Genomic DNA, 57,102 nt, shown 5'->3' on the forward strand with positions numbered 1-57,102 from the left:
CCCTACAAGCCGGAAACCATCACCAACCTGGAGATCGGCTACAAGGGGCTGCTGCTGGACAAGCGCCTGAGTCTGGCAGTCACCGCGTTCTACAGCCGCTACAAGGACATGCAGGTCACCGGCGATTTCTATGCGGCCAAGGTGCACGTCAACGAACCCTGCCCGGATTGGGACCCGACCTGCGATGTGATCAAGAAGTGGCAGACGGTGAACGTCGGCACGGTGAACATCCCCGGCCTGGAAGTGGAAGTGGACTACCTGCCCACCCCAAACACGCGTATCGGCGGCTTCTTCTCGTACATCAACAGCAAGATCAAGGACTACCCGACCTTCAGCGATGAGTGGAACTGCGGCGTGCGCGAAGAATTCGGCGCCGTGCCCTGCCCCGATCCGTATACCGGTCCGGACCCCACCCTGGCCGGCCGCCAGATCTACGACATCACCGGCAACCACCTGCCGATGACGCCGAAGTTCACCGCCGGCGTCAACGTCTCCCACACGTTCAAGTTCGGCAATGGTTACGAGCTGGTGCCGTGGTTCAACGTGAAGTGGCAGGACAAGATGTACTTCACCCTGCGCAACATCGACAACCCGCACATCTCCGATGGCCAGAAAGCCTATGCCACCGTTGATGCCAGCCTGAGCCTGCAGTCACCCTCGTTCTGGCGCGCCGAGCTGTACGTGCTCAACGCCACCGACAAGATGACCAAGAACTGGGCCGACGATGCCGGCGGCTTCATCCGCGCCTATTGGAACGACCCGCGCACCGTAGGCCTGCGCGTGCGCTTCGATTACTGAGGTCTGCATCTTGTGTTGAAGCAACCCTCTTCGCGGACGGAGAGGGTTGCGAACATAGCGGCGCGCATAAGTCGCAATTCGCACGCGCACCGGTTCGATCCCGCAAACCACCCGCAAGGGTGGTTTTGCCATCTGCGCGATTCAAAACGGGGCAACAAACGTCACCGTAGTCACCGTAGCCCGGGTAAGCGAAGCGCACCCGGGAGCTGTTCGCGAAAAATCCCGGGTGCGCTGCGCTTACCCGGGCTACGCGATCCTTTCACCGCAGCTCGACCGTCTTACTCGGGCTTCGCCCACCCCAGATCCGGCTCCGGGTGGTACTGCACACCCAGCGCATCCAGCTGTGGGCGCAAGGCGCCCATGCGTTGTGCGAAGGCGGCATAGCTGCGCTGCCCTGCCGGACTCCAGCCAAGCTCCGCTACCGCCGCCAGGCGCGGCCACAGATGCGCATCCGCCGACGCATCGGTGTGCACGAATTCGGTCCACAGCGCCGCCTCGATTCCGACCGCCGTCTTGAATGGCGCCGGGTCGAAGCTGTAAAGGCGTTTCAGCGGCACGCCTTCCGCACGGCACCAATCGGCACCGGGCTGGCCCGCGTAATTGCCATGGTCGATGTACAGGTAGGAGCAAGGCGACAGAATCAGTGGGTGACCCTTGGCGACCGCAGCATCGATGGCATAGCCGTCATTCCACAGCTGCAGTATCGCGCTGGGCTTCATGTCCGCCACGGAACCTTCTTCCCATACGATGGGAGTACGCCCCATCTCATCCATCATCGCTGCAGTCCGCGTCACAAAATCGGCGTACAGCGGATCCTTGATCTCATCACCGCCGATGTGGATTTCCTGGGACGGGAAGATCGCCACCACTTCTTCCAATACGTTGCGGACGAAGGGATAAACGACCTCGGGCTTCTCCAGGCAGAACACACTGAAGCCAACCTCCACGCCGGAATATGGGGACAGGTTCTTTACATCTGCGCAGGCCAGCTCGTTGTAGGAGGCCAGCGCCGCCTGCACGTGCCCCGGCATGTCTATCTCCGGCACGATGGTGACGCCGCGCGCCTGCGCATAGGCCACCAGATGCTTGAGTTGTTCCTGCGTGTAGTAACCGGCACGCCCACCTTCCACTGCGCTGCGGCCGCCGATTTCCACCAGCTTCGGGTAGCGCTTGATCTCGATGCGCCAGCCCTGGTCGTCGGTCAGATGCAGGTGCAGGCGGTTCAACTTGAACAGCGCCATGCGGTCGATATGCTTTTCCAGATATTCAACCGGCAGAAAGCTGCGCGCCACATCCAGCGAGACGCCGCGCCAGCGGTAGGCAGGCACATCGCGGATAGCCAGCTGCGCCAGCCGGTACTCGGCCTGCTTTTGTGCCGGCAACAACTGGCGCAGGCTCTGTGCGCCATGCAGCAGCCCTGCATCGGTCCGCGCACTGAGCCGGATGGCATTGTCGATCACCAGCCGATAGCCTTCCTCGCCCAATTCCGCCTCATCAACCAGCTGCAGGTGGAGGGTTGCCGATGTTGCACCTGATCCGTCCAGCCCAAGTCTCGCCAGCAGTTCGGTCAGCGCCTGCGTGGCATGGGGCGTGCCTGCCGCTGCTTCGACCTTGATCGAGGAAAAGCGTAGTTCTCCCGCTGCCGGCTGGATCGTCTGTGGAATCGGCACGATCGACGTCAACGCTGATGTAGGTTCTGTGACCTCGGTGCGCTGCGCGCAACCGGTTGCCGCTGTCGCGGCTACAAGACAAACGATCAGAGCGTGAAGCTTGAAGGGCAATCTCATGGTGCCGGCGCGTCCGCAAGGAGTACCTCGGCATGATGCCCAGTTAATGCTGACGACGCCACGGCTCGCGCACTGCGCCACGGCAAGCATCGCAGCAATCGAGCGGCGACCCGATGGAGGGGATCGGGCCGCCGCCCCTGGAGCGATGGGCTACCCAGCAGCACCACTCCGGGCGTTACCTTGCCCGCGCGGCGGTGAAGCCCGCGTGGACCGGAGATTTCAGAGCGGAGACAGCGCGTCTCAGTCTTTCGGCTTGCGGCGATAGTCCAGCGGTGGCGCATCCCGCTGCAGCAATGGTACGTAGCGGAAGCCTGCGCCGCGGCGCTCATCGAACTCCTGCCTGGCCTTGGCTACCAACTCCGGCGACTGCAGCAGCTGCACGCCAGCGAGGGCCATCACCTTGGCCGCCTTCAACGCGCCCTTGGCACCAATCGACATGCCTGAGGCCGCTACCGCCTGCCAGCTGTGCGCCGGCGTGCCGGGCACCCAGGTTGCTGTGCCGACGCCGACGGTCGGCACGTTCCAGCTGACATCACCCACATCCGTGGATGCGCTGCCGGCCAGATCGGCGCGATAGGGTTGCAGCTGTGTTGCCTGTTGCAGGCCCGGGCGCTTTTCCAGACTCTCCTGCAGTTTCTTCGCAAACGCCTGTTCGGCCGCGTCGTACTGCACACCGCCAACCTGCTGCAGCGCTGCCTGCATCACCCGCCCAAGCGTGTCGTTGGGTAGCAGCGAGTACACGCCGCCGGTCGGTTCGAACTCGACCGTGGTGCCGGTCCCCATTGCTGCACCTTCGGCGGCCTTCTGCAGGCGTTCGATTACATCGCGCACCACAGCCGGATCGGTATGGCGTACGTAGTAATAGGCCTCGGCTGCATCCGGTACCACGTTGGGTGCAGCGCCGCCATTGCTGATCACGTAATGGATGCGGGTGCCGTCGGGCACGTGCTCGCGCATCATGTTGGCCATGTAGTTGAGCGCTTCTACCCCGTCGAGCGCCGAGCGGCCACGTTCCGGCGCGATGGCTGCATGCGCGGCTCGCCCATGGAAACGGAACTTGCCGCTGATGTTTGCCAGGCTGGTGCCCTGTGCGGCGGAGTTCTCGGCGGACGGGTGCCAGTGCAGCACCACGTCGACATCATCGAACAAGCCAGCCTTGGCCATATAGACCTTGCCGGAGCCGCCCTCTTCCGCAGGCGTTCCATACAGGCGCACTTCGCCGGGGGTACGGGCCTGCTGCATCCATTGCGCCAATGCCCGCGCCGCGCCTACCGAGGCAGCGCCGAACAGGTTGTGCCCACAGGCCTGGCCGGCGTCCTGCCCCGCAATCAGGCTGCGTACCGGCTCGGCGGCCTGCGCCATGCCGGGCAAGGCATCCATTTCCGCCAGCAGCGCAATCACTGGCCCTTTGTTTCCACTGCGGTAACTGGCGACAAATGCGGTCGGCATACCGGCAACGTTGGCCTGGATGCGGAAGCCGGCCTGTTGCAGTTCCTGCTGCAGCAAGGCCGATGAGGCATGCTCCAGATAGCCCAGCTCAGGCTGCTGCCACAGTTGCTGGCCGACTTCGGCCTGCCGTGGCGCATAGGCGTCCAACGCGGCGATCACATCCGCCGCGAACGCTGCGCCTGCCAGTGGCAGCAAGGCAGCCAACAAGCCGGCACGCAAACAACGCTTCTTCATCCTGCCGCCCTCACCCATCAATAGAAGCTGACGTTGTCGATCTCGAACCACAGCTTGCTGCCGGGTTCGCCGCTGCCGGAGACCACCAGTTGTTGCAGGTCGTCCCCCTTCCACACCGCTACCGGCGCCTTGGCGCGGTACGGCGGCTGTCCCTGCAATGCAGCGAAGGGGATTTCCACCGTCTGCCACTGCGCCCCGGCCTGCAGTGGCGCTGTGAAGCGGCGATTGCCCAGCGCCCGCACTTCCAATTGCAATTCAGGTGCGCTGCCGCGCAGCTCCAGGCGGATGCCGCGATAGGCGCGTGCATCCACCGGCGCTACCGAACCGCGGCTCAGCGGCAGGATGGCCGCAGCAAAAGCGTTGTCCTTGCTGGACAGCTTGGCTTGGGTTGCAAGTGCGTTGCCGCCGGTCTCGCGCGCGACGATTTCGGTCACCTGCGCGGTACGGTCGTTGCCGCCGTCAGCCTCGTCCACGCGCAGCGTGTCCAGCGCGGTGCGGCCATCGCTGCGTTCGAAGTCATCAACCAAGGCCTGCACCGGTTGCGCAGGCAAGGCCAAGGCCTTGTTGCCGGCCGGCAGTACCGCGCCCTTGCCCTGAACCTGACGGCCAGCGACATAGACCTGCTGGGTGTTGCGCACGTCGCCGATGCGCTCCCACGGACGACCACGCACCAGCAGCAGATCCGCGCGTTTGCCGACCTCGATGCTGCCGCGGTCACCCACACCCAAGGCCTTGGCGCTGGCCGAGGTGCCGGCTAACAAGGCTTCGCTCGGGGTCAGCCCGGCCTGCACCAGCAGTTCCAGCTCGCGCAGGGTCGATGCGCCATGCGGCGTACCGGTCATGCCGGCGTCGGTGCCAACAACGACCGGAATACCGGCATCGTGCAGCGTCTTGACGTTGTGCAGTGCATTGGCGAAATTCTGCTCGCGCTGCGCCAGCACGTCGGGCTTGCCGTTGTTGCGGCCACTGCCATCCACCCGCTCGGGCAGGTACACGGCCAGGGATGGTGCATAGGCCGTGCCGTGTTCACGCATCAACGCGATCAGCTCGGCATCGGCCGGGCCGTCCTGCACGCTGTGGGCGATCACATCCACGCCAGCGCGTGCGGCGGCCTTGCCACGCTTGACCATCACCGTATGGGTGAACACCTTGAGACCGTGCTTGTGGGCCTCATCTACCAGCGCGGTGAGGGTTTCCTCATCCATGCTGCTGTTGTCGGCCGCGTTGGAATAGCGCCAGCCATCGGTGAACGCCTTGATGAAATCGGGCTTGTAGGCGGCAACTGCCTGCACCCCTGCGCGCGCGGCTTCGGGCGAATTTACCCAGCGCGTGGTGTTCTCATCACCCCAGTCGGCACCATGGCCCAGCGGCGTGCTCATGCGCGCAGCGAACTTGACGTCGGGTGCTGCGATCGAGGCCAACCAGGCACGTCGCGGCGCGTAGGCTTCCGGCGGCTCGTGGAAATCGCTGACCGTGGTGACGCCTGCCGCCATGTACAGGTTGGCAACCTGCGGCAGTTCCGATGGCGTGGCATTGGGCGTCCAATGCGTGTGCAGGTCGAAAAGGCCGGGCAGCAGCGCCTGACCGCGCGCATTGACCACGCGTGCGCCCTTCGGCGCGGCCAGCTCCGCACCAATGGCAGCGATGCGACCGTCCTCGACCAGCACGCTGGCCGGGTACGCTGCGCGGCCAGTGCCGTCGAACACCATCGCATCACGAATCAGGAGCGCGTTGTCGCCGGCGGCAGCGGCCACGGCGGCCTGCTCTGCCCTCAGCAATGCGACGGCGAGTACCGCCAAGGCGAAACCACGCCTGTTGTTGTAGTGCATGTTTCTATCCGGGTTCATTGCATGGACCGCGCCGAATGCGGCACGGCTTCTGGGGAACTCAAGCGCACCACGTCACCGTGCTGCTGCACCCGCAGCCCCAGGCTCAGCGCAACACTGTTGGCGAAGCCACGCGGGTCGCTGGCCGAGTACAGGCCAACGATGCGGCGGCTGCCGACCAGCGGATCATCGATGACGATGCGGGTATCGCTGTAACGCAGGAACTGCGCGGCCGCCACCGACAAGGTGTCGCCGTTGAACGACAGCATGCCCTCACGCCAGGCCAGTTGCTGGTCCACATCGTCTGTCGGCACCGCCTCGATGCGGATACCGTGGCTGCGGTTGGCCAGCGCGCGGTAGTTGGCGACCAAACGAGTCGGCGCGACGGCACCCTGGGTATCGGTCACATCGACGATACCTTCGCGCACCAGCACCTCAACGCCACCACTGCGGCGCTCGGTGAGGCTGACCGCAAAACTAGTACCCACCGCCGTCACATCGGTTTCCTCGGCGCGCACCACGAACGGACGCTGCGGGTTCTTGGCCACGTCGAACAAGGCCTCGCCCTGCAGCAACTGGATATCACGACGGGTAGCACTGAACTGCACCCGCACCTGCGAGTCCGAGTCCAGCGTGATCGCCGAACCATCCGCCAATGGCACGCGCAGGATTTCGCCTTTGCGGGTAGCGAAATAGTCCGCGCCATCATCCTGCCGCTGCACGCCGATGGCCAGTACGCCAACCACCGCAGCCAAGCCCACCGCCCAGCGCATTACGCGCCGTGCACGGTGCGGGGTGCGCGCCGTATAGGCACGACCCATCTCACCGGCCGACAACGCGCGGGCGCGGTCGGTCCTTGCCAGCACCGCGTGCGCGCGCGCATAGGCGCCAAAGTGGCGCGTATCGGCTTGCAGCCAGTCATCACGTTGCACACTCTCCTCCGCCGTGAGTTGCGCGCGGTCCTCGCGCGCCACCCAACGGGCGGCTACATCATCAATATTCGCATCAGCGCCGACGCGCATGCCTTGCTCCTTCCGCGGCGGACCGCTCACTACTTTTCTGCAATCCGTTGTCATCGTGCTTCATTGAATCCATCAACACCCGGATCCCTTTGCAGATGTGCTTCTCCACGGTGTTCTCGCTGATCTGCATGCGTTCGGCGATCTCGCGCTGCGAGTAGCCTTCCACCCGCCGCAGCACGAACGCCTGCCGGCATTTTTCCGGCAGGCTGTCGATCAATGCGCCGATGCGCGCCAGCTCCTGTCGCGATGAGGCCATCCGTTCCGGGCTGACCTCATCGCCGACGATGGCGACGCGGTCAATCTCGGCCACCGCCTCGATCGACACCACCTGCGCACGCCGCAACTGCTGCAGCACCACCGAATGCGCGACTGAATACACATAAGCGCGCGGCTGCAGGATATGCGACACATCAGCCATGCCGGCCAGGATGGCGTAGGTTTCCTGGATCACGTCATCCACGTCCTGGCGCAGCGACAGTCGCCGCCGCAGCCAGTCGCGCAACGCCGGTTCACACGGCAGGATATGCTCGGCCAGCCAAGCGGCGCGCTCGCGTGCAAGCGCCGCGTTCATCGCGGCACCTGCCTGTCGCCCGCAGCGGGGCGAATTGAAACGTCTCTGCGCATCAGAACGCCTTGCTCACGTTGACGTACCAGTAGCGCGGGTTGGCCTGGTACACGCCCGACGGGTAGCCGAACACATCATCAGCAATCGGTGGACGCTTGTTGGCGATGTTTTTGGCGCCGATCTTGACTGCGACGTTGCTGAGCCAGCCTTCGCGCTCGAAGTCGTATTTGACGAAGGCATTGGCCAGCGTCTGCGACTTCACCGTCCACGGCGTGCCATCGGCCAGGGTCAGGCCGTTCTCGACATAGGAGCTGGCATAGCGCGCGTTCGCACCCACCGAGAACTGCTGGTAGCGCCAGGTCAAGGTGCCGGACCACTTCCATTCCGGGTTGCCGCCATTGCCGATCAGGTCGCCGCCGCCGGTGATGCGGATGGACGGATCAACCAGACCGCCGGCCTTGGCATCTTCCAGCGCCTGCAGCGCCGGCGAACGCTGGCGGTAGAACTCGATCAGGTGCGTGCCGGTGACCGACACATCGAAGCGGCCAATCGCGGTTTCCGGCGAGTTCCAGCTGAAGTTGTAGTCAACGCCGCGCAGGGTCTGCGGTTCCAGGTTGACGTACTGGTCGGTGACGTAGAGCACCTTGCCTGCCGGATCCAGACCGGTACCGGCGAACCGCGCGATGTCGTCGGCGGTGGCATCGGCACGCACCACGGCGGCGTTGCTGCCACCCTGCTGGCGCAGCATGTAATCCAGGATCAGTGCATTGCCTTCGCCGAACAGGCCGATGATGCCTTCCTGCTCATACTTGTAGTAATCCACGGCGAAGCTGAAGCGGCCGTAGTTCTCGGGGATGAAGCGCGGCTGGAACACCAGCCCGGCGCTGGTATTGGTGGAGGTTTCCGGCTTCAGGTCCGGATTGCCCGAGCGCCGCGCGGTGGTGGAGTAGCTGTAACCGCCGCAATTGGAGAACGCCGGCTGCGCGCCATTGCGCTTGTCCGCCTCACACTGGATGTAGTCGGTGCGGGTATTGGAGCGGCTCACCACCGTGGCGTTGATCTGCTCCAGGTTGGGCGCACGGAAGCCCTTTGCCCACGACGAACGCAGGGTGAGGCCGTCGAACACCTGCCAACCCAGCGCCACCTTCGGCTTGGCGACATTGCCGAAGTCGTTGTAGCGCTCGGCACGGCCGGCCAACTGCAGGTCCAGCGAGCGCACCAGCGGAATGTTCATTTCCGGCGACACCAGCGGCACCGAGAATTCGGCGAACAAGCCAGCGACGGTACGCGAGCCGTAGGTGTCCGGGGTCGGGCTGACGCCGTACATGTCGCTGGGATAGGCAACGCCGGTGATCGCATCGGTGAAGGTCACCGAGCCGTCGACGCGCGCATCGCGGTCATCGCGCTGGGTTTCATGGCGCACTTCCAGACCGGCCGCCATGCCAACGCCACCGGCCCAGGTCTTGAACAGGTCAGCGCGCGAAGCCTTGAAATCCCACAGGAACAGTTCGGTCTTGCTCTGGCGCTGCGCCTTGTAGAAGAACTGGTCCAGCTTGTCCCAGTCATTGCAGCCGCCACAGAACGGGTTGTACGCCGATGCGGTGGGGTTGGCCAAGGACTGCTGGAACAGTGACATGCTCACTGCATCCTGGGTGTCCTTGACCCGCGCCGCGGAGTACAGCGCTGCGCTTTCCCAATCGAAGCCGTAATGAAAACCACGCAGACCGGCCAAGGCGCGCACCTGGGTGTTGTTGACCTCGATGCGGGTTGGCCGCTCGAAACGGTAGCTGGTGATGGTCACCGGCACACCGTTGGCGCCGATGTTCAAGCCCTGCAGACGGTTGGGGTTGAGCGAGCCATCGGGCAGATACATTGCACCGAACGGGTTCCAGTAATTGTTGGCCGCTACCGTCATCGGCAAGGCGGTGATGGTGTTGACGCCATTCTGCAGGCTGTAGGCACGCGAGTTGTAGACGCCGGCCTCGCTGAAGAACGACAGGCCATTGTCGAAATCATGCTTGCCGGTAACAAACAGGTTGAGGCGGCGCACGTCCGGACTGATCGACAGCGGGTACTGGCCCTGCTGGTTGTCGCGCAGGTTGGCGTCAGCGCCAGACGTGGCCTTGCTGCCGGACTGCACGCACAGGCCATCGGCAATGGTGGCCGCACAGCCACTATTGCTGGTCGGCTGCACATGGAAGGCGCCGGCAGTGGTGGTCAGCCAGGTGCCGTTCTTCGACACGCGCGGGCCGACCACGGTGAAGTTGCCCCACGGGCTATTGGTGTTGCGGTTGTCGGTACCGGCCAGCCCTTCGAATGGCGTACCGGCGAAATCCGCCGCACGGTTGCCATCGCGGGTCCAGTTGTGGTCCAACGAATTCAGGCCGGTGGTGTTGTAGTAGTTGAAGGCGATGGTGATGTTGGAGCGCAGGTCCTCGGAGTTCTTGCCCCACATGCCATTGATGCCGACATCACTCAGGTCGGTCCCTTCGCCGAAGCCCTTCTGCACGCTGATGGTGCCGCCATCCATGTCGTCACGCAGCACATTGTTGACCACACCGGCGACCGCGTCGGTGCCGTAGATGGCGGCCGCGCCGTCCAGCAGCACTTCAACGCGGCGCAGGTTGGACACCGGCACGGCGTTGGCGTTGTAGGTCAGCACCGGCACCAGATTGCCGTCGGCCTGGCTGGTGGGGTGCACCACGGTGCGCCGGCCATTGATCAGCAACAGCGTATTGCCCACGCCCAGGCCGCGCAGGTTGACCGAGGCGATGTCGCCACGCGCGTAGTTGGAGCTGTTGCCGCCATTGGTGCCACTGAACGAGACATCGCCCATCTGCGGGATGGAGCGGTACAGGTCGTCGCCGGATACGGCGCCGGTGGCCTCGATCTGCTCGGCCTGCAAGGTCGCAACCGGCAGGATCGCAGCGGTCTTGGCGCCCTTGATCTGGCTGCCGACCACGGTGATCTGGTCCAGTGTGCTCACGCTGGGGCTGGTCGCTGCCGGTGCAGTCACCGGTTCGGCCGCCTGCGGCTGCACCGCCTGCCCTGCAGCCAGCCCGCCAAGGCCGGACAACGAAGCCAGCATCGGCGAGGCCGCGCGCAGGGTGATGGTGCGACCATCATCCGAGGCCACGCTCAGGCCGGTGCCGGCCAGCAACCGGGCCAGGGCCTGGCGCGGCTCCATCTGCCCTTTCAGCTCGGCCACTGCAATCCGCTGGGCTCCGCCTGAATGCGCGGGGGCAATGATCTGCACACCTGCCTGTCGGGCGAATTCCGGCAATACATCCTCGATGTTGCCCGCCTGAAGATCGAACTGCGGCGGCGCAGCCAGCGCCGAAACCCCGGCGCACAGCGCCACAACTGCCAGACCGCCGCGGATAGCGCTTGCAAGCGGCAACAACTTGAATGAACGCATGGATAAATCCCCAGAAAATGACGCGAATGACGGCAACCTCTGCCCCCTGCATGACTCGATGCATGAGCGCGCCGGTTCCGCCATCCCATCGCCATGGTCGCTGATCTGGCATACCTGTACCCAGCAAGCCGCCATACGCCGTAGTATTCTCCGTGGATAAGCTCAGGAACCGAGGACCACGCCCCATGCGTTTTCGCCCCCAGTACGCCTTGATGGCCGTGCTAGCCCTTGTACTCACGGCCTGCGGCAATGGCCCGGTCAAACGCGTTTCCGAACCGGCCGCCAGCATCCAGCAGTTGAGCGTTGGCAATGACGGCAACTGGGAGGTGGAACTGCGCCTGCGCAACTACAGCTCCATGCCGATGCGCTTTGACAGCGTGTCGCTGGCGGTGAAGGTTGGCGACGAAGCGGCCGGCACGCTCAGCGCCAGCCCAGCCTTGTCGATCGGCCCGGAATCGGCCGACGTCATCAAGGTGCGCCTGCAGCCGTCCTCCTCGGCCCGCATCGTCGTGGCCGATGCACTGGCAGGCGGCCGCTCGCTGTTCTACGAGCTGGAAGGCAGCGTCAGCGCCACCCCTGAAGAAAAGAAGCAACGCAGTTTCGACATCAAATCACGCAACAGCCTCAACCAGGCCCCTGGCCTGCCCGGCGTGCTGCGCTGATCCCCCACCCGTTTCCGCATCGTTCGAGAACCGTCTGATGAGCAACTACAAAGCCCCCGTTACCGATCTTCGCTTCGCCCTGCACGATGTACTCAAGGCCGAGTCCCTGTTTGCCGCCATGGGCTTTGAAGAAGCCAGTGCCGATCTGATCGACGCAGTGCTGGAAGAAGCCGGCCGTTTCAGCAGCAGCGTGTTGGCCCCGCTCAATGCGGTAGGCGACCAGACCGGCTGCAAACTGGACAAGGCTACCAATGAAGTCACCACCGCACCGGGCTTCAAGGAAGCCTATGCGCAGTTTGTGGAAGGCGGCTGGACCGGCCTGACTGCATCGCCGGATTTCGGCGGCCAGGGCATGCCGGAAACCATGGGCATGGCCTTGAGTGAAATGGTGTCCTCGGCCAACCTGGCCTGGAGCCTGTTCCCGATGCTGTCTCACGGCGCGGTTGAAGCGCTCAAGCATTACGGCGAGGACTGGCAGAAGGAAGCCTTCCTCAAGCCGCTGGTGGCCGGCAACTGGACCGGCACCATGTGCCTGACCGAGCCGCATGCCGGCACCGACCTGGGCCTGCTCAAGACCCGCGCCGAGCCCAATGCCGACGGCAGCTACTCGATCACCGGCACCAAGATCTTCATCACCGCCGGCGAGCACGACCTGGCGGACAACATCGTGCACCTGGTGCTGGCCAAGCTGCCGGATGCACCGGCCGGCCCGAAGGGCATCTCACTGTTCGTTACCCCCAAGTACAAGGTTGACCGCGACGGCAAGCAGGGCGAACGCAACGAACTGCATTGCGGCGCGCTGGAGCACAAGATGGGCATCCACGGCTCGTCCACCTGCGTGATGAACTTTGACGGTGCCCAAGGCTACCTCGTCGGCCAGCCGCACAAGGGCCTGCAGGCGATGTTCGTGATGATGAACTCCGCCCGACTCGGCGTTGGCGTGCAGGGCCTGGCCCAGTCCGAGCGTGCCTACCAAGGTGCCTTGGCGTATGCCCGTGAGCGCCTGCAGTCGCGCGCGCCCAAGGGCGCCGTGCAGCCGGACAAGCCGGCCGACCCCATCATCGCCCAGCCCGACGTGCGCCGCATGCTGCTCACCACCAAGGCCTTGACCGAAGGTGGCCGCCTGCTCGCCGCGCATGCCTACACGCAGCTGGATGCGGCCAACCGCAGCGCCGATGCACAGGCCCGCGCCGACGCCGATACCCTGGTCAGCTTCCTTACCCCGATCGTCAAGGCCTGCCTGACCGAGTGGAGCATTGAAGCCACCTACAACGGCCAGCAGGTATTCGGCGGCCACGGCTACATCGCCGAGCACGGCATGGAGCAGTACGCACGCGACGCGCGCATCACCACGCTGTATGAAGGCACCACCGGCATCCAGGCACTGGACCTGATCGGCCGCAAGACCGCGGCCTCGCAGGGCGCCGGCCTGAAGCTGTTCCTGGCCGAGATCGAGCAGTTCATCGCCGCCAATGCCAGCAATCCAACGGTGGCCGAGTTTCTGCCGGCGCTGGGCGGCAAGGCCAAGGAATGGGGCAAGCTGACCATCGACGTGCTTCAGCGCGCCGCCGCCAACCCGGAAGAACTGGGCGCAGCCAGCTGGGATTACCTGTTCTACAGCGGCTATGTCGCCGTCGCCTACTGGTGGGCACGTTCGGTGGTTGCCGCACAGGCCTCCAGCCACCCGGAAGCGTTCAAGCAGGCCAAGTTGGAGACCGCGCGTTTCTACTACGCCCGCATCCTGCCGCGCACCCTGAGCCACGCCGCCGGCATCGCCGCCGGTGCCGACTCGCTGATGGCAATGGAGTCGGTCCGCTTCGGCGATTGATCCAACTGCCGGGGCAGATCAAAGCCCCCTCATCCGCCCGTTGGGCACCTTCTCCCGCACGCGGGAGAAGGGAGCGATCGAGCAAGCCTGTGATCTGAAAGCCCTCTTCCCGCACGCGGGAGAAGGGAGCGATCGAGCAAGCCTGCGATCTGAAAGCCCTTCTTCCGCACGCGGAAGAAGGGAGCGATAAAACAAGCCTGCGACCTCGAAGCCCCTCTCCCGCCTGCGGGAGAGGGGTTGGGGTGAGGGCAGCTTCTGCTTAGCCCCCTCCCTTGCGCCGAAGGCGGAGGGGAGGGTTGGGGAGGGGTAAGCTTTTGGGCAGCCGAAACACCCCCAGCTTCGCGGCTGACACCGCTCCCACAAACCCAACCGCCAGCCGTCTTTACACAAACTGTCACGCATCGTGTATAAGCTGTTAACCCGATGGAGACAGACACTACACCGCGTAGTCTGATCGATACCGGAGCCGGGAATACCGCTCCGACAGACGGGTTTTCACTTCCGCCCTCCCTGCACCGCCTTGGCTCCGTGCGACTGCTGTCGCTGGATGCGCATGGGCGGGTGCTGGACTGGATCAACTGGCAGGACGCTGCCTGCCTGTACGCACGCGATGCCGTCGCCTGGACAATGGGCGACCCCTGCCTGCACGTGCACGGCGCGATCTCGCGGCTGACCGGCCTGCGCAGCGGCATGGACCTGCACCCGATCATTGCCTCTCGCGGCCATGCCCGCTCGCGCGCGATCGATCCCACGCCCAACCTGACCAACACCGCGTTGTTCGCCCGCGATGCGCAGTTGTGCCTGTACTGCGGCCACCACTTCAGCCGCCCGCAACTCACCCGTGACCATGTCTTGCCGGTCTCCAAAGGGGGCAAGGACACCTGGGAGAATGTGGTCAGCGCCTGCTTCCACTGCAACTCGCGCAAGAGCAACCGCACCCCGCAGCAAGCCAACATGCCGCTGCTGGCCGTGCCCTACCGGCCCAGCTGGATTGAACACCTGATCCTGTCCAATCGCAACATCCTTGCCGACCAGATGGCCTTCCTGAAGGCGCAGCTGCCGCGCAAAGCCCTGCAACGCGGGCTTTGAACCGGGCCGACAGCCACTGCGCATTCATGCGCAGCTGCCATCCAGGCTGAACAGGATCTTCATCTTGGTGCCAAACCACCTCATCCGGCACTCATCGAGTGTGTGCTTTGCTTGCCCCACCCTCTCCGGACGGGGAAAATACCGTTTCGAGTGAAACGCGAAGACCATGATCGACTCTGCCAGCTACCCGCGCCTGTCGCGCATCAAAACCCCCGATGACCTGCGTAAGTTCGACGAGAGCGAACTGGGGGCCATCGCCGGCGAGTTGCGCGCCTACCTGATCGAATCGGTGGGCAAGAGCGGCGGTCACTTCGCTGCCGGTCTGGGTGTGATCGAGCTTACGGTCGCTCTGCACTATCTGTATGACACGCCGGTCGATCAGCTGGTGTGGGACGTGGGCCACCAGACCTACCCGCACAAGATCCTCACCGGACGCCGCGACAGCATCCACACCGTCAAGCAGAAGGACGGCGTGGCGCCGTTCCCGAAGCGCGAGGAAAGCGAGTTCGACACCTTTGGCGTCGGCCACTCCTCGACCTCGATCTCCGCCGCGCTGGGCATGGCCATTGCGCGCCAGAACCAGGGCGATGACCGCAAGGTGATCGCGGTGATTGGCGACGGCGCAATGACCGCCGGCATGGCCTTCGAAGCATTGGCCCACGCTGGTGGCATGGACGACGAGCCGAACGTGCTGGTCATCCTCAACGACAACAACATGTCCATCTCCGAAGCCGTCGGTGGGCTGACCAAGATGCTGGGCCGGGCGACCGCCAGCCGCACCCTCAACGCCCTGCGCGAGAGCGGCAAGAAGATCCTCGGCGACAAGCGTCACAGCCCCCCTGCCCGCTTCGTGAAGCGCTGGGAAGAACAGTGGAAGGGCATGTTCGTGCCGTCCACCGCCTTCGAGCAGATGGGCTTCCATTACACCGGCCCGATCGACGGCCATGATCTGCCGCTGCTGGTTTCCACCCTCAAGCACCTGAAGGATGCCAAGGGCCCGCACCTGCTGCACATCATGACCACCAAGGGCAAAGGCTACGAGCCGGCCGAGGACGACCAGATCGGCTACCACGCTGTCGGCCCATTCGACCCCAGCAAGGGCCTGCCGGAAAAGGGCGCACCGAAGAAGCCGACCTATACCGACATCTTCGGCGACTGGCTGTGCGATGCCGCCGCGGCCGATCCGCAGCTGCTGGCGATCACCCCGGCCATGCGCGAGGGCTCTGGCCTGGTGCGTTTCAGCAAGGAATACCCGCAGCGTTACTTCGACGTCGCCATCGCCGAGCAGCATGCGGTGACGCTGGCTGCCGGCATGGCCACGCAGGGCGCCAAGCCCGTCGTCGCGATCTATTCCACCTTCCTGCAACGCGCCTACGACCAGCTGGTGCATGACGTTGCCACCCAGGATCTGGACGTGCTGTTCGCCATCGACCGCGCTGGCGTGGTCGGCCCGGACGGCGCCACCCACGCTGGCAACCTCGACCTGAGCTACCTGCGCTGCGTACCCAACATGGTTGTCATGGCCCCGGGCGATGAAGCCGAGTGCCGGCAGATGCTCAGCACCGGCCTGCAGTACAAGGGCCCGGCCGCGGTGCGCTACCCGCGCGGCACCGGCCCCGGCGTTGCTGTCGGCAAAGATCTCTCTACGCTGCAGATCGGCAAGGCACAGTTGCGCGTGCAAGGCAGTCGCCTCGCCATCCTCGCTTTCGGTGCCGCTGTACCGGCTGCCGAACACGTGGGCCGCGAGCTGGGCCTGAGCGTGGTCAACATGCGCTTCATCAAGCCGCTGGACAAGGCGATGCTGCTGGAACTGGCACGCACGCACGACGGCTTCATTACTGTTGAAGACAACGTGGTTGCCGGTGGCGCCGGTTCGGGCGTGTCCGAACTGCTCAACGCCGAAGCGGTGGTGATGCCGATGCTGCACCTCGGCCTGCCAGACAGCTACCAGCATCACGCCAGCCGCGAAGACCTGTTGGCCGAGGCAGGGATTGATGCAGCCGGCATCCGCGCCGCCATCCTCAAGCGTTGGCCCAAGCTGCAGGACAGCGCAGCGCCATTGAGCGCAGCCAGCTGACTTGAGCAAGCGATAGCGGCGCAGTGCGCATTGCGCATTGCGCTTCACTTGACCGAGTCACCCGAAAAACCGATGCCGTATCCCAGGCATCGGTTTTTTTGTGGGAGCGGCGTAAGCCGCGAAGAAACAACCCTCTCCGATGACATGGAGACCAGGGGCTCAACCCGCCTCAGCTTCGCGGCTTACGCCACTCCCACAACGGCGCAGGCCCTGTCGTCTACGGCGACTCAACCTCGTAACCACGCGCCTGCAACTGCGCCAGATAACCATCGGCTTCCAGCAATCGATCCACCGGCAACATCGCAAACGTTTCTTCATTGCGCTGCAACGCAGCTTCCGCAATCGACAGCCAATGCTGCCGCACGCGCGCCCTCAGATCACCGTAGCCACGGTTGCGCACAAAGCCCGACTCGGTCACCGCCTGCAGGCAGGCACTGCCCGCATCCTCATAAGGCGAGCGTCGCAACGCCTCGATATCGCCTACTGCCCAGGCATTTGCCCGCTCCACCAGGGTGGGCAGATCGTGTTCGATCAAGGCTACGGTGCGTTCAAGACACGCCGCGTCGTCGATACCGCCTTCGCGGAATTCGCGAACAGCAGCCTTCGGGTCGTCAATCTTTATTTTCCACGTCGTCGGCGTCGGGGTGATGCCCGCCGCCTTTGCCGCCGCATCCACCACCGGCCAGACAATCTTTCTCTGGCCCAGACCTATCGACTTCATGGCCGCCGACTGCAACTCCATGGCGGCGAACATCGGACGCTTGCGTTCAATCCCACCATCGCGCGGTAGATAGCGTTGTTTGACAGCAAGCCAGCGCGCATAGAATGCAGGTGCAAGCACATCGTTCAACTCTGCACCGTCCTCGTTGCGCATGCCTTTCCAAATCGATGGCAGCAATGCCACCTTGCCGAAGAAACCAACGTCCGCATCGAACATCACGCCCGGCGGCAGCAACACCTGACCCGAGCGCGCGATCACCGCCCGAACCTCATCGGCCCGCCATTCGATCTGGTTGGGCAAAGGCGACACCGTGCCCAGGATCCAAAGCACACGCCCGTCCTTGCTCACCCGCCACAAACCCGGGCCGGGCTGCGCACCGTGGACGACAACAGCCTCAAGATCGCGGATCGGCGCCGCCTCCACATCAGCACCCGCTTCAGCCAGTGCCTGCGCGGAAGCGCTTCCAACAAAGAAAGCTGCCAACAGACACCAACCACGCAAGCTGTGCACGACCGACATGAAGTCTTCCTTGAAGCGACCTGGCTGGCGACATTAGCCATTTCCTTGAGTCGATGCGTTAGAACCTCGTTCTGTCAGAATAGGTAGGCCAGACCACCACCAGCGCGAACAGCCAACCCCATATAGTGCCGAGCCATGCTCGGCAGGGGGCATTCCCCTGGCAATTCTTGCCGAGCATGGCTCGGCACTACACTGTGTCCAAAGAGCTATGGCTCAACTCCTGGAGAAGGCCTAGCGCCGCCCGCTACCGCCCGCGACCTCCGAGGCCAAGCATGCAGTAATGCACACATCAAGCAGTGCCACCAAGGCAGGTTCCATGAAGCGGTAATCGTCGGGAATATCCAGGCAGTGAACACGCTTATGCTCGAGTAGGCGTGCGAACGTCGCCCGCAAGCGGTCACGATGTTTGGTTTCCATTACCAGGACGACATCAGCCCAGCGGATATCCGCCGGGCTGATGGTTCTGCGCGCATGTGGACTGGTACCTGCCGAGCGGGCCTCAAACCCGTTCCGTTTGCTCCACATCACTTCGGCAGTGGGGCTGCGTAGTTGATTGCGGCTGCAAACAAACAGCAGGCGTGTCATGACTCGTCCAAAAGCAATTGCCGCACTGTCCGCACCGGATACTGAAAGCCCAGCTGCCTGGCCCGTGTACATTTCGCACTACGGGTGTACATCAGCTTCCAGTTCTTCTCGGGCTTGAACTTCTGCGGTGGCGCAATGCGGTCACCCGCATGATTACGCGACTGGAAGCGTCTCCAGCCACGGGTTCTTTCCATGTCCATGATCATCTCTCGTAAGTACCGGGTTCAGCAGCCGCGGCAGTACGAGTTGCGCGCATGGTACTGCATGATTGCCGCCCTGACAAAGCCCGAGCTTGTCGATCAAAACCGTCGGCTGTCGCCGGTATCCGCCCAACTCAAATCCGCCTCCATCGCGCGACCGACTGATATCGGTGGATTGCGACTTGGAATGGCGAAGCCCCTACTCTGAAAGCTCACCCGTCACGCGCCGCCAGCGGCAGTTGGCGCATCCTGCCTTGCGACCAAACACAGGCACTGGAAATGCTTAATAAGAATATCGCCCTTACGGCACTGCTGACTGCTGCATCATCCGCCCACGGCGCCGAAGTGAAGTCCGTCGACAACATCGACCTGCAACGCTATGCCGGTACCTGGTATGAGCAGGCGAACTTCCCGATGTACTTCCAGCGTAACTGCGCGCGCAATACAACAGCCAACTACCGCCTGCTTGCCGATGGCAGGATCGAGGTCATCAACCGCTGCGAGAAAACCGACGGCGATACGCTGCAGGCGGAAGGCGTTGCCAAGCCTTCAGGCAATGGCCCAGCCGAACTGAAGGTGCGCTTTGCACCCGCCTTCCTGTCGTTCCTGCCATTCGTATGGGCGGACTATTGGGTCATTGCACTTGATCCGGACTACCGGTGGGCGGTTGTGGGCACGCCCAACAGGGAATACCTGTGGATTTTGAGCCGTGACAAGAAGATTCCCGAGAGCCAGCTGAAAGAACTCAGCGAGAAAGCAGCGCTACAGGGTTTTGATGTGTCGAAACTGCGCGTGACCGAGCAGAGCTAGCGCCCTTCCCTGTTTCGATCATCAGTCGCAACAGCTGGCTGGCGGCGCATCCGAAGTTGGCTCTCGATATCGACGATCAACTGAATCGGGCCGTCGAAGTCATTTTCGGCTGCGCAGTGAACCACGCGCTTGGATTGGTCTAAGCACAGACGCCAACTGGTTCACCCAGCCCATGCGCCCCATCGGACCCTAGTTGGTACCGGCCGCATTGTCGCGCCGGAACAGCTCCCATTCTTCGATCTGGGTGCCATCAGCAAGATGGCAGATGCCGTATTCGCCGCCCTCGCTGTTCTTCCTGATCTCCAGCTTGCCGCCCTTCTTCACGCAGTACTCGGAGGCCGGATTGGCAATGCCAACGCGCGGTGGAGCGACCTCAGTCTTGGCGTCATTCTTCGGGGCACAGGCTGCCAACGCACCCACCAAGGGCAGGACCGCAATACAATGAACAAGGAATTTCATGGGTGCACTCCAGGGCCATGGCCCGTCACTGTTTTCAGGCACAGACTAGCCAAGGATTGTAGTGCCCTCGTGGCACACGGACCAAGGCATCAGATCGAGTGCATTCGCAGCAGTGTGCGGAACTGTTGCACACCCAAGCCTCACTCACCGGGAGGCGGCCATGGGTGTTTCACTCCCAAATTGCCACCCCACCAACAGCCTGCATGCGGCAGCAACACAGCCAGCGGCGGCTCCACCACAACAACATCACTGGACTTGAACGCCGATCTGCCAGCCAGCAAGGTTCGCGCTTCGAATCAGGAGAGAGATATGCCACAAGACGAGCTGCTTCACGACATGTTGACCACCCTGGATAGGCTCATCGCCGTCTTCGCTTCCGCCACTCCGGATGAGAAATCCTGGCGAGACGCGATCACCGAGATGCGCGCTATCCGCGCATCCTTGCCCGCATCTGCGGTATTGGAAAGATTCGTTGGTAAGCGCATCAGACAGTCTCTCGACATGCGCGGCTTGAGCCTCACCAACGGCCCAGCTACGCGAGCGCTGCTCGGCCCCAGCATCGCTACCAACCTGACGCTCGCCAGGCAAGTCCTGGAAGGCTACCTGGGCAAGCGCTGAGGATGGGGATGGGCTGTGACTGTTTTCGCATCAGTGCACCAGCCCAACACCCGCCTGTAGGAGCGGCGTAAGCCGCGAAGCTGGCAGCAATGAAACGCCGGTCATCCCCGCGATCTGGCCGACTACGAGCTTCGCGGCTGACGCCGCTCCTGCAAAACCTGATGGACTATCGGGAAGGCCTCTGCCGAGCATGCTTGGCACTACGATTGCTCATGCTCCCAGCGTTGTAGGAGCGGCGTCAGCCGCGAAGCTGGCAACAATGAAACGCCGGTCATCCCCGCAATCTGGCCGACTACGAGCTTCGCGACTTAGGCCCCCCCTACAAAACCTGGTGGACTATCGGGAAGGCCACTGCCGAGCATGGCTCGGCACTACGATTGCTCATGCTCCCAGCGTTGTAGCAGCGGCGTCAGCCGCGAAGCTGGTAGTAGTGGAACGCCGGTCATCTCTGCAATCTCGCCGACTACGAGCTTCGCGGCTGACGCCGCTCCCACAAAACCTGATGGACTATCGGGAAGGCCTCTGCCGAGCATGACTCGGCACTACAGTTGCTCACGCTCCAAGCATTGTGGGAGCGGCGTCAGCCGCGAAGCTGGCAGTAGTGGAACGTCGGTCATCCCCGAGATCTGGCCGACTACGAGTTTCGCGGCTTACGCCGCTCCTACAAAATCTGATGGATTATCGGGAAGGCCTCTGCCGAGCATGTGGCTCGGCACTACGATTGCTCTCGCACCAAGCTTTGTGGGAGCGGCGTAAGCCGCGAAGCTGAGGCTGCTTACATGCCAGCTGCTGTGCCAACCCGCCATTTGCGTGCTTCGCGGCTTACGCCGCTCCTACAAAAGCTTTGCTCTTCACCCACTTGAGGGAAGGCCATTCGGCGGGATGAGTCCGTCGAACGCGAACGCACTCCATGCAAGCCCGACAAGGGCCGACCTCCCTGCGGTAGGCTGTTGTTTCCAAACAAACAGCCCGCATGGAGGGCAATATGGACACTCAACTGCTGGAAGACATTCGAGCGCTGCTGATCAGCAAGCGCGCGCGGGAAATCCGGATCAACCTGCAGCGGGCCGAGTCCGACGCGGATATCGAAGAAATCGACATCGAGGGTGAGCTGGTAAGCGTTCTCACGCTGGAAGCCGCCATGCGCGCCGCAGTGAAGGAGTTCAAGCGCAACAAGCAGCTCATCAGCACCATCCTGGCGGAGTAACGGCTAGACGGAGCGCCGCCTGGACGAACGCGCGGATTCAGGCGCTCAAGCGCCAAAGAAACGTGGCAATCACCATGCACCATCTCGGTGACCGTGAGGCACTTTGGCAGTGCCATCAAGCATCGGCATCACTCTGCCGAGACAGAGCAAAAAGGCACCACAACGAAAAAGGGCATGCGCAATGAAGCGCAAGCCCTTGTTCGTGTTGCAGTAGTTGGTCGGGACGGCCGGATTTGAACCGACGACCCTCTGCCCCCCAGGCAGATGCGCTACCAGGCTGCGCTACGCCCCGATCGTTACTGCTTTCGCCTTGCGGCGAGCCGGTGATTATACCGGCTTTCACACAAAAAAACTCAGCGTCGGAGCAGTTGCAGTACTTCTTCCAGCTCCATGCGCACCTGCTTGATGATCTGGTTGCTCAGCGCCGACTCTTCGCGGGCACCCTCGCCTTCCAGTCGCAGGCGGGCGCCACCAATGGTGTAGCCCTGTTCGTACAGAAGGCCGCGGATCTGCCGGACCATCAGCACATCGTGGCGCTGATAGTAGCGGCGGTTGCCACGGCGCTTGGCCGGCTCAAGGCTGGGGAACTCGGTTTCCCAGTAGCGCAGCACGTGCGGCTTTACGTCGCACAGCTCGCTGACCTCACCAATGGTGAAGTAGCGCTTGGCCGGAATCGGCGGAAGTTCGCGGTTACTGCCCGGATCCAGCATATGCCTCCACCCGCTCCTTAAGCTTCTGGCCCGGACGGAAGGTGACTACCGTACGGGCGGAAATCGGAATTTCCTCGCCGGTCTTGGGGTTGCGACCCGGGCGCTGGTTCTTGCGCCGCAGATCGAAATTACCGAAGCCCGACAGCTTCACTTGACGTCCCTGCTCCAATGCATCGCGCAACACATCGAAAAACGCGTCGACAAACTCCTTGGCCTCGCGCTTGTTCAGACCAACTTCGTCGAACAAACGATCCGCCATCTCCGCCTTGGTCAATGCCATGCCTGCTCCCTGTATCCCGCCTCAGCCACGGATCTTTGCGCCGTGCCCGTGATCAATCGCCGCCACCACATCGGTGACTACGGCTTCCACGTCACGGTCCGTCAATGTGCGCGACTTGTCCTGCAAAATCAAGCCCATAGCCAAACTCTTGAAGCCTGGCTCGACGCCCTGGCCGACATAACGGTCGAACAGTGCGACATCACGCAGCAACTCGCCGCCCGCAGCGCGGATGGTAGCCGACAGCGCTGCCCAGCTGACTGATTCAGCTACGACCACAGCAAGGTCACGGCGAACCGCCGGGAAACGTGACAGTTCGCTGGAACGCGGCAGTGCGCGCGCGGCCAGCGGCGCCAGGTCCAGCTCGAAGCCGTAGACCTCCACGTCCACTTCCATGGCCTTGGCCATGCGCGGATGCAGCTGGCCGATCCAGCCGATGCACTGGCCGTCGCGCCAGATATCAGCCGAACGTGCCGGGTGCGCATACGGGCGCTGCGAGGCGCGGAATTCCAGCACGGCGCCCGACGCGGCGGCCAGCGACTCCAGGTCGCCCTTCAGGTCATTGAAATCGACCTTGCGTGCCTTCTCGCCCCACTGCAGGGCAGCGGCATCGCCGCATACAGCCGCGGCGATACGCACGGTTTCCTTGGGCGCGAGCTTGCCCTCACCGGCCTGCGCTTCAAACACTCGGCCGATCTCGAACAGACGCACGCGGCCGGCCTGGCGGGCCACGTTGCGGCCCAGTGTGGCGACCAGCCCCGGCAGCAGCAGCGGGCGCATCACCGCCAGCTCGGCCGACAGCGGGTTGGCCAGCGCGACCAGGCCTTCATTCTGCTGCCACTGCGTCAGCAGTTCGGCATCGACGAAGGCGAAGTTGATGGTTTCCAGCATTTCGCGGGCCACGAGTTGGCGGCGCACGCTGAGGTCATCCAAACGGGTTTCGCTGGGCATGGCGATGCGTGCAGCGCCGCCCGGCAAGGTGGTCGGGATGGACTCGTAGCCGTGGATGCGGGCCAGTTCTTCGATCAGGTCTTCTTCGATGGCGATATCGAAGCGACGGCTCGGGCCGGTCACGTTCCAGCCATCGGCGGCAGCTTCAACCTGCATGCCGAGGGCACGCAGGATGCGCTCGACTTCGGCGTCTTCAATCTGGATGCCGAGCACGCGCAGGATGCGGGCGCGGCGCAGGTGGATGCTGGCAGCAACCGGCAGATCGGCTTCGCGCACGGCCTCGGTGACCGGCGACGGCGTGCCGCCAGCCAGGTCCAGTACCAGCTGGGTGGCGTATTCGATGGCGGTGCGCGGCAGCTGCGGGTCAACGCCGCGCTCGAAGCGGTGGCCGGCATCGGTATGCAGGCCGAGCTTGCGGCCACGGCCCATGATCGCGGCCGGAGCGAAGTGCGCTGCCTCCAGGAACACCTTGCTGGTGGTATCGGTGACGCGGGTGTCGAAGCCACCCATCAGGCCGGCCAGACCCACCGGACGGTCGGCGTCGGTCACCACCAGGAAGCTGTCGTCCAGCGCGGCATCGCGGCCGTCGAGCAGCTTGAGGGTTTCACCGGTGCGCGAGCGGCGCACGGCGATTTGCCCCTTCAAGGTATCCAGATCATAGGCGTGCATCGGCTGGCCAAGTTCCAGCATCACGTACTGGGTGATGTCGACCAGCAACGACACCGGGCGCACGCCACTGCGACGCAGGCGCTCGGCCATCCACAGCGGGGTGCTGGCGGCAGCGTTGACGCCTTCGATCACACGGCCCAAGTAACGCGGCGCTTCAGCACCTGCGTCGAGCTGGATGCTCAACTCACGTGCGCCCTGAGCCAGTACGGCGTCAGCGGCGAACGGCTTCACTTCACTGCGGGTAGCGGCGGCCACGTCGAAAGCGATGCCACGCACGCTGAAGCAGTCGGCGCGGTTCGGGGTCAGCTTGATCTCGATGCTGGAATCCGGCAGGCCGAGGTAGTCCACCAGCGCGGTGCCAACCGGCGCGTCATCGGGAAGTTCCAGCAGGCCGGAGGCGTCGTTGTCCAGTCCAAGTTCCTTGGCCGAGCACAGCATGCCGTTGGATTCCACGCCGCGCAGCTTGGCCGGCTTGATCTTCAACTCGCCGATCTGTGCCCCGACCATGGCCAGCGGTGCAACCAGACCCGGACGCGCGTTCGGCGCGCCGCAGACGATCTGCAGCAGCTCGGCCTGGCCGGCGTCGACCTTGCAGATCTGCAGGCGGTCAGCCTCTGGATGGCGAGTGGCTTCAACGATGCGCGCAACCACCACGTTGTCCAGGCCCGCGCCCAGTGCGGTGACCTCTTCGACTTCCAGGCCGATGGCGGTCAGCACGGCGCTGAGTTCGTCACGCGATGCGCTGGTCGGTACATGGCTGCGCAGCCAGCTTTCAGAGAATTTCATGTCTTTACCTTGATGGGAGGCGGGCCTCCCGTTGCGGTGTTTTTTTTGTTGATGCCCGGCGCTTTGCGCCTAGCGTTGGTCAACGTTTAAAAGCTGCCGAGCATGGCTCGGCACTACAGCTGCGGTTAGGCGAACTGCTTGAGGAAGCGGACGTCATTTTCGAAGAAGGCGCGCAGGTCGTTGACGCCGTAGCGCAGCATCGCAAAACGTTCCACGCCCAGGCCGAAGGCGAAGCCGGTGTAGCGCTCCGGATCGATACCCACCGACTTCAGCACGTTCGGGTGGACCATGCCGCAGCCCAGCACTTCCAGCCAGCGGGTGCTGCCATCGGGCTGCTGCCAGGCGATGTCCACTTCCGCACCCGGCTCCACGAACGGGAAGTAGCTCGGTCGGAAACGCATCTCGAAATCGCGCTCGAAAAAGGCACGCACGAACTCGGACAAGGTGCCCTTGAGGTCGGCGAAGGTGGAGTGTTCGTCCACCAGCAGGCCTTCAACCTGATGGAACATCGGCGAGTGGGTCTGGTCGCTGTCGCTGCGGTACACCTTGCCGGCGGCGATCATGCGCAGCGGCGGCTTGTGGTCGCCCATGTAGCGCACCTGCACACCGGAGGTATGCGTGCGCAGCAGGCGGCCGTCGCCGAAGTAGAAGGTGTCGTGCATGGCACGCGCCGGGTGGTGCGGCGGGAAGTTCAGCGCTTCGAAGTTGTGCCAGTCGTCTTCGATTTCCGGGCCTTCGGACAACTCGTAACCGAGGCGAGCGAAGATTTCGGTGATGCGCTCAAGGGTGCGCGTGACCGGGTGCAGGCCGCCGCGTTCGCCATGGCGGCCCGGCAGGGTGACATCGATGCTCTCAGCGGCCAGTCGCGCGTCCAGTGCAGCGTTTTCCAGCAGCGCCTTGCGCTCACCCAAGGCCAAGGACACCGCATCGCGCGCGATGTTGATCGCCTCGCCTGCCGCCTTGCGCTCATCGGCCGGCAAGCCACCGAGTTGCTTGAGCTGGGCGGTGATGCTGCCACTCTTGCCCAACAGGGAAACACGCAGGCTTTCCAGTGCGTCCGGGCTCTGCGCCGCGGCCACATCGGCCAGCGCCTGCGCGGTCAAGGATTGGATGTCACTCATGGGATCGACGAAACCTCTGGCCGGCATGCCTACGCGGTATGCGCCGGGCCGACCCCCGTCGCCACCAGTGCCTGATCGCCGCGCAACCATCGGCAGCGGCAACCAACACAAAAAAGAATGGGGAAGGACTTGCGCCCTTCCCCATGCATTGTCTCACCACAGCCGTTGCGCGTGAACGCTACAACCGCTGCAGGAAGAACTTATGCCGCCAGTGCGCCCTTGGCCTTTTCTGCCAGAGCGGCAAAACCGGCTGCGTCGTGCACGGCGATATCAGCCAGAACCTTACGGTCCAGGGTGATACCAGCCTTCAGCAGGCCGTTCATGAAACGGCTGTAGCTCAGGCCGTTGATGCGGGCAGCCGCATTGATGCGGGTGATCCACAGCGAACGGAAATTGCGCTTCTTCTGCTTACGGCCAATGTAGGCGTACTGCTGTGCCTTGATGACTGCCTGCTTGGCAACGCGGAAGACCTTGCGACGGGCGTTGTAATAGCCCTTGGCGAGATCCAATACTTTCTTGTGGCGGCGGCGCGCCTGCACACCACGCTTTACTCGTGCCATGGTTCAGTCCTCAGAGATAGGGAAGCATACGGTCCAGACGGCCTGCGTCTTCTGCGCGGACGTGATTCGTCTGACGCAGGTTACGCTTCCGCTTGGTCGCTTTCTTCGTGAGGATGTGGCTACGGTTGGCGTGACCGCACTTGTACTTGCCGGAGGCGGTCTTGCGGAAACGCTTGGCCGCCGCCCGGTTGGTCTTGATCTTGGGCATTGCTATGTCCTTGATGGTCTCTTTTCACTGACTGGGCGGTGGTTTTACCCACACTTTCCATCCCTGCCCTTGTCTGTTTAAAGCCCACGCTCCCACTGGAGGCAGGCAGGTCCTGGGTGAAGCAAACAACAAACCCGGCGAACCGGGCCGCCCATTATGCCTTGCGCGCCAGTCACTTGCAAACAGCAAGGCAACGGGCGCGCAGATCAGCTGAACAGGCATGCAAACAGGGAGGCAGCCGCAGCCCCTCCCCGTTCAGCAAAGCAGCGGCCTACAGGCCGGCGGCTTATTTCTTCTTCGGCGCGATCATCATGACCATCTGCCGGCCTTCCAGGCGCGGACGGGACTCGATCACGATGTCCTCACCCAGATCAGCCTCAATCCGGTTGGCCATTTCGCGACCCAGTTCCTGATGGCTCATTTCGCGGCCACGGAAGCGGATGTTGACCTTGATCTTGTCGCCCTCTTCGAGGAAACCGCGCATCTTGCGCAGCTTGATCTGGTAGTCGCCCTCGTCCGTGACCGGACGGAACTTCACTTCCTTGATCTCGACCTGCTTGGTCTTCTTCTTGGCCTCGTTGGCCTTCTTCTGCGCTTCGAACTTGAACTTGCCGAAGTCCATGATCTTGCAGACCGGCGGATCGGCCTGCGGCTGGATTTCAACCAGATCAAGACCTTCGTCTTCGGCCATGGACAGCGCCTCGTCGCGCGTGAGCACGCCGATCATTTCACCATCGCTTCCGATCACGCGTACGCGCGGAACGCGGATTTCCTGGTTACGACGGTTCTGTTTGTTGTCAGGGATACTGATATTGCAATCTCCAAGTGGATTAGTACCGGCCCTGCGGAGTGTCCGCCGGGGCCGGGGCCCTACTTACTTCAGTGTTTCAATTCTGCCTGCAGCCGCTCGACGAAGGCCTGAACCGACATCGAGCCAAGATCTTCACCGGACCGCGAGCGTACCGCCACGGCCCCGTTCTCCTTCTCGCGGTCGCCCACGACCAGCAGATACGGCACCCGCTGCAGCGTATGCTCGCGAATCTTATAGCCGATCTTTTCGTTGCGCAAATCGGCGTCAACCCGGAAGCCTTGATTTGCAAGGCTTTTGCGAACTTCGTCGACGTAATCGGCCTGGGCGTCGGTGATATTGGCCACCACCACCTGCACCGGTGCCAGCCAGGTCGGGAACGCGCCGGCATGCTGTTCGATCAAAATGCCCAGGAAACGCTCCATCGAGCCGACAATCGCCCGGTGCAGCATCACCGGATGGCGCTTCTGGCTGTTCTCGTCCACGTATTCAGCGCCGAGACGGCCCGGCATCATGAAGTCGACCTGCATCGTGCCCAGCTGCCAGGTACGGCCGATGGCATCCTTCAGGTGGTACTCGATCTTCGGCCCGTAGAACGCACCCTCGCCCGGCAGCTCCTGCCACTCGACGCCGCAGCTGGACAGCGCGGTGCGCAGCGCGCCCTCGGCCTTGCCCCAGGTCTCGTCATCGCCCAGACGCGATTCCGGACGTAGCGCGATCTTGATCTGGATTTCCTCGAAACCGAACGCCTTGTACACCGCCAGCGCCTGCTGGTGGAAGGCCGTTACTTCGGCCTCGACCTGGCTTTCGGTGCAGAAGATGTGGCCATCGTCCTGGGTGAAGCCGCGCACGCGCAGGATGCCGTGCAGCGCGCCCGACGGCTCGTTGCGATGGCAGGCGCCAAACTCGCCGTAACGGATCGGCAGGTCACGGTAGCTGTGCAGGCCCTGGTTGAACAACTGCACGTGACCCGGGCAGTTCATCGGCTTCAGCGCATAGGTGCGCTTCTCCGATTCGGTGAAGAACATGTTGTCCTGGTAGTTGTCCCAGTGACCGGACTTCTTCCACAGGCTCACGTCGAGGATCTGCGGGCAGCGCACTTCGCCGTAACCGCTCTGGCGGTACACGTTGCGCATGTACTGCTCGACGACCTGCCAGATCGACCAGCCCTTCGGATGCCAGAACACCAGGCCCGGCGCTTCCTCTTGCAGGTGGAACAGATCCTGCTGCTTGCCGATGCGGCGGTGATCGCGCATTTCGGCTTCTTCGATGCGCTTGATATAGGCCTCAAGCTGCTTCTTGTCGGCCCAGGCGGTGCCGTAGATGCGCTGCAGCTGCTCGTTCTTGGCATCACCGCGCCAATACGCACCGGAGATGCGCGTCAGCTTGAAGGACTTCAGGAAGCGGGTATTCGGCACGTGCGGGCCACGGCACATGTCCACGTATTCCTGGTGGTAGTACATGCCCATCGCAGTGATGTCGTCGGACATGTCCTCGATCAGGCGCAGCTTGTACTCCTCGCCACGCGCCTTGAAGATTTCAACCACTTCCGCACGCGGCGTGACCTTCTTGACGACGTCATAGTCCTGCGCGATGAGCTCGCCCATGCGCTTTTCGATCGCCGCCAGGTCTTCCGGCGTGAACGGGCGCTCGTTGTAGATGTCGTAGTAGAAGCCTTCAGCGATGACCGGGCCGATCACCATCTTGGCTTCCGGGTACAGCTGCTTCACCGCATGACCCACCAGGTGGGCGCAGGAGTGGCGGATGATTTCCACACCCTCCTCGTCCTTGGCCGTGATGATGCGCAGCGAGGCGTCGTGATCGATCACGTCGCTGGCATCAACCAGCACGCCATCAACGGCACCAGCAATGGTGGCCTTGGCCAGACCCGCACCGATGGACTGGGCAACGTCCATGACGCTGACCGGGTTTTCGAACTGACGGACGCTGCCGTCTGGGAGAGTGATGTTGATCATGGGGTCACCAAAGGTCACGGCCCGCCGGGCGGGCTGGAAACTACGCCAACAGGCGCAGCTTCAAGGGAGTTCATGGGAATCGGAGCAATAAAAAAGCGCCACAACGGCGCCTGGCATCTAGGCGGTGGCGGCAAATCAGCAATGGGCGATGGTAGTGCTCATGTCACACGCTCGGCCGGCGCTTTGCGCGGGCCACCTTGGCTGCCGAAGGGGTTACTGCAGTGATATTAAACCAATCACGACAAAACTGCCCGGAATCGCCTCACACATGCAACAGCGGCCCATCGACGAATGCCACTCACATGACGAACAGCCACAGCACTGACCGCCAAACGGATTCCGACGCCCCGCCTTACCCGCCCTTTCAGCAGAAGCAGCCAGCCGCCACAGCACGGTAACTGATACTCATTATCATCAATAAACCAGGCAACTTGTTGCAAGGAAAGCTCCGCAATGCGGCCTATCTCCCACAATCCGACCCGAAGCCTGCTGGCACTGACCCTCGTCACACTCGGCGCCTTGGGCGCAACCACGACAACCCGCGGCAACCTGGCAATCATCGCAGCCATCACAGCAACAATCTGCGCGCTGACAGCCGCATTTGTTTCCCGAACCTCCAAGCCACGAGCCGTCATCTGGATGACTACCCTGACAAGCCTTTGCCTTGTCCGATTGATATGGATCATCTAACGGGAAAATCGCCATGCATCACAAACTATTCGCGACAGGGCTGCTCACACTAGGCTTCCTGCAAAGCGCCGACGCCCAGGAATGGCCTGCAGCACAATGTGAAAGCTGCTCCCCTCAGCAAATGCAAGCCGCCGCCAGATCCGAAATCGACTTTGGCGCTGTCGCAGTCTTCAGCCTTTCCACCGCAGACCTCAAGACCTACGTAATTACCGGCAACCTCGAACTCCACGAATCAACCCCACCAGCAGCCCTGGACGACTACTTCGTCGACCTGATCGCGGTTATATCAGGCCAATGGCAACTCATTGCGGGTACACGTGGACATAGCCGATCTGGCGACCATCCAGGCCAGTAGTTCCGAGCGCAGCGCTGCGCCTGCAGCCCAAGCAGAATTTCCCGAAAGCGCCTGGGAGGCAATCAACAACTCAGCGAAAATGAACAACCTGCTGGACGATATGGACTACCGGTGGCCGGCCCTGATCGCCGGCGGCAACAGCGTGTTGCGGGTACTCAACCCGTACACATGGCTGAAATCAGATGGTGCCCAGGTGACGGTCGAACCAGGCTTCAGCGACGGAAGCTCGATGGAAATCTTCTATAACGTCAAGACCAAACGCTGGGAAGAGGACTCAAACAGTGCCAAGGACGCGCACAACAACTCCATCCCAAGAAGCAACGAAGATTTCGCCAAGGGTGGATACCGTGAATACGAGTTTAATGGCCCACCCGCAACCGATCTACAGAACTTCTTGATCGAGGCGCAAAGAAGGGGCATTCCGCTCACCGGTCCACTCGGCCCCAGCTTCCGTATTGGCTGCGCTTCCGCCAATGGCATCACCACTTGTCAGGCCCGCTGACTCAACGACCGGCCGGCCAAGCCATGAGGCGCCCCGACAACCGGAACGCCGTTACCGAGGATGCTCGAAGCTTCGCCTTCCCCGTGGCAGCTCACGATAAGCCGCCGCAACAAGAGCGCACCGCCAACCACCGGACACAAAAAAACCGGCACATGTGCCGGCTTTTTTAACTTTTCACCTCGATCCGTTTGCCGGAACCCGAAGTGGTGGGCGGTACAGGGTTCGAACCTGTGACCCCTACCATGTCAAGGTAGTGCTCTACCGCTGAGCTAACCGCCCGCTTTGAAACCTATCCACGCTGCAAAGGGCCAAACCCACCCCTACTGCAACGCGTAACATCATCCGGAAACACAAAGCCCGGCCTGCGCCGGGCTTTCGTGGCCACTTCCCAAGGGAGTGGTGGGCGGTACAGGGTTCGAACCTGTGACCCCTACCATGTCAAGGTAGTGCTCTACCGCTGAGCTAACCGCCCTTCTCAGCAACAATTCTTCGCTGCGAGGGCGCGTATCTTAACCCTGCTCTTCACGAAGAACAACCGTTTTCTGGAAAAACTTCACAGCGGCCGATTTCAGCCCAGATTCGCCTCCTTGAGGCGATGGATCTGGTCGCGCACGCGGGCTGCGTCCTCGAATTCCAGATCGCGTGCGTGCTGGTACATCTGCTGCTCGAGCTCCTTGAGGCGTGCAGCCAGCTTGGCCGGCTCCAGCGGCAGGTAATCGCTCTCGGGCTCGGCCACGCGCCGCCCCTTGCCCTTGGCGCTGGACTTGGGCGAGCCCTCGTCGTGCGCACCTTCCAGAATATCGACGATGGGCCGCACCACCGACTGCGGCACGATGCCGTGCTCCTGGTTGTACTCCACCTGCTTCTGGCGACGGCGGTCGGTCTCGTCAATGGCCGCCTGCATCGAACGGGTCATCTTGTCGGCATACAGGATGGCCTTGCCGCGTACGTTACGCGCGGCGCGGCCAATGGTCTGGATCAGCGAACCGGTCGAGCGCAGGAAGCCCTCCTTGTCCGCATCCAGGATCGCCACCAGCGACACTTCCGGCATGTCCAGACCTTCGCGCAGCAGGTTGATGCCGACCAGTACATCGAACTTGCCAAGGCGCAGATCGCGGATGATTTCCACCCGCTCCACGGTGTCCACGTCCGAGTGCAGGTAGCGCACGCGAATGCCGTGCTCGCTGAGGTATTCGGTGAGGTTTTCGGCCATACGCTTGGTCAGCGTGGTGACCAGCACGCGGTCGCCCATCTTGATGCGTTCATTGGCCTGCGACATCAGGTCGTCGACCTGGGTGCCGACCGGGCGGATCTCCACTTCCGGGTCGATCAAACCGGTTGGGCGCACCACCAGCTCGGTGATGTCGTTACCGGACTCGCGCAGTTCATACGGCCCCGGCGTGGCCGACACATAGATGGCACGCGGCGAGCGCGCCTCCCACTCCTCGAAACGCAGCGGGCGGTTGTCCAGTGCCGATGGCAGGCGGAAGCCGAATTCGACCAGGGTTTCCTTGCGCGAGCGGTCGCCCTTGTACATGGCGCCGATCTGCGGAATGGTCACGTGCGACTCATCGATGACCAGCAAGGCATCCGGCGGCAGGTAGTCGAACAGGGTCGGCGGCGGCTCGCCCGGCGCCTTGCCGGTGAGGTGCCGCGAGTAGTTCTCGATGCCGTTGCAATAGCCGACTTCGGCCATCATCTCGAGGTCGAACTGGGTGCGCTGGGCCAGGCGCTGCGCCTCGACCAACTTGTTCTGCGCATACAGTTGCTCCAGCCGCTCCTTCAGCTCGGCCTTGATGGTATCCACCGCCGCCAACACCCTTTCGCGCGTGGTGGCGTAGTGGGTCTTCGGGTAGATGGTGTAGCGCTGCATCTTGCGCAGGCTTTCACCGGTAAGCGGGTCGAACATGCTGAGCTGCTCGATATCGCCATCGAACAGCTCGATGCGCAGCGCCTCGCTGTCCAGCTCGGCCGGGAACACATCAATCACTTCGCCACGCACGCGGAAGGTACCGCGCTGCAGCTCGTATTCGTTGCGGGTGTACTGCAGCTGGGTCAGATGCTTGATCAGATCACGCTGATCAATGCGCTCGCCTTTGGACAGGATCAGCCGCAGCGACAGGTAGTCTTCCGGCGCGCCCAGGCCGTAGATCGCCGACACCGTCGCCACCACGATGGCATCCGGGCGCGATAGCAAGGTCTTGGTCGCCGCCAGACGCATCTGCTCGATGTGCTCGTTGATCGAACTGTCCTTCTCGATGAAGGTATCCGAGGACGGCACATAGGCTTCAGGCTGGTAGTAATCGTAGTAGCTGACAAAATATTCCACCGCGTTGTGCGGGAAGAACGCCTTGAACTCGCCGTAAAGCTGCGCAGCCAGGGTCTTGTTCGGCGCCATCACCAGAGTCGGGCGCTGCACCTGCTGCACCACGTTGGCGATGGTGTAGGTCTTGCCCGAGCCGGTCACGCCCAGCAGGGTCTGCTTGGCGATGCCCGCTTCAAAGTTGGCCACCAGCTTTTCGATGGCGGCCGGCTGGTCGCCGGAGGGCGAATACGGCGATACGAGCTGGAAGCTGTCTGACATGTCGACCACTGGGCGGGGTTGACCTTCGAGTATAGCGAGCACCGGGTTGACCCCAGCGCATGGAGTAACCCGATGTTCAGCCAAGCGGTGCAGCGAGCCTGTTACGGAGCCCGTTTGGCGACCATAGACGCAAACGCCCCTGCCGGCCCTGCCATGCGCCCCTCTCGAAGCCACCCGTTCGCCCGTCCTGCGCGCAACAAGGGCTTCACGCTTGTACAGATGCTTGTCTGTGTGGCGGTGATCGGAATATTGGCCGCTATCAGCACGCCCTACCTGCCGCACGTATTGCAGCGGCAGCGGGCGCTGACCACACAGCATGCCCTGGTTGGCCATCTACACCTGGCCCGTAACAGTGCGATCTGGCAGCGCAAGAACACCGTACTCTGCCCCTCCACGAATGGCCGCGAATGCGCTGGCAATACGGACTGGGGCAGCGGCTGGCTGGTGTTCATAGATGCCAACGGCAACGGGCGCCCGGACCACCATGCCGACATCATCCGCACTACCCTGCATCCCGCCCACACTTCACTTCGCATCCACAGCGGCGCCGGACGCAGCAACATCCGCTATCTGCCGGACGGGCGCAGTGCGGGTTCGAACACGACCATCTCCATCTGCAATGACACCGACATCCTGCTGATGCAGGTTGTGGTCAACAATGCTGGACGCGTGCGCAACGCCCACCCAAGGGCAGACCAACCCTGCAGATGAATCCGGGTATTGCACACAATCTTTCCACCAAGTAGAATTTGCCTCCCGCCCGAATAGCTCAGCCGGTTAGAGCACTTGACTGTTAATCAGGGGGTCGTTGGTTCGAGTCCAACTTCGGGCGCCAAATAAAAAAAACAAAAAAGCTTGCCGATAGGCAGGCTTTTTTGTTTTGCCTAATCCCGATGACGCACCGTGAAAGCCTTCGCTGCGCGCACGAAAAAGCCCGCAATGCACGGCGGGCTTTTTCTGGGCAAGCATTACTGGATCAGACCGAAATCACCAGCATTCGGCAACCGTCGCACTACCGCTCTTGGTGCGAACACCCTGAGCATTGATCGACAAGGTCCCGCACTTTGAATCCTTCTGAATCGCCGTCGGCACCGCCCCTAGGATGAAAGCACGGGCGGTGGGAGCACCACCCTGGAAGCCTACCGTGTAGAAGTTTGTCAACGCCGCTTCGCAGCTAGGCGCCGGAGCCCCGACATAAGTCAAGTTTGTCGTGTAATAGCGTTCCATGAGTTGCGCCCCCTGCTGCAGGCAACCAGCGACCGCTGCACGTCGCGCCTTGATCACGTGCTGTTGATAGCTCGGGTAAGCAATGGCCGCCAAAATCGCGATAACCACGACCACGATCATCAATTCGATCAAGGTAAAGCCAGCGATGTGTCGAGCCAATGAGACCCGCCTGCCGCGATTTGCATGAATCATGCTCTTCATCCGTTTCAATCCCCCATCAACTCACGCCAGGAAACACGCTTGATGTTGCCGTTATTGGTATTGGTCTTGGTTTTTGCATAAGTGCCATCATCAAGACTGGTGTACATGTTGTCACCGATGAAAATCGGGTTATTCGGACTGCTGCCATAGCCGATACCGGACACAGGCGTACCGTCCAACGAATCCTTGCCGTCGACCACACCATCACCATTGGCATCAAAGAACCCACCAGACAGGCGTCCACCGGTAAATGGATCGATCGCCATGGTGTAGCCTTTGCCGGTCGGGCTACAGACGTCGGCCGAATCAGGGATACGAGTGGTGCCAATAAGCGTCAGGCCCTGGAAGAAGTTCGGTACGACCATGCGTTCACCTTGGGCAACGCCAGTGGAAGGAACCAGATTCATGTACCAGCCATTCTCCCCCACCGCAGCTACACGCTCGATCACGCGAACATCGTAAGCACCGATCACACCCTCATCAAGAATACTGACCTCCTCCAATCCACCCGAAATAGCCACTCCCTTGTCAATCAAGCCATACCAGGTTTGAACGTTCTTGTTGGCTCGGTCAGCCGAGTTGAGATAACGACCAGTACCTGCGAACACCCATGTCTGCAGCGTTTTCGGGTTGACCGCGACCAGCGGCGCAGCGGTGAACGGCTTGGTTTCACCGGCGGCATACAGCTTGCTGACGCTGCCATCGGAGAGCTTGAAGCGCCACAGATTGCCCTTCATGTCGCCGGCATACACAGTGTCGACCAGCCCATTACCCGCCGCTGACCATGCGTTGATACCAGCCAGACCATTATCAGTACCGGTCGCAGTCGAGATGGTGGAAACGCTGCCGGTGGTGATATTGATTGACACCAACTTGGCGATGCCATCGGCGCTGTTCGGGCCATTGCCCAGCAGTACGCGCCATTCGCCATTGCTGACCTGCGAGATGATCGGCTGCCCCAGATTGTTGCCAAGAGATGCGTCACTGACCTCCCACATCATCTTGGGCGTCGCAGGGGTGGTGACGTCCAGCGCAAAGATGGTCTTGCCACCGCGCCCCATCGTACCGATCAACGCAGTCCGCCACTTGGCACCGTCGTACCAGTCGGCCGCAGTCATCGCTCCGTCAACGGTATACGCGTGCTCATATGCTGGGTCAGTGAACCCCAGTGCACCCGAGAGCTTGGACATGCCTTCGGTCGGCACAAATGCAAACACTTCCTTACCGGTATTGGCGTTGAACGCGTGCAACATGCCGTCATTGGCACCAACGTAAACAATCGGTGTACGCGTAGACTGCCCGGAAGCAAAAGCCGCATAACCCGTCGCACCAGCGAACGAGCTGTTGGTGTACAGACGAGGGTTGGGCGCGCCGACATAAACCGGCTGCGAATTAACGATATCGCCCAGCAAGCTCAAACGATTGCGGAAGGCGCCACCTCTGCTCTTCTCACCAGACCGGTCCCCGCGCAGGTAATTCACCACTGAAGAGGACAGACCGCCAACCGTCCCCTGGAAACCAGCCAACGTGCCGCCGTTGTTGTAGAAGATCTGCCGAGCACCCGTAGTCGCGTTGTTCGGCCCCCAGATCGGGAACTGATCAGCCGCCGACCAGGCCTGGGTCAACGCACCCGTACTCGTGTTCACGTCGTAGGCAAACAAACGCCCAGCCCACTCACGATTCTGGCCAGTGACAAACTGCGCCTGGAAGGTACGCGCACCGGCCTCGAGCTTGGTCGAGTTGCTGGCGAACGAACTGGCTGAACCTTCAGCCTTGCGTGCGATCGACTCGAAGGCCTGGCGCAGGCTGGCCACCATCTTGTCGGCCTCGCTGGCCACGTAGAAGTTGTCAGGGCGCGGATAGGTGTTGACCGTACTGGTGACCCCGCCGCCGGAGCCACTGGTCAGGTAATCCAGATTGGTGTGCCACCACGACGTCGCCAGACCGGTTGTGGTCAGCGGATCGAAGTCCTGCGAAGGAACATCAAAGCCGCCGTATTTGGCGGTGAGCCAATACTGGTTGGTTGCTTTCGGCTCAAGGATCTGGTTCTCGCGCACGTCCACCCAATAAGTAGACAGGGTCTGCTTGCCAAGCGTATTGGGTTTTCCAGCCACATCGGTACGGATGTCATTGGTGTTGGCGTAGTACGCCAGACCCGCGATGAAAGCGGAATTGCCGCGACCACTGAAACTCCCAGCGTTTGCCTTGGTGGTAATGCCTTCGAGATCGAAGATCTTCTGCGTGTACTTGATCGCCAGATCCAGATCCTTGTCAGGCGTATTTGGAATATTGCGATCTTCATGGGTATTGACGTCACCAATGCCCAGCGCCGCGTTCACCTGACAGGAATAGCGGATCGGATCGTCCCAATCGGTGATGACCGGAAATCCATCGGCAAAGGTGTAATTGATGTTATTGGTGTACTCGGCAAGGTTGCCCTGCCCACGGAAATAACGCAGGGCCGCGTAGTACAACTCGCTGACCGGGTCATTGCTCTTGGGCGAAGCGGTGGTCATCTGACCAAACTTGTTGAGGTAGTTGATGACGCCACTGTCCAGGATGCCGGTGGCTGCCGTCGCACTCGCATCCGCCGGGTTGGGGTTGCGCACCAGCACGCCCGTTGCGGGGTCCCACTCCCTGGCCGTGTTGGCAAGGATGCCCGCTTCAGGGTAATGGGTCTGGGGACCAACGAACTTCTGCCGAGCACGCAGGACACCACCATTACGCTGATTTCCTGACTCGTTGAGAAAGCCGAAAATGCTGTACGTGATGCGCTTGGAGTACTCCTGGATCAAACCTTCGGGCTTGTAATTGCTGCCGTAGCGAACGCAATTGGCTTCCAGACCCACACTGACATCGCAGACCTTCACACGGACGCTGACTTCATAGACAACGCCGGGATCACTGTTCTTGCCCGAGGGTGTCAGAGTGTGCTTCGAAGGGTCATAGGGAACTGGACTAGTGGTATTCAAGTCGCCACTTGAAGTGAAGCGCATGCGATTGCCAAGACCTTCAATCTTGACGGTAAGGCTGTTCCAGGTCGCACCGGTCAGATTCTTGACCGAGGTTGCATTGGAGATCGCGCGGTTGGGGAACAGCCCCGAGCCGTGATGCCTGGCCTTCTCGAGAATGGTCGTTGTCGGCGTATCGACTACGCGATAGCCACCGGTCAGACCCGAGCGGAATGGATCGATGGTCTGGGTAGCAGCCCAGTTCATGTAATTACCGCTCCACTGCTTGTCAGTGGGGCAATTGAATGAGCTGGCTGCCCCGGTCGGGTAGAAATACCGATCCGTCTCGATGCTGCTGTAGTTGTACAGATAGCACTTATTGGGATCGAAATAACCCGAATAACGACGAGAACTATCGTAGTTGCCGATATTCGCCTGACTGATCAGCGTCGGGTACTCCACCGAAGGCACCAGCACCAGGTTGCCGGGAACGTCGCTGCCGACGAACATCGGCGACTGTGCGATTTCCACCGCAGGCGCGCTCATTGAGCAAACGGCCGCGAACAGTCCAATGGCAATACCGCCGAACCTGCTTTTGATCAGGCCTGGCTGTTTGTTTTTAGTGCCGGGATAAGTATTCATGATCTTTCAGAGCCCCATGGCGACGGTACTTACTTGACCGTGATGTTGGATTGCAGGACGACGACCGCGCGATCCGCCGCTGTGGCTGGATCGTGGCTGCGCGCGATGATGCGATAGAACGACTCCAGGGTCACACCGCCACCACCGCCATATTGGTTTGCGTTGGCACTCTGATTCTGCTGCAGCTCATCCGTGCTCTCGCGTTGCCCGAGGTACTGGACGAAATACTGCGGGCGGCCAGCTGCCTGGCTCTGGGTTGCCGTGCCATTGACCCAGCCGGCGCCACCGCCGGTATAGGTACCGGCTGGCGGTATGGGACAGACCACACCGGCCACGCTGCAGTCGGTACCGATCGAGCTGCCCGCCACAACGGCGGCTCGAACCGCAACCTCGGCTTCACGCAAGGCGGACTCCGCCGATTGGAACGCCAGGCTGCGGTCATACATATTGCCGCTCATGCGCTCGCGCAGCAGCGTGCCGCGGATGCTTGCGAGGCCAATCAGGGTGATCACGATCAGGATCAGCAGTACGACCAGCAGACTCGCGCCCCGTTGCCGGGTGGCGCAGACGTCCACGCGATTATTGATGTTCATTGCGCACGATTCCTCAAGGTAACCACCTGCTCCAACTGACGCGTCAGCGGGACATTACCGCTGCCCACCGGGCTGTCGCTGTTGACGGTGAAGGTGATACGGATCGACGTCACGTCCTGCCAGCCCGCGACTGCGCCTGCAGCCACATAATCGGTAGTGGCAGCGTCCTGCAGGTACTCCAGCTGCATGTCTGAAACACCCTCGACCATTTCCTCACGCGCGCCGCCATTGAGGACACGAAACAGCGAGCTTCCACCACGGCCGTTGCTGGCCACGAACCAGCGCACGCCATTGAGTTTGCTTATCACCGAGTTTTTCGGATAAAGGTAAGCGGGAGCCGCAGCGTTACAGGGGGCCGGCAGCACGTTCAAGCTGGTACTGCAGTTGCCCGTGTTGGCATGACTGATCGTGGTAGCACTGACCGGGCCCGCGCGGAATACGGCAACCTGCCGGGTATCGCAGACCATCAGCACGTCGTTGGCGGCCAGACCAGTGGATTTGTCCACGGTGAAAACCGTACCTGTCTGGGACGACACGTTGGCCAGCTCATCGCCGACCAACAGCAGCTGCAATGCGTCGCTGCCCGCGACGGAGCCAGTCAAGCTGCCGTTGTCATAACCATTCACCGCCTGCGACCAGGTACTCCACCAGTTGGCGCCACCAAGGTCGGCCACGTTTGCAACCGGCAAACCGATATCGCATGGGTTGCCCCCCGCTTCACGGATATCCCTGCTCATCATCTCGAAACCGAACTGCATGTTCTCCTGGACCTTGCCCAGTCCGTCCGTAGTCCGATAAGCCTGTTGACTGGACACGAAGATCATTACCACCGCGCCCAGTACGATCAGAGCGATGATCATTGCGATCATCAGCTCGATCAGGGTCATGCCCGCCATTCCGGCGGGTGATTTCATTCGAATTGCACGCATCCGCGTCATAGCCTCACCACCGTTTGCGCCTGACGCTCCGCGCCACCCTCGACATTGTCGGCCGCCGCATCGCTTTTGCTCCCGCGTGTGTCATCCCACTGCACAGTCACCGTACAAACGCCCGCCACACACGAAATCTGCCCACAGATGCTCTCGTCGTCAGGATCGCTGGTCATGCCGTTTTTCAACGACTGGATCCACCGGCTCACATCATTCTGGGCCAGCGTGCCGCCAGCTGGCACTGTGCACTCCATGCCATCGGTGTTGTAGGCACCTGCAAGCGCTGCCTGGCGATTGGCGCGCATCGCATCAATCGCCGAATACGAATATGCAACCACTTGGCTACGCTCCAGCGAACTCTGCCCGTTTCGCAAAGCGGTGGCCTGCATGGCGGCAATGCCGAGCAGCGCAACCCCCAGCACCAATACCGAGACCATCACTTCGATCAAGCTGAAGCCTGCCAGTCGGCGGGGCGGAGCTGCGCTGCGGGAATAGGCGTTTCCAATTTTCATCTACCCTGACCTCAGTTCAAGGACACGCACCGCCACCATTCACCCGGCTGCTGGCGATACGCGCAGCCGAAGCGAGGGTGACAGTGCGTTGGTTATCTGCCGGACTTCCGGTTGGAATACAGAAAGTCACCGCACTATTGACGGCTGTACTGGACAAGCCATCAGGACGAAAGGTGATCCGCTGCACACCCGAAGTCACCTGGACCGGGGGCTTGGCTTGGTTTACCCGCAGCACCGTGCTGTCAGACTCGATGACCGTCAACCACGTGCCCCAGCCACCGCCGCAGTTCGCGCCATCGGCACTGCCGCAGACCGATACCCGCGTATTGCGCTTGATAGCCTCGCTGCGTGCCTGCTGCAGCGAGCCGACCAACTCGTTGGCCTGGCTGGTCAAACGGTTGGAATTGATGATAGAACGGAACGACGGAGTGGCGATCGCCAAAAGGATGGCCGCGATGGCCACCGTCACCATCAGTTCGACCAGGCTGAAGCCTCGGACACGGCCATGCGCCGACGCGCGTTCAGCTGCTGGAAGAATGCTGGGCATACCCTTTCCCCATATGGACGGCTTACTCTATTTGCTGGAGACCAGCCACTCCACCAGTTCAGGGATGAACGGCTCGATCCGGCGCATGAATGGCTTAGTTCGCACTCCCCTTGCTTCCACGGAAACCAACGCCGCATGTCCACGCCCCAGCCGGCAGAACTGAACCCTCTGGACCCACTCTCCCAGGCGCAGACCATCATCCGCATCATGCTGGCTGGCGAGGCATTGGCCGCACTGCTGACCTTGTCCCAAAGTGCACGCGTCGACCTCCTCACCTACTTCGGCTTGGCCTCGTTCACCATCCAATGGGTGGCCCTGGCATCGCTTGCCCTGCTTTACATCGCGCGCCGACACCTGCGCCGCAGCAGCCCAACGCAGATCTCGGTGGTAGCGTTGATGGCATTGCTTTGCAGTACCTGGCTGGTCACGGCACTGGCAACGGTCCTGCTGAAAGACACGTGGCTTGCCCCGCCGGAAGGCTGGGCGATATTTGCGGCAAAGCTGAGCACAATGGCGCTGCTGATAGGCCTTGTAGCGCTTATCGCCTTCCAAAGCCATTGGCGTCTAAGGCAACTGGCGGTGCGCGCCAAACAAGCCGAGTTGGAAGCACTCCAGGCCCGCATTCGCCCCCATTTCCTGTTCAATACCCTCAACACCGGCGCTGCCTTGGTCCATCAACGCCCACAGGATGCCGAGCGTCTGCTACTGGACCTTGCCGACCTGTTCCGAGCGGCACTCGCCGGTCCACGCACGATCCCTTTGAGTGAGGAAATAGCATTGTCCCAGCGCTACGCCGAAATCGAAGGATTGCGCTTCGGCGACCGCATGCAGATTCACTGGCATCTACCTGCCCCCATACCTGAGCAACGTGTGCCGACGCTTTCCATCCAACCCCTGATCGAGAACGCGATCCGCCACGGGGTTGAGCCATCGCCTGAAGGCGGCGAGATACAAGTTCGCATGCAACAGCTGGCAAACGCACTCAACATCACCATCGAGAACGCCCTACCCCCTGCCGGCGCCCCCAACCTGAGAACCGGCCACAAGGTGGGGCTTGAATCCTCGCGCGCGCGCATCCAGGCCATGACCGGCGGGTTGGGCGATGTAACAACCCGCGTTGAAAACGGCCGCCACATCACCACCATCACCCTGCCTGTTTTACCGCACTGATCAGGCAACCACCTGATAACAAGGGTGATATTCGCCGGAAATCTTCATCCGGCGCTGCTCGACGAAGGCGCGCAGCAGTTCGTCCAGCGCCTGCATCATCTCGGAATCGCCGTGGATCTTGAACGGGCCGAATTCCTCGATCCGGGCCATGCTCTCTTCCTTGACGTTGCCGGCGACGATGCCGGAGAACGCACGTCGCAGGTCGGCGGCCAGATCCGGTGCCGAGCGTCCCTTGTGCAGGTCCAGGCCCGCCATCGCCTCGTGGGTAGGCACGAACGGCTGCTGGTAGGCCAGCGGGATCTCCACCTGCCAGTTGTAGAAGAACGAATCGCGATGCGCCAGGCGGAACTCGCGCACCCGCTTGATGCCCTGCGACATCTTCCGGGCAACGCCAACCGGCTCGCCGACGATGATCTCGTAGCGCTCTGCAGCCTTGTCACCCAGGGTCAAGCGGATGAAACGGTCGATCTGCTGGAAGTAAGGCGCGGCGATGGCCGGGCCGCTGAGGATCAGCGGGAACGGCAGATCCTTGTTTTCCTCGCGCAGCAGGATGCCGAGCAGGTACAGGATTTCCTCGGCGGTGCCCACGCCGCCCGGGAACACGATGATGCCGTGGCCAAGACGGACGAAGGCCTCCAGGCGCTTCTCGATGTCCGGCATGATCACCAGGTGATTGACGATCGGGTTCGGCGACTCGGCCGCGATGATGCCCGGCTCGGTGATGCCGATGTAGCGGGTGTTGGTCTTGCGCTGCTTGGCGTGGGCGATGGTGGCGCCCTTCATCGGGCCCTTCATCGCGCCCGGGCCGCAGCCGGTGCAGATGTCCAGGCTGCGCAGGCCCAGCTCGTAACCGACCTGCTTGGTGTACAGGTACTCATCGCGGGAAATCGAGTGGCCGCCCCAGCACACGACCAGGTTGGGGTCGCTGGGCTGCAGGATGCGCGCATTGCGCAGCACGCCGAACACTGCGTTGGTGATGCCGTCGGAGGTCTCCAGATCGGAGGCGTATTCCGGGCCCAGTTCGATGGCCATGTAGGCCAGGTCGCGCACCACCGAGAACAGCAGCTCGGCGATACCGCGGATGATCTCACCATCAACGAACGCCATCGCCGGCGCATTGCTCAGGTCGATGCGGACGCCACGGTCCTGCTGGGTCACCTGCACGTCGAAATCAGGATAGAGGTCGCGTGCAGCGCGCGGGTCATCCGAGGCGCTGCCACTGGTCAGCACTGCCAGCGCACAGCGCCGCAGCAGCTCGTGCATGCCGCCACTGGAGGCGTCGCGCAACCGCGCCACTTCCGTCCGCGATAACACATCCAGCCCACCGCGGGGATAAATACGTGCGTCCTGCACCGGCAGCGCCCTCGCTGGCCCTTCATTCTTGGTCATTTCCACAACTGCTCCTTCCTCTTTGGCGATCGACTTTAGCGCTCCCCCCATTAAAAAGAAAACGGCCGGGTCGCCCCGGCCGTTTTCGGTTTACATCCGATCAATCAGACGATCAGAACTGGTAGCGGAAGCCCAGCTGCAGCGACCACTGCGAGACACCCTGATTGAAACCATCGGCGTCCGCGTTGGCGGCGGTCGGCTTGTCGTTGTACAGCTTGTCGTAGACGTACTTGCCATCGACCATGCCGGCCAGATTGGCACCGCGGGCATTTGCATAGAAGCCGTAGTCGTAGATCTGACCCCACTTCTTGTTCAGCATGTTGCCCACGTTCTGCACGTCAAGCCAGATTTCCGACTTGTGGCCCTTCATGAAGCCCGGCAGTTCCTGCGACACGCGGATGTCGAAGGTATTGATCCAGCCGGTACGGAAGCCATTGGCCGGCGCGTAGCTGCCAGCGTACTTGGCGAGCTGCGGGTTCTCTGCCAACCAGGCAAAGAACTGCTCCTCCAGCTTCGGGTCGGCCTTGAACACGCCGGTCTTGGAGTCGAAGCCGCCGAACAGCACGTCACCCGGGCCCTTCGGCACGTAGAACAGGTCGTTGGAGTTACGGCCGTCACCATTGGCGTCGCCGTTGAAGATGTAGCTGTACGGACGGCCGCTGCGGCCTTCATACACCAGGCCAACGCGGGTCTGGTAGTCACCGAAGAACTTGTGCTTCCAGTCCAGCGAACCGGAGACACGGTCCTTGATCTCGTAACGCGAGGTGGTCTCGGTGTCCGAGTTGACGTTGAAGGAATACTGGTTACCCCAACCCGAGCTGGCGGTGGAGCTGGTCAGCGAACCCACTTCGGTGGCGTCGGTGTAGGTGTAACCCAGGCTCCAGGACCAGTCGCTGCCTTCGGTGAACGGCTTGCTCAGCGAGACGGTGAACTGGCTGGTGCGGCCCTTGTCGGTGTTGTCGATCAGGAAGACGTCGCTGTACGCCTTATTACGACCAGCGCGGTTGTCGTCCGTAGTCCAGGAGCCGTTGACGCTCTTGGCCGGGTTCCAGTACATGTCACGACCATCCGGACCGATGAAGGACGGCACCAGTTCGCCATCCACCACCTTGCCGATGTTCAAGGACTGGTAGTACAGGCCATCCTTGGTCTTGGTGACCAGCACCTCGGCCGACGCCACGATGCCATACCACGGCAGTTCGTGGTCGAACGCCAGGTTGGCCTTGTACAGCGACGGCAACTTGAAGTCCTTGCCGACAAAGCTCACGCCCTGGGCCGCAGGAGTCGCACCCGGGACCGGCTGATTGCTGCCATCCGGGCTGAAGTTGAACGGCGGCGTAGTAAGGTTGCCGTTGTTGATGTTGTACGAATCGTAGTTGTAGCCGGTATTGGAATAGCTGTTGCTGATCCACACCTGCGGCGCGTCACCCTGGAACAGGCCAACACCACCACGCAGCTGGGTCGGACGGTCCGAATCGAAGGTGTAGTTGAAACCAGCGCGCGGCTGGATCAGGAAGCCACTACCGAACACCTTGCTGTTGTTATAGCCAAAGTAGGCGTCCGCCGGGGCGTTGTACTGCGGCGCCGGGCTGACTTCCGGGCGATCGCCACGCAGGCCCAGGGTCAGGGTCAGGTTGTTGTTGACGTACCAAGTGTCCTGCACGAACAGACCGAGGTTGCTGTTCTTGTAAGTGGCCGCGATCGAACCTGGAGCACGCTCCTTGTTGTACTGGTAATTCGCCCAGTTGCCCTTGGCGAAGTTGTCCAGGCCGAGGAACGTGTAAACGCCCCAGCTGGCACGACCAAACAGGTTGTAGATATCGTTGTCACTGTAATCGACGCCGAACTTCAGGGTATGGTCGCCGAGAATGTAGCTACCCGAACCGGAGTAGTTCCAGGTCTTGGTCTGCAGGATGTTGCCCTGCGAGTTAGTTTCAGTACCCATGAACAGCACGTCGCCGGTCGGGCGCGACTGGGTGCCGTCGAAGTAGATGGCGATGCTCGGCGCATTGGTCGGCACTACGCGCTCGGACGCGAAATCACGGTACGAGACCTTGAATTCGGTGGAGAAGTTATCGCTCCAATCGCTGAACAACTGGCCGACATAGCTCTCGACCGTCTTGTTCTGCTGGTACCAATACGAGCTCAGCGAAGCCTGGCTGCTGCTGCCCATGCCGTTGATGCGCAGCTTGCTCTGGTCCAGCTTGCTGTAGCGGACGCTGGCGCGGTGATCGTCGTTGATGTTCCAGTCGATCTTCAGTGCGTACTCTTCCAGCTCGGTATCACCGTTGCTGGACAGGCCGCCGGCATCGATGCCGTAGGTGTCCTTGGCAATCTGCTGCGCCTTGGCAACTTCAGCCATGCCGTACTTGGCGCCAGCCTTGCCCAGCACGCTGCTGCCGATGTCGGCACCCGGAGCTGCCTGCTTGAACTTCTCGTAGTTGGCGAAGAAGAACAGGCGATCCTTGAGGATCGGGCCGCCGAAGGTGGCGCCGTAGGTCTTTTCTTCGGTGAAGCCGTTGAACTTCTTGCCGTCCGGGTTGTTGCCGAACCAGTCGCCATCACGGTAGGTGCCGTAGACCGAACCGTGGAACTCGTTGGTACCGGACTTGGTCACGGCGTTGACGGTTGCACCGGCAGCACTGGCAATGGACACGTCGTAGTTGGACAGGTTGATGTCCAGCGCTTCAATGGCTTCCATCGACACCGGCTGACGCCGGGTGGTCATGTTGTTGCCTTCCAGACCAAAGGTGTCGCTGGCCGAAACGCCGTCGATGTTGATCGAGTTGTAACGCGGGTTCAGGCCGCCGGCCGAGATGGCGCCCGAGGCACGGTCAACGAAGGCCACGCGCGGGTCGAGGCGCATGTAGTCCTGGATATTGCCGCCGATCGAGGGCAGCGCTTCCATCTGCGCCTGGCTCAGGTTGGTACCCGAACCCATCTTGGTGGCGCTGAAAACTTCCGAGCCGCCACCGATAGCCATGACCTGGATGGCTTCCAGGTTGGTAGCTGCCAGATCACCGGTCAGCTGGGCATTGATGGTGCCGGTCTGGTTCACGCCCAGATACACGCCATCTTCGGTCTTGGTGCCTTCACCTGGCTTGGTGATGGTGATGGTATACGGACCACCCACGCGCAGACCGCGGGCGTTGTAACGACCAGCCGCGTCGGTGGTCGCACGGCTGACCGTGCCCGACTCGACGTGGGTGATGGTAACTTCAGCACCAGCAACCGGCTGACCGCCGTTGTTCATGACCTGACCGCCGACGCCGGCAGAGGTGCTTTGTGCGAAAGCCGGAGCAGCCGCAAGTGCGACGACAAGACCAAGTGCAAGCTTGGACATCTTGATACGCGGGTGGTTCATTATGGGTAGCCTCGAAACGAGTTGGCGATTGAGAAAAAGCGCGATCCATCAGCCCCGGGGTCAACCGAGCGCCTGATCGTCTTGAATCTTGGGGGTCCCTTCCGAGGCGGTTTCAGCCGCAACGGTTAAGATAAGGTTAACACGGTAATGACTGTTTATGACTGCCATAAGACAGTGATGCTGCACTGCGGCAGCACCACCTACGGCCAATCAATCACTTACCTTATTGATGCCAGATACGTCGCCAATCCATCGAGCAGCATCTGCACCGAGATTGCGACCAGCAGCATGCCCATCAGGCGCTCCAGCGCGGTCAGCGCGCGGGCCCCGAGCAGCTTGTAAAGCAGGGTTGCCGACATCAGGATGGCCGCCGTTCCGCCCCAGGCCAGCAGCAAGGCCAGGCTCCAATCGCCAAGTCGCTCTGGCTCATTGCTGCCCATCAGCATCACCGCCGCCATGCCCGAGGGGCCGGCCACCAGCGGGATGGCCATCGGCACGATGAAGGGCTCACCGTCCGGCACCGCGCCCATCAGGCCTTCCGGGCGCGGGAAAATCATGCGGATGCCGATCAGGAACAGCACGATGCCACCGGCGATGGCCACCGACTCCTGGCGCAGGTGCATCAGCTCCAGCGCGTATTTGCCGCCCCATAGAAAGGCCATCAACACCGCCAGGGCGATCAACAGCTCGCGCACCAGCACCACCCGCTGACGCCTGGGCGTCAGGGGCTTGAGCAGACTCAGGAACACCGGGATATTGCCCAGCGGATCCAGGATCAGAAACAGCAGCAGGGCCGCTGAAAGGATCGTCACCCGGCCAGGTCTCGCACCTGCCCACGCCAGGCCACGCCATCGGCGGCGAGCAGCTGCACGGCAGCGTCGGCGTACTGGGCAGGATCCACCGGCGCCGCGTCTTCCTCATGGGTGAAGGCACGCGCGCGCAAGCCGGTCCGCATCGGCCCGGGCTGCAGGCCGCAGACCCGCACAGGCCCATTGCGCAACTCGTGGTGCAGACTCTCGATAAGCCCGCGCAATCCATACTGGGCCACGCCGTAGCCGCCCCAGTAGGCTTGGCCGACCCGCTGGATATCGTCCAGTGCAAACACCACCGCCGCGTCTTCACGCTGCCGCAGCAGCGGCAAACAGGCCTGGGTCAGCCAGGCGCGGGCGGTCAGGTTGACGTGGATGGCGCGGGCAAAGGCTGCCGGGTCGCCCGACGCGAACGGGGTCAAGCCAGCGAAATCGGCTGCGCAATGCAGCACGCCGTCCAGGCGCCCGACTTCGGACTCCAGCCGTTCAGCCAGTGCCGCATAGTCGTCGGGGCTGGCGCCTTCCAGGTCCAGCGGATACAGCAGCGGCTCCGGACCAAGCTGGGCGGCGCTGTCATAGACGCGATTGAGCTTGGCCACCTTGCGCCCCAGCATCACCACGGTGGCGCCGGCCTGCGCGCAGGCCCGCGTCGCGGCAGCCCCCAGGCCGCCGGCGGCACCTGCAATCAGAATGACCCGACCGGCAAGATCGGCGCCCTCGCCCACACGAGGCTGGGCACTCACGCTTGCCCGGCCTCGGCAACAATACGCTTGAGCTCGCCGGACTCCAGCAGCTCCAGAAGAATGTCGCAGCCGCCAATCAGCTCGCCATGCATGAAAAACTGCGGGAAGGTGGCCAGGTTCGAATAGCGCGGCAGGTTGGCGCGCACCTCCGGGAACTCCAGCAGATTGACGGTGCGCAGGTTAATCGCACCGGCGGCCAACAGCGCCTGCACCGCGCGGCTGGAAAAGCCGCACATCGGGTATTGCGGCGTACCTTTCATGAACAAGACGAGGGGGTGTTGCTCCACCTCAGCCTGGATTTGTTCCATCACCGGCATTCGAATTCTCCCTACTGCGAAAGAACGGCCCGTCCTGGTCGGATAGACTTTCCCGTGGTCGACCATTGTAAGCCGAGCCGGCCGACTCCCGGCGCCCTGCCCCGAAAAGAATCTCCAATGCCCGTCCAACTGCCTGACCTACCCTACTCCCGCACCGCCCTGCAGCCGCACATCTCGGCCGAAACCCTGGACCTGCATCACGGCAGGCACCATCGCGGCTACGTGGACACGGTGAATGCGCGCATCGCCGGAACCGAGCTGGATGCGCTGCCGCTGGAGGAAATCGTCCGCAACAGCCAGGGCAGCCTGTTCCAGGCGGCCGCACAGGCGTGGAATCACGATTTCTTCTGGCAATGCCTGCATCCGCGCGCCGGTGGCGATCCGCATGGCCCGCTGGCCGAGCGCATCAATGGCCAGTTCGGCGACGTGCAGAAGCTGCGCGAGGAGTTCAACCGCGCCGCGCTGGCGGTGTTCGGCTCGGGCTGGACCTGGCTGGTGCAGCACCCGGACGGCAAGCTGGCCATTGTCAGCACGCGCAATGCAAACACCCCACTGACCGGCAGCAGCACCCCCTTGCTGGTCTGCGATGTCTGGGAGCACGCCTATTACAGCGACTACCAGAATGAGCGCGCGCGCTTTCTGCAGGCCTTCTGGAAGCTGGTGAACTGGGATTTCGTGGCGGCACAGCTGAGCTGAGCTGGCCTGCGCCAACCCCAGCCTGCTGGCGAAGGGATCGCGTGCGCCGTAGCCCGCAATTGAACCCTGATCCGCGCGCGAGCGGGATCAAGGGACCTGAAGCTTGCTGGCCGCTATGGCCGGTACGCGCCAGCAAAGGACTGGCACATATTCGAACCGACGTGAGGCGAACTAAGGCCGCGCTCAATCGTGCGCAGCTACTGCATCCAGCACCCGCGCCGAATACACCATCGCCGCGCCGGCATTGAGTGCTACCGCGACGCCCAGCGCCTCGGCGATCTCCTCGCGGCTGGCGCCCTGCTTCAATGCCGCGTCGACGTGGGTGGTGATGCAGCCATCGCAGCGCGTGGTCACCGCAACCGCCAGCGCGATCAGCTCGCGGGTCCTTGCATCCAGATGGTTGGTCTGGGCACCGGCGCCGCTGAGTGTCAGGTAGCCCTTGAGGGTATCCGGCGACAGTTTGCCAAGCTCGCCGATGCGGCCCTTCAACTCACGGCGATAGTCATTCCAATCGAGCATGGCAGGTTCTCCAGTAGGGACCGGAGAACCTTACGCCGGCAATGCTTAGTTTGGCGTCATGCCGCCGCGCAGCGTGTCTACCACCGGCGCCACCTGCGCCTGCCGCCCCAAAGCCTCGCCTACGCGCTGCAATGCTGCCGCCAGTGCGAGTGCGGAGTCATCACGCAGATTGGCGTGGCCCACCTTGCGACCGTCGCGCGCCTGCTTGCCGTAGTCATGCCAATGACCGGCCGATTCGGCCAGCACCGGCTTGCTGTCGGGCATCTGACCCAGCCAGTTGAGCATGCAGGCATGGCCCAGCACGCGGGTATCGCCCAAGGGCAGGCCCAGCACCGCACGCAGGTGGTTTTCGAACTGCGAGGTTTCCGCACCGTCGCTGGTCCAGTGGCCCGAGTTGTGCACACGCGGCGCCATCTCGTTGGCCAACAGCGCCTCACCACGGCAGAACAGCTCCAGCGCAAACACGCCAACGTAGTCCAGCCGCTCGGCAACCCGCTGTGCATAGGCAATAGCCGTGGCCTGCTGCTCGGCCGACAGCACCGCCGGTGCCAGGCTGGCGGACAGCACGCCGTCCACATGCCAGTTGGTGGTCAGCGGCCAGGCCCGGAACTCACCATCGCGGCCACGAACGGCCACCACGCTGACTTCCCGATCAAACGCCACGAAACCTTCGAGTATCAGTCCGGTCTTCTCGACCTGCGCACCCAGCGCCTGCCATGCCGCCGCGATGTCGGCGTCGGTACGGATGCGGAACTGGCCCTTGCCGTCATAGCCCAGCCGCCGTGTCTTGAGAATGCAGGGCATGCCGAACTCGGCCACCTTGGCCGCCAGTTCGTCGTGGCTGCGGATATCGGCGAACGCCGGCAAGGCGATACCCAATTCCTGGAACAGGGTTTTTTCGCTCAAACGATCCTGCGCCACTGCAAGGGCGGCCGGATTCGGAAACACCGGCTTGCGCTCAGCCAGCCAGTGCGCGCTGGCCGCCGGCACGTTCTCGAAATCAAAGGTGACCACATCGACCTTGGCAGCGAATGCAGCCAAGGCCTCGGCATCGTCGAAACCCCCTACCTGCAGCGGCGCCACCTGACCAGCACAGGCATCGGCGGCAGGATCGAACACCACGAAGCGCAGGCCCAGCGGGGCCCCTGCCAGCACCATCATCCGGGCCAACTGCCCGCCACCGAGAATGCCGACCGTAATCATTGGCGCGGATCGTCCGCAGCCATCACATCTTCGGTCTGACGGGCGCGGAAGGCCTCCAGCGCGGCACCGATCTGCGGCTGCTCGGCAGCCAGCATGGCGGCGGCAAACAGCGCGGCATTGGATGCACCGGCATTGCCGATGGCAAAGGTCGCCACGGGAATCCCGGCTGGCATCTGCACGATCGACAGCAGCGAATCCATGCCGTTAAGCGCCTTTGACTGCACCGGCACACCGAGCACCGGCACCGCCGTCTTGGCCGCCAGCATGCCCGGCAGGTGCGCCGCGCCACCAGCACCGCCAATGATGGCGCGCAGGCCACGCGGGCCCGCCTGTTCGGCATAGCTGAACAGCACGTCCGGCGTGCGGTGCGCCGACACTACCTTCACTTCGTAGGGAACACCCAAAGCGTCAAGCTTTTGAGCGGCGTGCTGCATGGTTTCCCAGTCCGAGCGGGAACCCATCACGATGCCGACTAGCGGCGCGGGGTGGTTTGGGGTCATTGGCCGTCACCTGCTGCAAAGACGTATTCTAGCCGTCTTCCCCGCAAGACCACGACCCGATGGATCGCAAACTACTCGACCTGCTTGTTTCCCCCGACACCCGCCAGCCGCTGTTCCTGCTGGAAAGCGCCGGCCTGGAAGCCCTCAACCGCGCCATCGGCGCCGGCACCGTCACCCGCGCCGATGGCAGCGCCCAGGCCCAGCCGCTGCGCGAAGCGCTGATCACCGGCGACCGCAAGCAGGTATTCCGCGTCGATGACGGCATTCCGGTGTTGCTCGCCGATGAAGCCATCGCCACCGCCCAGATCACCGACTTCCCGGCCAAATAATGCTGCCGCATCCGCCCCTGGCCCCGCCGCAGGAACAGATTGAGGCCGATGTCGCCCGTGCCCTGGCCGAAGACATCGGCAGCGGCGACGTCACCGCCGCTCTGTTGCCCGATACCGCCGATATCGCCTACCTGCTGTGCAAGCAGGACGCGGTGATCGCTGGCCGCCCCTGGTTTGATGCCACACACCGTGCGCTCGACCCCCAGGTGCAGATCGCCTGGCGGGTGCTGGAAGGCGATCACGTCAGCGCCGGCACTGTATTGGCGACTCTGCAGGGGCGCAGCCGCAGCCTGGTCAGCGCCGAACGTACCTCGCTCAACTTCCTGCAGACCCTGTCCGGCACCGCCACCACCACCGCGCGCCATGTAGCGGCAGTGGCAGGCACCAAGGCGCGCATCCTGGACACCCGCAAAACCCTGCCCGGCCTGCGCCTGGCGCAGAAATACGCGGTGCGCTGCGGCGGCGGCGACAACCACCGCATCGGCCTGTTCGATACGGTGATGCTGAAGGAAAACCATATCCGCGCCGCCGGCTCGTTGACTGCCGCCGTGCACGCCGCACGTGCGCAGCAACCGAAGCTGCCACTGGTGGTGGAGGTGGAGGACCTGCAGCAGCTGCAGGAAGCCCTGGCCGCGGGCTGCGAGCGCATCCTGATCGACGACTTCAGCCCGGCCATGCGCCGCGACGCCGTGCGCATTACCGCCGGGCGGATTCCGCTGGAGGTCTCCGGCAGCGTCGACCTGACCAGCCTGCGCGCCATTGCCGAAGACGGCGTGGACTGCATTTCCATCGGCGGGCTGACCAAGCATGTGCAGGCCGTCGACCTGTCGCTGAAGCTGGGTCCACCACCGGGCTGACTCACGGCGCGCATGCAGGCCCGGCTGCGACACTTTCCCAACCTCTTTCGCGGAGCCTGCTGTGGCCTACCGATACCTGCTGTGCGGCATGACCTTGTTGCTCCCCGCCCTGCCTGCGATGGCAGCGGAAGCCTGCGATATCCCGCCACGCTATGGCGTCAGCGAGGTCGCAAAGGCGGTCGTGGCAGCCGCATGCGGCGAGCACCGGCTGTGGTATCGGCCCTTCATCGACCGTGATGGCCGCATCGCCAGCCTCGGCGTCACCGAAGCGGAGAACGAGCACCTGGCCGACAACGGCCTGATCGCCTGGCAGCGGGTAGCCGGCTACTGGCGCGAGAGCGCCACGCTGGGCCCGATGGGCGCCATCGCCGGTGCCAGCAGCTGCGCACAACCGGCCGGTAGTCGTTACACCGACAGCGACTGCCGCGCGTTCCTGATCGACAACCCATGGTCAGCGGCCTTCATCTCCTGGGTGATGACCCGCGCCGCCGTGCCCGGCTTTACCCGCTCGCCGCGCCATATCGACTACATACGCGCCGCCTATCAGGGCGGCAGCAACGGCATGCCGTACCGGCTGGCCGACCCGGCTAGCGAAAAACCCGCGCCCGGTGACATGCTGTGCTTCCTGCGCGACCGCAGCAGCACCCTGAACTACAGCGGGCTGATTCAGGCACTGGGCAGCGGCCGCACCGGCAACTGGAAATCGCATTGCGAAATCGTGGTCAGCGCTAATATGGGCGGCGACCGCACGCTTTATCTGATCGGCGGCAACGTTGCCAATTCGGTGGTGATGCGCAAGCTCATGCTCGACCGCACCGGCGTGATCGAGCTACCCAAGGCCAATGCTGCGTCGGCAAGCACCTCCCTCATCGAGCAGAACTGCTCCCCGGGCCACGAAGAAGAGTGCAACCTCAACCGACAGGACTGGGCCGCACTGCTGAAGCTGACCGCCACCAACCCGGCTCCGGCCTTCAACTCCACCGCGCCACTGCCGCCGCCTCCGGACGAGCCCATTCCAGTGCCGGTCACCCACTGAGATTGGCGGGCGCGCGGATACACATCACCGATGCGGGGGCTGCGCAGGGGCGAGTGGATCGCCTAAAGTGAGGGCATGCCTACCCTTCTTATCCTGATGATTGTCGGCGCGATCGGCTTTGCGTTCTGGGACCGCTCCCGCGCCGCTGCCGACCGCGCCACCGAACTGGGCCGCAATGCCTGCCGCGCCGCTGACGTGCAATGGCTGGACCAGAGCGTGCACAGCACCGGGCTGCGCCTGTGCCGCCTGCCCAATGGCTGGCTGGGCTTCGAGCGCAGCTTTCGTTTCGACTATTCCTACGACGGCCAGGACCGACATACCGGACGCATGGTATTGCGCGGCCGCGAACTGATCTCGTTCAGCGGCCCCGCCGCCGCCCAGATCGGCCGCCTGCGCAAAAGCACCGAAGAAGCCGAAGACATCTAAGCCCGCCATGTAGTGCCGAGCCATGCTCGGCAAGGGCCTTACCGATATACCCGAACATGTGGAAGCGGCGTCAGCCGCGAAGCTGGTGCATCACCAGATCGCGGATATTCCGCAATCCCAAGGTCTACTGGCTTCGCGGCTGACGCCGCCCCCACAAGGCCAACCCACCGCTCAAAGCGAACCGCCTCGGTAGTGCCGAGCCATGCTCGGCAGAGGCCTTACCGATATACCCGAACTGTAGGAGCGGCATCAGCCGCGAAGCTGGTGCATCGCCAGATCCCGGGTATTCCGCAATCCAAAGGTCTACCGGCTTCGCGGCTCATGCCGCTCCCACAAGGCCAACCCGTCGCTCAAAGCGGACCGCTTCGGTAGTACCGAGCCATGCTCGGCAGAGGCCTTACCAATACACCCTCCCGAGATGTGGGAGCGGCATGAGCCGCGAAGCTGGTGCACCATCCGATCGCGGGCATCCAGCAACCCGAAGATCTACCGGCTTCGCGGCTGATGCCGCTCCTACAAAAGCAATTGGCGTAGCCGGCACAAAACAAAACCGCCGCCTTGCGGCGGCGGTGGAATTATTTGACTACCCGCAGGAACGGGCGCTTGGCCGTCGGCTGTGGCCGCTCTGGCGGATCGGTCGGCGGCGTGTCGTCATCGTCCGGCGTGGTATCGGTACCGGGGATGTCATCGGGCAAGGCCATGCCCTGCCCGGTCTCGCGCGCATATACTGCCAGCACCGCGGAAATCGGCACATATACCGGGAAACTGGTTCCAGAAAAACGCGCGGTGAAGCTCACCGCATCATTGTCGATATGCAGGCCAACCACGGCACGCTCGGCGATATTGAGCACAACCCGGTCTTCCTTGACCGCACTGCTCGGTACCTGCACGCCGGGCACGCCGGCATCAACCATCACGTGCGGGGTCATGCCGTTATCGTTGATCCACTCCACCAACGCCCGTAGTAAATACGGCCGGTGGCTGCTCATCCGGAAAGTTTCTTCAGTCATGTCATAAGTGTACGCGGCATTGAAGCGCGATCGCCGCCCGAAGGCGGCAATCGATAAGTTCAGATACAGCCAGGCGTTGCCTCAGCCGGGCAGCTCCCGCAGCTTTTTTTCCTGGTCGGTCAGGCTGCGGATGAAACCCGGGTGGCGGAAAATGCGGTTGCCGTAATCCTCGATGGCCTTGCCATCCTTGGGCAGCGCAACCCCCAACGATTCCAGCCGCCAGATGATCGGTGCCATCGCGCAATCGGCCAGGCTCATTTCCGGATTGAGAAAGAACTTCGACGCCTTGAACAGCGGTACCGATTGCGCCACCAGTTCCTTCAAGCGCTTGCGTCCGGCCTCGGACTGGGTCTTGTTGCCCAGCTGAATGGCCTGCACCTGCGGCACCCAGTCATGCTCGATGCGCAGCATCGCCAGGCGCAGACGCGCACGCGACAGCGGATCGACCGGCATCAACGGCGGATGCGGGTAGCGCTCGTCCAGGTACTCGCTGACCACCGAGGCCGCGTACAGCACCAGTTCGCGCTCGACCAGGGTCGGCACCGAGTGGTACGGGTTCAGGTCGATCAGGTCTTCCGGTGGATTCTGCGCATCGACCGGCACCAGATCGTAAGTCACGCCCTTGGCAGCCAGCACCAACCGCACCCGGTGACACAGGGCGTCATCGTTGGCAGAGAACAAAGTCAGGGTATTACGCATACGCACACTCGCCGCCATCAAAGGCTCTCCATCGGTCGGATTCCGCCAACCTTAAGGCCCCGCCAGCCCATTGCCGACGGTGACCACGGTTACCCGAGTGTGCCAAGCCATGGGCGCAATTGCCAAGGCCCCCCTTGCACACCCCAGGCTTACACCAGGCTCAATGTACGTCTTTCCAGTATTCGGTCTTGACCAGATAGGCCAGGAAGGTCAGCAGGGCCAGGAACAACACCACCCACACCCCCAGGCTCTGCCGCTTCAGCGCAGCCGGCTCGCCGGCGTATTCAAGGAAGTTGGTGATGTCGCGCACGGTCTGGTCGTAGCTGCGCGGATCCACCTTGCCCGGGTGCGCCAGCTTCAAT

General features: G+C 62.6%; 53 protein-coding genes and 4 tRNA genes (2 of these 57 only partly in view). 19 read left to right on the plus strand and 38 right to left on the minus strand.

The annotated features are described in order from the left end of the window. A protein-coding gene (locus tag BCV67_RS02545; RefSeq protein WP_082746470.1) for a TonB-dependent receptor crosses the window boundary here: on the plus strand, positions 1–798 show its 3' end. 1,872 nt of this gene lie to the left of the window's left edge; the window shows 798 of its 2,670 coding nt (coding positions 1,873–2,670); its start codon lies off the left edge, out of view; it ends in the stop codon at positions 796–798. Positions 799–1,076: 278 nt separating this feature from the next. Here the strand turns inward: BCV67_RS02545 and BCV67_RS02550 are convergent, their stop codons facing one another. The 6 genes from BCV67_RS02550 to BCV67_RS02575 form a co-directional block, all read right to left on the minus strand. Further along, positions 1,077–2,468: a beta-N-acetylhexosaminidase gene (locus BCV67_RS02550; protein WP_172837715.1), complete on the minus strand. Its 1,392-nt coding sequence runs from the start codon at positions 2,466–2,468 to the stop codon at positions 1,077–1,079. A 357-nt stretch (positions 2,469–2,825) separates the two neighbouring features. Beyond that, positions 2,826–4,268: an amidohydrolase gene (locus tag BCV67_RS02555; protein WP_062166342.1), complete on the minus strand. Its 1,443-nt coding sequence runs from the start codon at positions 4,266–4,268 to the stop codon at positions 2,826–2,828. A gap of 17 nt (positions 4,269–4,285) precedes the next feature. Continuing rightward, positions 4,286–6,097: an amidohydrolase family protein gene (locus tag BCV67_RS02560; RefSeq protein ID WP_231732438.1), complete on the minus strand. Its 1,812-nt coding sequence runs from the start codon at positions 6,095–6,097 to the stop codon at positions 4,286–4,288. A gap of 14 nt (positions 6,098–6,111) precedes the next feature. Next, positions 6,112–7,116 carry a FecR family protein gene (locus BCV67_RS02565; RefSeq protein WP_065868016.1) on the minus strand — a complete coding sequence of 335 codons (1,005 nt, stop codon included), beginning with the start codon at positions 7,114–7,116 and terminating at the stop codon, positions 6,112–6,114. After that, on the minus strand, positions 7,100–7,687 hold the full coding sequence (locus BCV67_RS02570; RefSeq protein ID WP_062166343.1) for an RNA polymerase sigma factor: 588 nt from the start codon (positions 7,685–7,687) through the stop codon (positions 7,100–7,102). Before BCV67_RS02570 ends, BCV67_RS02565 begins: the two co-directional genes overlap by 17 nt. Before the next feature lie 52 nt (positions 7,688–7,739). Next, positions 7,740–11,099: a TonB-dependent receptor gene (locus BCV67_RS02575; protein WP_065868017.1), complete on the minus strand. Its 3,360-nt coding sequence runs from the start codon at positions 11,097–11,099 to the stop codon at positions 7,740–7,742. A gap of 185 nt (positions 11,100–11,284) precedes the next feature. Between BCV67_RS02575 and BCV67_RS02580 the strand changes: the two genes are divergently transcribed. The 4 genes from BCV67_RS02580 (at position 11,285) to dxs (ending at position 16,755) form a co-directional block, all read left to right on the plus strand. Next, positions 11,285–11,761, plus strand: a complete 477-nt coding sequence (locus BCV67_RS02580) for an LEA type 2 family protein (protein ID WP_057629333.1) — start codon at positions 11,285–11,287, stop codon at positions 11,759–11,761. Positions 11,762–11,798: 37 nt separating this feature from the next. Then, entirely contained in the window at positions 11,799–13,589 is a 1,791-nt protein-coding gene (locus BCV67_RS02585) for an acyl-CoA dehydrogenase C-terminal domain-containing protein (protein WP_062166344.1), read from the plus strand. Between the two features lie 423 nt (positions 13,590–14,012). Further along, positions 14,013–14,678, plus strand: a complete 666-nt coding sequence (locus BCV67_RS02590; protein ID WP_062166345.1) for an HNH endonuclease — start codon at positions 14,013–14,015, stop codon at positions 14,676–14,678. Positions 14,679–14,844: 166 nt separating this feature from the next. Beyond that, entirely contained in the window at positions 14,845–16,755 is a 1,911-nt protein-coding gene (dxs, locus tag BCV67_RS02595) for a 1-deoxy-D-xylulose-5-phosphate synthase (protein WP_062166346.1), read from the plus strand. 217 nt (positions 16,756–16,972) lie between these two features. Here the strand turns inward: dxs and BCV67_RS02600 are convergent, their stop codons facing one another. Together BCV67_RS02600 and BCV67_RS02605 are read right to left on the minus strand one after the other, a co-directional pair. Further along, complete coding sequence (locus tag BCV67_RS02600) at positions 16,973–17,995, minus strand: TraB/GumN family protein (RefSeq protein ID WP_082746472.1); 1,023 nt, start codon at positions 17,993–17,995, stop codon at positions 16,973–16,975. Positions 17,996–18,226: 231 nt separating this feature from the next. Further along, entirely contained in the window at positions 18,227–18,580 is a 354-nt protein-coding gene (locus BCV67_RS02605; RefSeq protein WP_062166347.1) for a low molecular weight protein tyrosine phosphatase family protein, read from the minus strand. Positions 18,581–18,772: 192 nt separating this feature from the next. Here BCV67_RS02605 and BCV67_RS02610 point away from each other — a divergent pair, with 192 nt between their 5' ends. Both BCV67_RS02610 and BCV67_RS02615 read left to right on the plus strand, forming a co-directional pair. Then, a complete protein-coding gene (locus tag BCV67_RS02610) occupies positions 18,773–18,988 on the plus strand; it encodes a hypothetical protein (protein WP_062166348.1) in 216 nt (71 codons plus the stop codon). Between the two features lie 71 nt (positions 18,989–19,059). Beyond that, positions 19,060–19,590 carry a lipocalin family protein gene (locus BCV67_RS02615; RefSeq protein WP_062166349.1) on the plus strand — a complete coding sequence of 177 codons (531 nt, stop codon included), beginning with the start codon at positions 19,060–19,062 and terminating at the stop codon, positions 19,588–19,590. Between the two features lie 189 nt (positions 19,591–19,779). Here BCV67_RS02615 and BCV67_RS02620 read toward each other — a convergent pair whose 3' ends face one another. Further along, positions 19,780–20,049, minus strand: coding sequence for a putative hemolysin (locus BCV67_RS02620; RefSeq protein WP_062166350.1), 270 nt, complete (start codon positions 20,047–20,049; stop codon positions 19,780–19,782). A 255-nt stretch (positions 20,050–20,304) separates the two neighbouring features. On the opposite strand from BCV67_RS02620, the gene BCV67_RS02625 reads away from it, so the two are divergent. Together BCV67_RS02625 and BCV67_RS02630 are read left to right on the plus strand one after the other, a co-directional pair. Continuing rightward, the gene (locus BCV67_RS02625; RefSeq protein ID WP_156455735.1) at positions 20,305–20,667 is read left to right on the plus strand and encodes a hypothetical protein; all 363 of its coding nucleotides are present in this window, start codon (positions 20,305–20,307) and stop codon (positions 20,665–20,667) included. A 985-nt stretch (positions 20,668–21,652) separates the two neighbouring features. Next, positions 21,653–21,874 carry a hypothetical protein gene (locus BCV67_RS02630; protein ID WP_156455736.1) on the plus strand — a complete coding sequence of 74 codons (222 nt, stop codon included), beginning with the start codon at positions 21,653–21,655 and terminating at the stop codon, positions 21,872–21,874. A gap of 215 nt (positions 21,875–22,089) precedes the next feature. Here the strand turns inward: BCV67_RS02630 and BCV67_RS02635 are convergent. From BCV67_RS02635 to thrS, 9 genes are all read right to left on the minus strand, one after another. Beyond that, positions 22,090–22,166: transfer RNA gene (locus BCV67_RS02635), tRNA-Pro, on the minus strand. A 61-nt stretch (positions 22,167–22,227) separates the two neighbouring features. Continuing rightward, positions 22,228–22,584 carry a MerR family transcriptional regulator gene (locus BCV67_RS02640; RefSeq protein ID WP_057629341.1) on the minus strand — a complete coding sequence of 119 codons (357 nt, stop codon included), beginning with the start codon at positions 22,582–22,584 and terminating at the stop codon, positions 22,228–22,230. Then, on the minus strand, positions 22,565–22,864 hold the full coding sequence (locus tag BCV67_RS02645; RefSeq protein WP_054657702.1) for an integration host factor subunit alpha: 300 nt from the start codon (positions 22,862–22,864) through the stop codon (positions 22,565–22,567). Before BCV67_RS02645 ends, BCV67_RS02640 begins: the two co-directional genes overlap by 20 nt. 21 nt (positions 22,865–22,885) lie before the next feature. Then, the gene (gene pheT, locus BCV67_RS02650; protein WP_062166353.1) at positions 22,886–25,267 is read right to left on the minus strand and encodes a phenylalanine--tRNA ligase subunit beta; all 2,382 of its coding nucleotides are present in this window, start codon (positions 25,265–25,267) and stop codon (positions 22,886–22,888) included. Between the two features lie 125 nt (positions 25,268–25,392). Further along, a complete protein-coding gene (pheS, locus tag BCV67_RS02655) occupies positions 25,393–26,388 on the minus strand; it encodes a phenylalanine--tRNA ligase subunit alpha (protein ID WP_062166354.1) in 996 nt (331 codons plus the stop codon). A gap of 200 nt (positions 26,389–26,588) precedes the next feature. Then, on the minus strand, positions 26,589–26,948 hold the full coding sequence (rplT, locus tag BCV67_RS02660) for a 50S ribosomal protein L20 (RefSeq protein WP_054657697.1): 360 nt from the start codon (positions 26,946–26,948) through the stop codon (positions 26,589–26,591). 10 nt (positions 26,949–26,958) lie between these two features. Then, positions 26,959–27,156 carry a 50S ribosomal protein L35 gene (gene rpmI, locus BCV67_RS02665; protein WP_002811096.1) on the minus strand — a complete coding sequence of 66 codons (198 nt, stop codon included), beginning with the start codon at positions 27,154–27,156 and terminating at the stop codon, positions 26,959–26,961. Between the two features lie 286 nt (positions 27,157–27,442). After that, positions 27,443–27,967, minus strand: a complete 525-nt coding sequence (gene infC / locus BCV67_RS02670; RefSeq protein ID WP_057629344.1) for a translation initiation factor IF-3 — start codon at positions 27,965–27,967, stop codon at positions 27,443–27,445. Between the two features lie 68 nt (positions 27,968–28,035). After that, positions 28,036–29,940 (minus strand): threonine--tRNA ligase, encoded by a 1,905-nt coding sequence (thrS, locus tag BCV67_RS02675; RefSeq protein ID WP_062171360.1) that lies wholly within the window; start codon positions 29,938–29,940, stop codon positions 28,036–28,038. A 703-nt stretch (positions 29,941–30,643) separates the two neighbouring features. Here thrS and BCV67_RS02680 point away from each other — a divergent pair. Together BCV67_RS02680 and BCV67_RS02685 are read left to right on the plus strand one after the other, a co-directional pair. Further along, positions 30,644–30,985 carry a hypothetical protein gene (locus BCV67_RS02680; protein ID WP_062166356.1) on the plus strand — a complete coding sequence of 114 codons (342 nt, stop codon included), beginning with the start codon at positions 30,644–30,646 and terminating at the stop codon, positions 30,983–30,985. Next, complete coding sequence (locus tag BCV67_RS02685) at positions 30,948–31,487, plus strand: hypothetical protein (protein WP_156455737.1); 540 nt, start codon at positions 30,948–30,950, stop codon at positions 31,485–31,487. The genes BCV67_RS02680 and BCV67_RS02685 overlap by 38 nt, the downstream gene beginning before the upstream one ends. Before the next feature lie 204 nt (positions 31,488–31,691). Here BCV67_RS02685 and BCV67_RS02690 read toward each other — a convergent pair. The 3 genes from BCV67_RS02690 to uvrB form a co-directional block, all read right to left on the minus strand. Further along, positions 31,692–31,766 (minus strand) — tRNA-Val (locus BCV67_RS02690). Positions 31,767–31,884: 118 nt separating this feature from the next. After that, positions 31,885–31,959, minus strand: a tRNA-Val gene (locus BCV67_RS02695). Positions 31,960–32,055: 96 nt separating this feature from the next. Next, on the minus strand, positions 32,056–34,071 hold the full coding sequence (gene uvrB / locus BCV67_RS02700; protein WP_062166358.1) for an excinuclease ABC subunit UvrB: 2,016 nt from the start codon (positions 34,069–34,071) through the stop codon (positions 32,056–32,058). Between the two features lie 72 nt (positions 34,072–34,143). Here uvrB and BCV67_RS02705 point away from each other — a divergent pair, with 72 nt between their 5' ends. Continuing rightward, positions 34,144–34,782 carry a GspH/FimT family pseudopilin gene (locus BCV67_RS02705; protein WP_082746473.1) on the plus strand — a complete coding sequence of 213 codons (639 nt, stop codon included), beginning with the start codon at positions 34,144–34,146 and terminating at the stop codon, positions 34,780–34,782. A 47-nt stretch (positions 34,783–34,829) separates the two neighbouring features. After that, positions 34,830–34,906, plus strand: a tRNA-Asn gene (locus BCV67_RS02710). 152 nt (positions 34,907–35,058) lie between these two features. Here BCV67_RS02710 and BCV67_RS02715 read toward each other — a convergent pair. The 6 genes from BCV67_RS02715 to BCV67_RS02740 are packed head-to-tail and all read right to left on the minus strand — an operon-like array spanning position 35,059 to position 41,673. Further along, positions 35,059–35,499, minus strand: coding sequence for a type IV pilin protein (locus BCV67_RS02715; protein ID WP_269465314.1), 441 nt, complete (start codon positions 35,497–35,499; stop codon positions 35,059–35,061). A gap of 5 nt (positions 35,500–35,504) precedes the next feature. Next, positions 35,505–39,092, minus strand: a complete 3,588-nt coding sequence (locus BCV67_RS02720; protein ID WP_231732440.1) for a pilus assembly protein — start codon at positions 39,090–39,092, stop codon at positions 35,505–35,507. 29 nt (positions 39,093–39,121) lie between these two features. Next, positions 39,122–39,685, minus strand: coding sequence for a pilus assembly PilX family protein (locus tag BCV67_RS02725; protein ID WP_062166361.1), 564 nt, complete (start codon positions 39,683–39,685; stop codon positions 39,122–39,124). Beyond that, positions 39,682–40,572, minus strand: a complete 891-nt coding sequence (locus BCV67_RS02730; protein WP_156455738.1) for a PilW family protein — start codon at positions 40,570–40,572, stop codon at positions 39,682–39,684. The genes BCV67_RS02725 and BCV67_RS02730 overlap by 4 nt, the downstream gene beginning before the upstream one ends. Before the next feature lie 47 nt (positions 40,573–40,619). Next, complete coding sequence (pilV, locus tag BCV67_RS02735) at positions 40,620–41,126, minus strand: type IV pilus modification protein PilV (RefSeq protein ID WP_062166363.1); 507 nt, start codon at positions 41,124–41,126, stop codon at positions 40,620–40,622. A 16-nt stretch (positions 41,127–41,142) separates the two neighbouring features. Next, a complete protein-coding gene (locus tag BCV67_RS02740; protein WP_062166364.1) occupies positions 41,143–41,673 on the minus strand; it encodes a GspH/FimT family pseudopilin in 531 nt (176 codons plus the stop codon). A 135-nt stretch (positions 41,674–41,808) separates the two neighbouring features. Here BCV67_RS02740 and BCV67_RS02745 point away from each other — a divergent pair, with 135 nt between their 5' ends. Further along, complete coding sequence (locus BCV67_RS02745; protein WP_062166365.1) at positions 41,809–42,843, plus strand: sensor histidine kinase; 1,035 nt, start codon at positions 41,809–41,811, stop codon at positions 42,841–42,843. On the opposite strand, the gene ppnN is transcribed toward BCV67_RS02745, so the two are convergent. The 5 genes from ppnN to grxD form a co-directional block, all read right to left on the minus strand. Beyond that, the gene (gene ppnN, locus BCV67_RS02750) at positions 42,844–44,232 is read right to left on the minus strand and encodes a nucleotide 5'-monophosphate nucleosidase PpnN (RefSeq protein WP_062166366.1); all 1,389 of its coding nucleotides are present in this window, start codon (positions 44,230–44,232) and stop codon (positions 42,844–42,846) included. A 112-nt stretch (positions 44,233–44,344) separates the two neighbouring features. After that, on the minus strand, positions 44,345–47,596 hold the full coding sequence (locus BCV67_RS02755; RefSeq protein WP_231732441.1) for a TonB-dependent receptor: 3,252 nt from the start codon (positions 47,594–47,596) through the stop codon (positions 44,345–44,347). A 218-nt stretch (positions 47,597–47,814) separates the two neighbouring features. Beyond that, a complete protein-coding gene (locus tag BCV67_RS02760; protein WP_062166367.1) occupies positions 47,815–48,408 on the minus strand; it encodes a YhgN family NAAT transporter in 594 nt (197 codons plus the stop codon). Next, positions 48,405–49,148: an SDR family NAD(P)-dependent oxidoreductase gene (locus BCV67_RS02765; RefSeq protein WP_062166368.1), complete on the minus strand. Its 744-nt coding sequence runs from the start codon at positions 49,146–49,148 to the stop codon at positions 48,405–48,407. The genes BCV67_RS02760 and BCV67_RS02765 overlap by 4 nt, the downstream gene beginning before the upstream one ends. After that, positions 49,145–49,465, minus strand: a complete 321-nt coding sequence (grxD, locus tag BCV67_RS02770) for a Grx4 family monothiol glutaredoxin (protein WP_062166369.1) — start codon at positions 49,463–49,465, stop codon at positions 49,145–49,147. Before grxD ends, BCV67_RS02765 begins: the two co-directional genes overlap by 4 nt. A 117-nt stretch (positions 49,466–49,582) precedes the next feature. Here grxD and BCV67_RS02775 point away from each other — a divergent pair, with 117 nt between their 5' ends. Further along, a complete protein-coding gene (locus tag BCV67_RS02775; RefSeq protein ID WP_062166370.1) occupies positions 49,583–50,161 on the plus strand; it encodes a superoxide dismutase in 579 nt (192 codons plus the stop codon). A gap of 183 nt (positions 50,162–50,344) precedes the next feature. On the opposite strand, the gene BCV67_RS02780 is transcribed toward BCV67_RS02775, so the two are convergent. From BCV67_RS02780 to purE, 3 genes are read right to left on the minus strand one after another with little or no spacing between them, the layout of a single operon-like run. After that, positions 50,345–50,680, minus strand: coding sequence for a carboxymuconolactone decarboxylase family protein (locus tag BCV67_RS02780; RefSeq protein WP_062166371.1), 336 nt, complete (start codon positions 50,678–50,680; stop codon positions 50,345–50,347). A 45-nt stretch (positions 50,681–50,725) separates the two neighbouring features. After that, complete coding sequence (locus BCV67_RS02785; protein WP_062166372.1) at positions 50,726–51,883, minus strand: 5-(carboxyamino)imidazole ribonucleotide synthase; 1,158 nt, start codon at positions 51,881–51,883, stop codon at positions 50,726–50,728. Then, positions 51,880–52,383 carry a 5-(carboxyamino)imidazole ribonucleotide mutase gene (gene purE / locus BCV67_RS02790; protein ID WP_057629361.1) on the minus strand — a complete coding sequence of 168 codons (504 nt, stop codon included), beginning with the start codon at positions 52,381–52,383 and terminating at the stop codon, positions 51,880–51,882. The genes BCV67_RS02785 and purE overlap by 4 nt, the downstream gene beginning before the upstream one ends. Positions 52,384–52,442: 59 nt before the next feature. Between purE and BCV67_RS02795 the strand changes: the two genes are divergently transcribed. The 4 genes from BCV67_RS02795 (at position 52,443) to BCV67_RS02810 (ending at position 55,031) form a co-directional block, all read left to right on the plus strand. Beyond that, positions 52,443–52,712 (plus strand): Trm112 family protein, encoded by a 270-nt coding sequence (locus BCV67_RS02795; protein WP_057629362.1) that lies wholly within the window; start codon positions 52,443–52,445, stop codon positions 52,710–52,712. After that, positions 52,712–53,569, plus strand: coding sequence for a carboxylating nicotinate-nucleotide diphosphorylase (gene nadC / locus BCV67_RS02800; protein WP_062166373.1), 858 nt, complete (start codon positions 52,712–52,714; stop codon positions 53,567–53,569). The genes BCV67_RS02795 and nadC overlap by 1 nt, the downstream gene beginning before the upstream one ends. 88 nt (positions 53,570–53,657) lie before the next feature. Further along, positions 53,658–54,605, plus strand: a complete 948-nt coding sequence (locus BCV67_RS02805; protein WP_062171367.1) for a DUF2272 domain-containing protein — start codon at positions 53,658–53,660, stop codon at positions 54,603–54,605. 75 nt (positions 54,606–54,680) lie between these two features. After that, entirely contained in the window at positions 54,681–55,031 is a 351-nt protein-coding gene (locus BCV67_RS02810) for a DUF3301 domain-containing protein (RefSeq protein WP_062166374.1), read from the plus strand. A gap of 575 nt (positions 55,032–55,606) precedes the next feature. On the opposite strand, the gene BCV67_RS02815 is transcribed toward BCV67_RS02810, so the two are convergent. From BCV67_RS02815 to BCV67_RS02825, 3 genes are all read right to left on the minus strand, one after another. Beyond that, positions 55,607–56,041, minus strand: coding sequence for a ClpXP protease specificity-enhancing factor (locus tag BCV67_RS02815; RefSeq protein WP_062166375.1), 435 nt, complete (start codon positions 56,039–56,041; stop codon positions 55,607–55,609). An 81-nt stretch (positions 56,042–56,122) separates the two neighbouring features. After that, the gene (locus BCV67_RS02820) at positions 56,123–56,758 is read right to left on the minus strand and encodes a glutathione S-transferase N-terminal domain-containing protein (RefSeq protein ID WP_062166376.1); all 636 of its coding nucleotides are present in this window, start codon (positions 56,756–56,758) and stop codon (positions 56,123–56,125) included. A gap of 142 nt (positions 56,759–56,900) precedes the next feature. Further along, positions 56,901–57,102, minus strand: partial view of a cytochrome c1 gene (locus BCV67_RS02825; RefSeq protein WP_062166377.1) — the end only. The gene runs 542 nt beyond the window's last position; 202 of the gene's 744 nt are visible here — the last part of the coding sequence; its start codon lies beyond the right edge, outside the window — the gene reads right to left on this strand; the stop codon is at positions 56,901–56,903.

It is taken from the genome of Stenotrophomonas nitritireducens (assembly GCF_001700965.1).
GTDB classification, from domain to species: Bacteria; Pseudomonadota; Gammaproteobacteria; order Xanthomonadales; family Xanthomonadaceae; genus Stenotrophomonas; species Stenotrophomonas nitritireducens_A.

Coding starts and splice junctions, on each gene's coding strand:
- BCV67_RS02755 (WP_231732441.1), bottom strand. CDS start 47,596: ATGAACCACCCGCGTATCAAGATGTCCAAGCTTGCACTTGGTCTTGTC.
- BCV67_RS02715 (WP_269465314.1), bottom strand. CDS start 35,499: ATGAAGAGCATGATTCATGCAAATCGCGGCAGGCGGGTCTCATTGGCT.
- BCV67_RS02645 (WP_054657702.1), bottom strand. CDS start 22,864: ATGGCATTGACCAAGGCGGAGATGGCGGATCGTTTGTTCGACGAAGTT.
- BCV67_RS02810 (WP_062166374.1), top strand. CDS start 54,681: ATGCCTACCCTTCTTATCCTGATGATTGTCGGCGCGATCGGCTTTGCG.
- BCV67_RS02555 (WP_062166342.1), bottom strand. CDS start 4,268: ATGAAGAAGCGTTGTTTGCGTGCCGGCTTGTTGGCTGCCTTGCTGCCA.
- BCV67_RS02725 (WP_062166361.1), bottom strand. CDS start 39,685: ATGAACATCAATAATCGCGTGGACGTCTGCGCCACCCGGCAACGGGGC.
- BCV67_RS02575 (WP_065868017.1), bottom strand. CDS start 11,099: ATGCGTTCATTCAAGTTGTTGCCGCTTGCAAGCGCTATCCGCGGCGGT.
- dxs (WP_062166346.1), top strand. CDS start 14,845: ATGATCGACTCTGCCAGCTACCCGCGCCTGTCGCGCATCAAAACCCCC.
- BCV67_RS02785 (WP_062166372.1), bottom strand. CDS start 51,883: ATGATTACGGTCGGCATTCTCGGTGGCGGGCAGTTGGCCCGGATGATG.
- pheS (WP_062166354.1), bottom strand. CDS start 26,388: ATGAGTGACATCCAATCCTTGACCGCGCAGGCGCTGGCCGATGTGGCC.
- rplT (WP_054657697.1), bottom strand. CDS start 26,948: ATGGCACGAGTAAAGCGTGGTGTGCAGGCGCGCCGCCGCCACAAGAAA.
- BCV67_RS02680 (WP_062166356.1), top strand. CDS start 30,644: ATGCATCACAAACTATTCGCGACAGGGCTGCTCACACTAGGCTTCCTG.
- BCV67_RS02600 (WP_082746472.1), bottom strand. CDS start 17,995: ATGTCGGTCGTGCACAGCTTGCGTGGTTGGTGTCTGTTGGCAGCTTTC.
- BCV67_RS02740 (WP_062166364.1), bottom strand. CDS start 41,673: ATGCCCAGCATTCTTCCAGCAGCTGAACGCGCGTCGGCGCATGGCCGT.
- BCV67_RS02585 (WP_062166344.1), top strand. CDS start 11,799: ATGAGCAACTACAAAGCCCCCGTTACCGATCTTCGCTTCGCCCTGCAC.
- BCV67_RS02590 (WP_062166345.1), top strand. CDS start 14,013: ATGGAGACAGACACTACACCGCGTAGTCTGATCGATACCGGAGCCGGG.
- BCV67_RS02815 (WP_062166375.1), bottom strand. CDS start 56,041: ATGACTGAAGAAACTTTCCGGATGAGCAGCCACCGGCCGTATTTACTA.
- BCV67_RS02615 (WP_062166349.1), top strand. CDS start 19,060: ATGCTTAATAAGAATATCGCCCTTACGGCACTGCTGACTGCTGCATCA.
- BCV67_RS02820 (WP_062166376.1), bottom strand. CDS start 56,758: ATGGCGGCGAGTGTGCGTATGCGTAATACCCTGACTTTGTTCTCTGCC.
- BCV67_RS02795 (WP_057629362.1), top strand. CDS start 52,443: ATGGATCGCAAACTACTCGACCTGCTTGTTTCCCCCGACACCCGCCAG.
- BCV67_RS02630 (WP_156455736.1), top strand. CDS start 21,653: ATGGACACTCAACTGCTGGAAGACATTCGAGCGCTGCTGATCAGCAAG.
- BCV67_RS02640 (WP_057629341.1), bottom strand. CDS start 22,584: ATGCTGGATCCGGGCAGTAACCGCGAACTTCCGCCGATTCCGGCCAAG.
- pilV (WP_062166363.1), bottom strand. CDS start 41,126: ATGAAAATTGGAAACGCCTATTCCCGCAGCGCAGCTCCGCCCCGCCGA.
- BCV67_RS02780 (WP_062166371.1), bottom strand. CDS start 50,680: ATGCTCGATTGGAATGACTATCGCCGTGAGTTGAAGGGCCGCATCGGC.
- BCV67_RS02610 (WP_062166348.1), top strand. CDS start 18,773: ATGTCCATGATCATCTCTCGTAAGTACCGGGTTCAGCAGCCGCGGCAG.
- BCV67_RS02705 (WP_082746473.1), top strand. CDS start 34,144: ATGTTCAGCCAAGCGGTGCAGCGAGCCTGTTACGGAGCCCGTTTGGCG.
- ppnN (WP_062166366.1), bottom strand. CDS start 44,232: ATGACCAAGAATGAAGGGCCAGCGAGGGCGCTGCCGGTGCAGGACGCA.
- BCV67_RS02730 (WP_156455738.1), bottom strand. CDS start 40,572: ATGACCCTGATCGAGCTGATGATCGCAATGATCATCGCTCTGATCGTA.
- grxD (WP_062166369.1), bottom strand. CDS start 49,465: ATGCCGGTGATGGAACAAATCCAGGCTGAGGTGGAGCAACACCCCCTC.
- BCV67_RS02560 (WP_231732438.1), bottom strand. CDS start 6,097: ATGCACTACAACAACAGGCGTGGTTTCGCCTTGGCGGTACTCGCCGTC.
- BCV67_RS02720 (WP_231732440.1), bottom strand. CDS start 39,092: ATGAATACTTATCCCGGCACTAAAAACAAACAGCCAGGCCTGATCAAA.
- pheT (WP_062166353.1), bottom strand. CDS start 25,267: ATGAAATTCTCTGAAAGCTGGCTGCGCAGCCATGTACCGACCAGCGCA.
- BCV67_RS02745 (WP_062166365.1), top strand. CDS start 41,809: ATGTCCACGCCCCAGCCGGCAGAACTGAACCCTCTGGACCCACTCTCC.
- BCV67_RS02580 (WP_057629333.1), top strand. CDS start 11,285: ATGCGTTTTCGCCCCCAGTACGCCTTGATGGCCGTGCTAGCCCTTGTA.
- BCV67_RS02570 (WP_062166343.1), bottom strand. CDS start 7,687: ATGAACGCGGCGCTTGCACGCGAGCGCGCCGCTTGGCTGGCCGAGCAT.
- uvrB (WP_062166358.1), bottom strand. CDS start 34,071: ATGTCAGACAGCTTCCAGCTCGTATCGCCGTATTCGCCCTCCGGCGAC.
- purE (WP_057629361.1), bottom strand. CDS start 52,383: ATGACCCCAAACCACCCCGCGCCGCTAGTCGGCATCGTGATGGGTTCC.
- BCV67_RS02620 (WP_062166350.1), bottom strand. CDS start 20,049: ATGAAATTCCTTGTTCATTGTATTGCGGTCCTGCCCTTGGTGGGTGCG.
- BCV67_RS02605 (WP_062166347.1), bottom strand. CDS start 18,580: ATGACACGCCTGCTGTTTGTTTGCAGCCGCAATCAACTACGCAGCCCC.
- BCV67_RS02805 (WP_062171367.1), top strand. CDS start 53,658: ATGACCTTGTTGCTCCCCGCCCTGCCTGCGATGGCAGCGGAAGCCTGC.
- BCV67_RS02565 (WP_065868016.1), bottom strand. CDS start 7,116: ATGCGCGTCGGCGCTGATGCGAATATTGATGATGTAGCCGCCCGTTGG.
- BCV67_RS02775 (WP_062166370.1), top strand. CDS start 49,583: ATGCCCGTCCAACTGCCTGACCTACCCTACTCCCGCACCGCCCTGCAG.
- rpmI (WP_002811096.1), bottom strand. CDS start 27,156: ATGCCCAAGATCAAGACCAACCGGGCGGCGGCCAAGCGTTTCCGCAAG.
- nadC (WP_062166373.1), top strand. CDS start 52,712: ATGCTGCCGCATCCGCCCCTGGCCCCGCCGCAGGAACAGATTGAGGCC.
- thrS (WP_062171360.1), bottom strand. CDS start 29,940: ATGATCAACATCACTCTCCCAGACGGCAGCGTCCGTCAGTTCGAAAAC.